The following is a 56270-nucleotide window of genomic DNA, read 5'->3' on the forward strand; positions in this document are numbered from 1 at the left end:
GCGTTCGCGTTGCTGGACTACATCGAGGAGTCCACGGACGGGTTCCGGATCCTGGTGCGTGATTCGCCGATTCCGCAGTCGACGGGTTCGTTCGCGTCGTTGATCTCGGACATCGCCACGCAGGTGGAGGACATCCTGGGGCGTGAGTTCAAGAGCCGTGGTTTCGATCCGAAGCTGGCTCCGTTGTACGCGCAGGCACTGGTGGGGATGGTCGCGTTGACGGGGCAGTGGTGGCTGGAGGTGCGGCGGCCGAAGAAGTCCGAGGTGGCGGCGCATCTGGTGAATCTGGCGTGGCACGGTCTGGACGGCCTGGAGGCGAAGCCGCGCTTGATAGGGCATCGCAAGACTTGAATGAGTGTTTCACCAGATGAACCTTGTGGCGCGATGCCGGTATGACTCGGATCGCGATCAGTGCAGCCCGTGCCCAGCTCGGAGACCTGGTCCGCCGCGCCGCCCACAGCCGCGAGACCATCGCCCTCACCGACCACGGTCTTGTGGCGGCGCTTCTCGTCTCACCGCAGGTGATAGAGGACCTCGAAGACGCCCTCGCCGTCGCGGACCACCAGCGACGCAAGGCGGAGGGCACGCTCGGTGCGGGCATCCCCATGGCAGAGGTGCGCAAGCGGCTGGGGCTGGAAGAGAAGTGACCTACGAGATCATCTTCGAACCACACGCCCTCGATGCGGCCACGCGGTTCCTGGAGGGGGACCCGAAGGGCCTGTCCGCGACCCTGGACGCGATCGACGAGCTGGCCGACGCCCCGTCCACTCACCCTCCCTTACGGGCCACCGCGAACACGCGGCGGAACGGGAACGGCGTCCCGTACTCCGTCGCCGGATACGCCTCGCGCAGTGCCTGGCGGTAGGCGCGCAGGAAGGCGTCGTGGGCCTCGGGCCGGTCGGCGAGGGCGGCGAGGACGGGGCGCAGTCCGGTGCCCTTGACCCAGTCGAGGACGGGGTCCTCGCCGTGCAGCAGGTGGGTGTACGTCGTCTCCCAGGTGTCGGCCTCGCAGCCCAGGGCGGTCAGGTGCCGCAGGTAGGCGGTGGGGGTGAGGACGGCGTCGTCGTGGCGGAGGGCGTCGGTGACGCCGTGCCGGGCGGCGAGGTCGCGCATCAGGCGGTGGCTGGGGGCGTCGAAGTTGCCGGGGACCTGGAAGGCGAGGGTGCCGCCGGGGGCGAGTGCCGCGATCCAGTCGGCGAAGCGCTCGGTGTGGCCGGGGATCCACTGGAGTGTGGCGTTGCTGATGATCAGGTCGTGGGGCTCGGCGGGTGACCAGGTGCGGACGTCGGCGTGGGTGAAGTCGAGGCGGCCGCCGCCGGGGGTGGGGCCTTCGTGTTCGGTGTGGGCCTTGTCGAGCATCTCGGTGGAGTTGTCGTAGCCGGTGATGCGGGCGCCGGGCCAGCGTTCGGCGAGCAGGGCGGTGACGTTGCCGGGGCCGCAGCCGAGGTCGGCGATGCGGGGGCGGTCCTCTGCCGGGAGGGCGGGGACGCGGGCGAGGAGGTCGGCGAAGGGGCGGGCGCGGTGGGCGGCGTGGCGCAGGTACTGCGCGGGGTTCCAGGTGGGGGTGGTCATGGGTCCACTCTCCGCCCCTTATTATCTCGACGTCAAGAGACTTCACATCAAGAGACTTCATGTCGACACAACCACTACACTGATCGTCATGGAGGACGAGGTCGATCGGCTGGTTGCAGCGTGGCGCCGGGAGCGCCCGGACCTCGACGTGGAACCGCTTGAGGTGCTCAGCCGGGTGAGCCGGCTGGCCCGGCATCTGGACCGGGCGCGCCGGCTGGCGTTCTCCGAGCACAGCCTGGAGCCCTGGGAGTTCGACGTGCTGACCGCGCTCAGGCGCGCGGGATCGCCGTACCAGCTCTCCCCCGGACAGCTGCTGACCCAGACGCTGGTCACCTCCGGCACGATGACCAACCGCATCGACCGGCTCGCCAAGAAGGGCCTCGTCGAGCGGCTGCCCGACCCCAGCGACCGGCGCGGTGTGCTGGTGCGGCTGACCGTCGAGGGCCGCGACCGCGCCGACCAGGCCCTGGCCGGACTGCTCGACCAGGAGCGGGCCATCCTCGCCGAGCTCTCCCGTGCCCAGCGCGGTGAACTGGCCGCGCTGCTACGCCAGCTGACCGCCCCGTTCGACAACATCCCCGGTTAGGTCGACCGGGCCGACCCCGGCCCTGCGGGCGAGCGCGACGGCGGCGAGGGTGGAGTGGACACCCAGCTTGCCGAGGACGTTCTGCATATGGGTGCGTACGGTGTGCGGGCTCAGGAACAGCCGTTCGGCGACCGCCTTGCGGCCGAGCCCCGCGACCATGCAGCGCAGCACCTCGCGTTCGCGCGGGGTGAGTGACTCCACCAGGCGTTCGCTCTCGGTGCGGTGCTTGCGGGCGGCCGTCAGCTCGCGCAGCACCCCGGTCAGCAGGGCGGGCGGCAGATGCGTCTCGTCGCGCAGCACGCCCCGGACGACGGTCAGCAGCCGCGACAGCGAGCAGTCCTTGGCGACCCAGCCGGACGCCCCGGCCTGGAGCGCGAGGGCCGCGCGCCGCGGGTCGTCCTTCTCGGCGAGCACGACCGTGCGCACACCCGGCTGGGCGCCGCGCACCCCCGTGACCAGGGAGATCCCGTCGACGGTGCCCTCCTCGCCGCCGTCCGGCACGGACGCGACGGGCTGCACGGGCACCGCCGGCCGTATGCCGGGCACGGCCCCGCCGAGGTCGGCGTCGACGAGCAGGACGTCGTAGCGGCGCCCCTCGGCGGCCGCGCGCTCCAGGCAGCGCAGCGCCGCGGGGCCGCTGCCCGCGGCGGAGACGTCGACGTCGGGCTCGGCGGCCAGGGCGGCGGCGAGCGACTCGGCGAAGATGCGATGGTCGTCGACGACCAGGACTCGGATGCGTACCACGAAACCCCCTTCCCCAAGCTCTCTCACGAGCAGGGGATGCCAAGGTCGGGAGAAACTTGTGACAGGCACGGGCACGGCGCCCGGAGCGTCGCACCGCCACGGCCGCCGCCGTGCGGAAACAGCTACCCCCACTTCGGGCGTCGTACCCGACTGTCTCGCCCCCTGAACGGCACCGGCCCCCACCGGTGCTGTCCATCAGGGTACGGACGGGGAACGGCAACGGAAGGTTATTTGCAGAACTGGCCGACGGACGCGTTTATGGTGTGCCGCATGTTTCGTATCGAGGCGGAAGTCGACAAGGCCCGGCGAGATCTGCTCCGTTCACGTCTGCGCGACACCAACACGGCGGCCTCGCCGATCCTGCGCGCGCTGCGCGGCACCCCGCAGGAACGCGAGAACCCCCTGCACGTCTGGGCGTCTGACGCGGGGGGCGAACTGGCGGGAGGACTGGTCGGTCACACGTGGACGACCTGGCTGCACGTGGCGTATCTGTGGGTCGACGAGCGCCACCGCGGTGCGGGGCTCGGCGGCCGGCTGCTGGCGGAGGCGGAGCGCCTCGCGCTCGAAGGGCGCGGCTGCCGGGCCGCCCGGCTGGAGACCTGGGACTTCCAGGCGCCGGAGTTCTACCGCAAGCAGGGTTACGACGTGGTGTGCGTGATCCCCGACTATCCGCCGGGGATCACGGAGTACACCTTGGTCAAACGGCTGGCCTGAGCGCGCGGTTCGAGCGGCAGGCGCAAACATCCGAGCCGGTCGGACCGCCGGGCCGGGCGGGCACCCGCGGGCGCGATGCCGGACCGCGCGGGCCGTGGACCGGGCGGCCGTGCGGATGCCCCGGATGCCCGGGGCGGGGTGGGTGGTCAGGCGGCCGGGTCGAGGCGGCGGGCGCCCGGGGAGGGGACCGCCTCGAAGACCCGAGGGGCCGTCAGGCCGGCCGTCGCGAAGGCCTCTTCGACGGCCTTGGTGATCGCGTCGACGTCCGTCGCCTCGGCGAGCACGATCGCCGAGCCGCCGAAGCCGCCGCCGGTCATCCGGGCACCGAGCGCGCCCGCGGCGACCGCCGTGTCGACGACCAGGTCCAGCTCGCGGCAGGAGACCCGGAAGTCGTCGCGCAGCGAGGCATGGCCCTCGGTGAGGACGGGGCCGATGGCGCGGGTGTCGCCCGCCTCCAGCAGCGCCACCACGCGCTCCACGCGCCGGTCCTCGGTGACGACATGGCGCACCAGACGGCGCACCTCCTCGTCGTCGAGCCGGGCGAGGGCCTCGTCGAGGCCGTCGTGGGGGACGTCGCGCAGGGCGTCGACGCCGAGCAGCGCGGCGCCCTGCTCGCAGCCCGCGCGGCGCTTGCCGTACTCGCCCTCGTTGTGGGCGTGCTTGACGCGGGTGTCGACGACCAGCAGGCGCATGCCCTCGGCGGCCAGGTCGAAGGGGATCTGCCGCTGCGCCAGGTCGCGGGTGTCGAGGAACAGCGCGTGGCCGTCCTGGCAGCAGGCGGACGCGGTCTGGTCCATGATGCCGACGGGCGCGCCGACGTAGACGTTCTCCGCGCGCTGGCACAGGCGGGCCAGCTGCCACCGGGCGAGGCCCAGTGCGAACAGGTCGTTCAGCGCGAGGGCGACGACGACCTCCACGGCCGCCGACGAGGACAGGCCCGCGCCCGCGGGGACGGTGGAGGCGAGGTGGATGTCGGCGCCGGTGACCGGGTGCCCGGCCTCGCGCAGTGCCCACACCACACCGGCCGCGTACGCGGTCCACTCCTTGTCGGCGAGCGGCTGCAGTTCGTCCAGGCGCAGTTCGGTGACGCCGGTGCCGATGTCCGCGGAGTGCAGGCGCAGGACGCCGTCGGTACGGCGGGAGACGGCGGCGACGGCGGTGTGCGGCAGCGCGAAGGGCATCACGAAGCCGTCGTTGTAGTCGGTGTGTTCACCGATCAGGTTGACCCGGCCGGGCGCGGACCAGACGCCGTCGGGTGTGGCTCCGTACAGTGCGACGAAGCCGTCTCGGACCTCAACTGCCCCCACTTAACGCTCCCTTGCGATGGCCTGTGCGAACTGCCAGGCGTCGGCGACGATCCCGGCGAGATCCGGGCGGGACGGGTTCCAGCCGAGCCGCTCGCGGGCGGTGTCGGCGGCGGCGACCAGGACCGCCGGGTCGCCGCCCCGGCGGGGGGCCACGACCTCGGGGATCGGCCGGCCGGTGACCTGGCGGACGGTCTCCACGACCTGGCGCACGGAGAAGCCCTCGCCGTTGCCGAGGTTGCAGATCAGGTGCTCGCCCTCGGTGGCGGCCGTCAGGGCGAGGAGGTGGGCCTCGGCGAGGTCGGCGACATGGATGTAGTCGCGGACGCAGGTGCCGTCCGGGGTCGGGTAGTCGTCGCCGTAGACGGAGATGGCGTCGCGGCGGCCCTGGGCGACCTGGAGGACGAGCGGGATCAGGTGCGACTCGGGGTCGTGGCGCTCGCCGCAGTCCCCGTAGGCGCCGGCGACGTTGAAGTAGCGCAGGGAGACGGCGCCGAGGCCGTGGGCGGCCGCCTCGCCGGTGATCATGTGGTCGACGGCGAGCTTGGAGGCGCCGTAGGGGTTGGTGGGCCGGGTCGGGGCGCTCTCCGGGATCGGGACCTGCTCGGGTTCGCCGTAGGTGGCGGCGGTGGAGGAGAAGACGAGCTTGCGCACGCCCGCCTCGCGCATGGCGGCCAGCAGCGCCATGGTGCCGGCGACGTTGTTCTCCCAGTACTTCTCCGGCCTCACCACGGACTCGCCTACCTGTGAGGAGGCGGCGAAGTGCAGCACGGCGCCGTAGGAGGCGTCGAGCCACTTGGCGGCGTCGCGGATGTCGCCCTCGACGAAGGCGGCGCCCGCGGGAACGCCCTCGCGGAAGCCGGTGGAGAGGTTGTCGAGGACGGTGACCTCGTGGCCCGCCTCCAGCAGATGCTGGGCGACCACGCTGCCGACGTAACCCGCCCCGCCCGTCACCAGGTACTTCATGAACTCGCTACCTCTCGCAGTCGCTCGGCCGCGCGTTCCGGCGGCACGTCGTTGATGAACACGCTCATGCCGGATTCGGAACCCGCGAGGAACTTCAGCTTTCCGGAAGTCCTTCGGACGGTGAAAAGCTCCAGGTGCAGTCCGAAGTCGTCGCGGTTGACGCCGTCGAACTCCTCCAGCGGCCCGAACGGCGCCTGGTGCCAGGCGGCGATGTAGGGCGTGGGGGAGGCACCCTCGCCGAAGATACGGTCGAACCGCCGCAAGAGTTCCAGATAGACCTTGGGGAACTCTGTGCGAGCGGCCTCGTCCAGGGCGAGCAGGTCCGGTACCCGGCGCCTCGGGTACAGGTGGACCTCGAAGGGCCAGTGGGCGGCGTAGGGGACGAACGCGACCCAGTGTTCACCCTCCAGGACGACCCGCTCACCGGCGAGTTCACGCTCCAGGACGGCGTCGAAGAGGTTCTCGCCGCCGGTGGCCTCCTTGTGCGCGGCCGTCTGGCGCAGCATCAGGGCGGTACGGGGCGTGGTGAAGGGGTAGCCGTAGATCTGCCCGTGGGGGTGCTGGAGGGTCACACCGATCTCGGCGCCCCGGTTCTCGAAGCAGAACACCTGCTCCACGGAGGGCAGATGGGACAGCTCGAAGGTGCGGTCGGTCCAGGCGTCGAGGACGAGGCGTGCCTGCTCCTCGGTGAGGGAGGCGAAGGACGCGGTGTGCTCGGAGGTGAAGCAGACCACCTCGCAGCGGCCGGAGTCCCCGGCGAGGGAGGGGAAGCGGTTCTCGAAGACGACGACGTCGTAGGTGAAGTCGGGGATCTCGCTGAGGCGTTCGCCCTGGGAGGGGCACAGCGGGCATTCGTCGGCGGGCGGGTGGTAGGTGCGGCCCTGCCGATGGGAGGCGACCGCGACCGTGTCGCCGAGCAGCGGGTCGCGGCGTACCTCCGAAGTGGTGACCGTGGGCTCCAGCGGGCGGCGGTCCACCGCGTCGCGCACCGAGTCGTCCCGCAGGTCGTAGTAGATCAGCTCACGACCGTCGGCCAGCCGGGTCGAGGTCTTCTTCACCGCGACTCTCCATCCGTACACAGGGCAAGGCTTCGCACAGGGGCAAGGCTTCCAACAGAACCGAACACATCAAAGCACAAACCCCCACGTGAGTCACCACCACAACCGAACAAAGAACACCACTCCAGGTGAGGTCCGGATGCACATCCCCCCACAGCACACCCGCCTCGTCCCGCTCGCGGCCGAACTGCGGCTCCCCACCAACTGGCTCGACTACACGATCCTGGCGATCTACTTCGTGGTCGTCCTGGGCATCGGTTTCGCCGCCCGCCGCTCGGTGAGGACCACCCTCGACTTCTTCCTGTCGGGGCGCTCCCTGCCCGCCTGGGTCACCGGCCTCGCCTTCATCTCGGCCAACCTGGCCGCGACGGAGATCCTCGGCATGGCGGCCAACAGCGCCCAGTACGGCGCCTACACCGTCCACTGGTACTGGATCGGCGCCATCCCGGCCATGGTCTTCCTCGGCCTGGTGATGATGCCCTTCTACTACGGCAGCAAGGTGCGCTCGGTGCCGGAGTTCCTGCTGCTGCGCTTCGACCGCTGGGCGCATCTGCTCAGTTCGGTCCTGTTCGCCTTCGCGGCGATCCTGATCGCCGGGGTGAACCTCTACGCCCTCGCGATCGTCGTCGAGGCCCTGCTGGGCTGGCCGCAGTGGGTGGCCATCGTCGTCGCCGGGTTCTTCGTCCTCGCCTACATCACTCTCGGCGGCCTGTCCTCGGCGATCTACAACGAGGTGCTGCAGTTCTTCGTGATCCTGGCGGCCCTGATCCCGATCACCGTGCTCGCCCTGAAGAAGGCCGGTGGCTGGGACGGCCTGAGCGACACCCTGACGGACGCCCAAGGCCCGGACTTCGTCACCGCCTGGGGCGGCACCGGCATCGGCAGCGACAACCCGCTCGGCGCGAACTGGCTGACGATCGTCCTCGGCCTCGGCTTCGTCCTCTCCTTCGGCTACTGGACGACGAACTTCGCCGAGGTGCAGCGCGCGCTGTCCGCCAAGAACCTCTCCGCCGCCCAGCGCACCCCGCTCATCGCCGCGTACCCGAAGATCTTCATCGTCTTCCTGGTGATGATCCCGGGCCTGGCTGCCGCCGCCCTGGTCCCGGGCTTCGGCACCGAGGAGTCGGGCTACCAGTACAACGACGCCATCCCGTACCTGATGGAGGACCTGCTGCCCAACGGCGTGCTCGGCATCGCCGTGACCGGTCTGCTGGCCGCCTTCATGGCGGGCATGGCGGCCAACGTGTCGTCCTTCAACACGGTGTTCACCACCGACATCTGGGCCAAGTACGTCGTCACGGACCGCGAGGACGGCTACTACGTCCGCTTCGGCCGGCTGATCACCGCGATCGGTGTGATGGCGTCGATCGGCACGGCGTTCCTCGCCTCGTCCTTCTCCAACATCATGAGCTACCTCCAGACGCTGTTCTCCTTCTTCAACGTGCCGATGTTCGTGGTCTTCATCATCGGCATGTTCTGGAAGCGGGCGTCCATGAGGTCGGGCTTCTGGGGACTGCTCGCCGGGACGACCGCCGCGATGGTGAACTACTTCGTCCTCTACAAGCAGGACGTCATCTCCATCCCCACCGACCAGGGCGCCAACTTCGTCTCCGCCATCGCGGGCTTCGTGGCCGGCGCCGTGGTGATGTTCGCCGTCTCCCTGTTCACCGCGCCCAAACCCGCCGAGGAGCTCCAGGGCCTGGTCTACGGCACCCGGTCCCCCGGCATGGCCGAACCGCCCGCCGAGGGCGACGACGCCTGGTACCGCCGTCCGGCGCTGCTCGGCTGGGGCGCGGTGATCCTCGCGGCCGCCTGCTACATCCCGTTCTCGTTCTAGCGGCATCCTGATCAGGAGGTGGAGAGAGCATGTCCGAGTCCGAGCACCACGGATACTCCGAGAAGGACGTCCAGCGCGCAGTCACCGAGCTGGAAGGGCAGTCGACGACGGCCGCCCGGCTGTTCGACATCCGGCGGATCATCGGCGGCCTGTTCGTGACCTACGGCGTCATCGTCACCGTCGCGGGCATCACCGTGTCCGACGCCGACCTCGACAAGGCCGAGGGTGTCAACATCAACCTCTGGACCGGCCTGGGCATGCTGCTGCTCGGCCTGTTCTTCCTGGCCTGGCTGAAGCTGCGCCCGACGGCCCCGCCGCCGGGCGCGGAACCGGAGGACGACGGGGAGCCGCGGCGGTCCTAGGGTCCGCCGGGCCCGTGCGTGGCTGTTCGCGCGGTTCCCCGCGGGTCGCTGTGGCCGTCGTGGGTGCGGGCCGTATGCGGCTTGTCGCGCAGTTCCCCGCGCCCCTTGAGGACGATGCCCCCTGGCCCCGGCCGGGGGACAGACCTAGTCCCGGGACAGGCCCGGGGACGGGCCCGCGCGGTCCAGGAGGCCTGTGCGGGCCGCCAGCGCGGCGGCTTCCAGCCGGGAGCCGACACCCAGCTTCATCAGGACCCGCTGGACATGGGTGCGCGCGGTGGACGGGGCGATGCCCATCCCGGCAGCGATCAGCCGGGTGTCCTCCCCGTCCGCGACCCGCACCAGCACCTCCACCTCCCTCGGCGTCAGCATCTCCAGCAGTCGGCGGCCCTCGTCGTCGGGCTGGGCCGCCGGATTGAGCAATTCGCTGAACGCGCCTTGGAGCAGTTGGGGGGCGACCGCCGCCTCACCCTGCCGGGCCTTCATGATCGCCCGCTCGACGCCCTCGATGCGCTCGTCGTGGCGCACGTACCCCGAGGCGCCCGCGGCGAAGGCGGCCGCGATGCCGCGCGGGCTAGGCACCGGGCCCAGCACCAGCACCGCCACCTGCGGACGCTCCTGCTTGATCTTCACCACCGGGTCGAAGGCGCCCGGCTCGGCCGGTGTGCCCGTCCCCAGCAGGCACACCTCCGGCGCCCGCGCGATCACCAGTTCCGCGGCGCCCGCCGCGGGCGCCGCCGCCGCGAGCACGCGGTGCCCGCGCAGCTTCAGCGCCGAGGCCAGCGCCTCGGCCAGCAGCCGGTGGTCGTCGACCACCATCAGCCGCACTCCCATCGAGACCCCCCAGTCCCCCTCGGACGCCCCTGTGGTTCCCACAAGGTCCCCACGGACAGAGCCCGAGCACCGGGGCCCCGGCGTCCCCGCCCTCACCTGCACCCGGAAGCTACACGCTTGTTCGACGTTGCGCTCCCCCTACTCGTGAGAAGTGCCCCGGATCGCCGAAATTCCTCTCATTCGAACGGTGTTGCACGACAACGCGCAAGACCCCGCCCCTGAACAGGGACGGGGTCCGGCGCACGATCGCCCTGCCGGGGCTCAGTTCGTGCCGAAGGCGATGAAGAGGTACTCGGGCTCACCGGAGACCGAGCCCAGGCTGCTGGCATAGACGTCCGCCATGAACAGCCGGCCGGCGGCGAACCAGATCTCGGCGGTGCCGGGCCGGAAACGGGCCTCCGCGTCGCGGACCTTCTCGTCGGAGGGGTTCTCCATCAGCTTGGTCTGCTTGAAGGAGCCGCCGTCGATGCTCACGATCTGGCCGCCCTTGTCGTAGGGCGGGGTCTTGTACGCGATCAGGTTGCCGCCGTCCATGCGCAGCGGCACCAGCGCGTAGTCGTCACCGGCGTCCGCGCGCTGGCCGGTCTCCTTGCCGGTGGCCAGGTCGAAGGCGACGATCTCGTTGGTGTCGCTGTACTCGGTGGCGCCGTCGTGCTCCTTGGTCGGCAGGTACAGCCGGTCGTTGCCGACGACCACGCCCGAGCAGTCCTCGACCTCGGAGATGCCGTCGCAGTCGACCTCGTACTGGTCGTCGGGGGCGGCGATGCGGTTGCGCAGCTTGCCCGTCTTGTTGTCGATGGAGAAGAAGTCCAGGATGCGGGCGGAGTCGCCGCTGGAGTTGCCGACCTCGGCGGCCACCACCAGGGGCTCGGTGGAGACGACGCTGGCGTACTCGATGCCCTGGGCCATCTTGTACTCGGAGACGACCTTGCCGGACTTCTGGTCGAGGGTCTGCACATGGATCGTCTGGTTGCCGTACTGGCCGCACTTGCGCAGCGCGACGAGCTTGGGGCCGCCGCCGTACCCGGCGTCGAAGCAGGTGTCGGTCGGCTTCGGGGACCACAAGGGGTCACCGGAGGCCAGGTCGAAGGCGGCGCCGCCGACGGTGCTGCCGACGGCGACCGTGCCGGAGCTGACGGTGACGTTGTCCCAGCCGATGTCCGAGTCACCGAGCTGGGCGGTCTTCGTCCACAGCTTGGTGCCGGCGGCCAGGTCGATCGCGGCGATCTGGCTGCATCCCTCGGAGGAGTTCTTGGCGGGCATCTTCGGCTGGAAGACGACGGCGACCTTGTTGCCCTCGCCGACGAACCGGCTGGCGTGGCACACCGGGCCGGGCAGCTTGACCGTCCACTTCTTCGTGCCCTTGTCGAGGTCGTAGCCGACGACCTCGGCGATGCCGCTCTTGGCGTACACGGTGTCGGTCAGCCAGGAGCCCTCGACGACGGTCGTCTCGTCCTCGCCGACCTTCGGCATGGGCACCTGGAAGAGCACCTTGGAAGCCGGGTCGGAAGGCACCTTCTCGCTGCCCCCGCCGCCGGTGGTGCCGCCCTTCTCGTCGCCGCCACCGCCGCCGGTGGTGCCGCCGCTGGACTTCGAGGTGTCGTCCTTGCCGCCGTCGTCGCCGGTGCCCGCGTACCAGACGCCGCCGCCGATGATCAGCGCGATGGCCACGACCGCCGCACCGATGATCGCCAGTTGCGCGTTCATCTTCCGTCCGCCGGACGGCTGCACGGCCGGGGCCATCGGGACCGTCGCCTGCGGATAGCCGTAACCCTGCTGGTAGGCGCCCTGCTGGGGCTGCGCGTACGGGTTCGGCTGGCCGCCGTAGGGGCCGGGCTGCTGGCCGGGGTAGCCGTAGCCGGCCTGGGGCTGCGGCGCGGTCTGCGGGTAGCCGTAGCCCGGCTGGGGCGCCGGCGGCTGGGGCTGGCCGTAGCCGCCGGGCTGCGGGGCCGCGGGTGGCGGGGTCTGCGGGGCCGGACCCGAGGCCGGGGGCGTGGGCGTGGGCGGCGGGGTCTGCGGCGGCTGGGGGGCGCCGAACCCGGGCTGCTGGGGCGGCTGGTCCTGCGGCGGCTGGCCGGGCGGCGGGGGCGGGGTGCTCATGGTGTGCGTACCTCGGTGGGACGGAGCGGAAGCGGGGACGGGCGGCGGACGATCGTGCGCAAGCCGGAGGGGCCGGCCACCAGGGCCGGCCCCGTCGGGTCACTTGCCGAAGACGATCATCAGCTTCTCCTGGTCCTGGTCGTTGCCGGTGAGCCGGGTGGACGACAGGTACAGCCGTCCGTCGGCCCACTCCAGGTCGCGCGAGAAGAAACTGTCCTCGATGTCGGCGGCACCGCCCGGGTTCTGGAGCACCGTCACCGGCGTGTGCGCGGTGCCCGCGGCCGGGATCGACACGACCCGGCCGCCCTCCTCGTACGAGGGCTCCACGTAGGCGACGAGGTTGCCGCCCTCCACCGTCAGCGGCAGCATCGACTCCTCTGTGGGGGACTTCACCCGCCACTTCTCCTTGCCGGTGGCCAGGCTGATCGCGAGGATCTCGTTGGCGCTGCCGGTGGCCTCGGTGGGCAGGTAGAGCAGGTCGCCGCCGACCGCGACGCCCTGACAGCCGGTCAGGTCACGCTGGAGGAGGGCCCAGCCGCAGTCGGGGGCGATGGACTCCTTGGTGTCGACCTGGGAGCGGACCTTGCCGGCGGCGGTGAACGTGGCGATGTTCCACGTCTTCTTGTCCTCGTTCTCGCTGTAGACCACCAGCGGGTCCACGGACAGGGTCCGGTTGATCCGGTAGCCCTTGTCGTACTTGAACGTCCACTTGACCTTGCCGGTCCTCGGGTCGAGCTCCTGGATCTCCTCGTGCTCGGTCGGGGTGGAGGCACCGCAGGAGGCGACGGAGATCAGCCGGGTGCCGCCCGCGAACGCGCTCGGGTAGCAGGCGTCGCCGTACTTCTTCTTCTCGTACAGCTTCCTGCCGGTCCCGGCGTCGTAGGCCACGCCCGACTGCGAGCGGCCCACCAGCAGGGTGTCGCCGGCCAGCGACAGCTCGATCGTGATGGCGCTGTCGAACAGGGCGCCGTCCGCGACCTCGCCGGTCCAGCCCTTCTCGCCGGTGCCGAGGTCGATCTGCTGGAGCTGGTTGCACTTGGCGCGGTCGCTGGCGCCGCTCATGTACGCCACGACGATCTTGTCGTCGGCGGTCTTCTGCGGGGTGACCGCGCAGATCTTCTGCGGAAGGGTGATCGGGTCCCAGCTCGGGGCACCGTCAGCGGCGTCGTAGGCGAAGATCTGCTTGTACGCGGCCTTGACGGCCGTCTTGTCGCTGATCCACATACCGACGGCGTCGGCGCCGGAACCAGGGGCGTCGGGCGCCTCCTTGTACCAGAGGACCTTCGCCTCGCCGGGCTTGCGGCCCTCGTTGAGGTTCTCGGGGTCCTCGCCGCCTTCGCCACCGCCGTCCCCGGGGTTGGCCGGGCTGTCCGACGCCTTCGGCTTGTCGTCGTCGCTCTGCTGGGCGACCGGCTTCTTGTCCTTGCCCTTGCCCTTCTCGTCGCCGCTCGACAACGCGAACACCGCGCCGCCGACGACGAGGAGGGCGGCCACGGCCGCGCCGATGATCATCGCGGGCTTGCCCTTGAAGGGGCTGCGGGAGCCGCCGGGCGGCGGGGGCACCGGCGCGCCCGGGTACTGGGGCTGCGGGTGGCCGTAGCCGGGCTGCGGGGCGTACGGACCGGGCTGCTGCGGCTGGCCGTACGGACCGGGCTGGCCGTAGGGGCCGGGCTGCGGGGCGTACGGTCCCGGCTGCTGCGGCTGGCCGTAGGGGCCCGGCTGGGCGTACGGGCCGGGCTGCTGCGGGTAGCCGTAGCCGGGCTGCGGCGCCGGCGGGGTCTGAGGCGGCTGGCCGGGCTGCGGCGGGGTCTGGGGCGCGCCGAAGCCACCGCCCTGCGGCGGCGGGTCCTGCGGTGCTCCGAATCCGCCCTGCGGCGGCTGATCGGGCGGCTGAGTCATCAGCGTCTTCCCCCTCGTTCACTGATTTTTAGCCACGCCCTGAGGTGTGTGACGACCCAGAGCCGTTCGGTCTCAGACGGTTCTCAGACGGCCCTTTCTATCACTCGCCACCGACAGTCAAGAGGCCCGGTTCCTCCCCTGTTCCCAAGGGAGGACCGGGCCGTGATGGGTCCGTTACGCGCCTTCACGCCCCCTTCACGCGCCGCGCGCCACCTCCACGCGCGCCGGGGGCCGGGACGGGGCCGACTCTCAGGCGTCCTCGGCGAGTTCCAGCCAGCGCATTTCCAGCTCCTCGCGCTCGTCGGACAAAGCGCGCAGTTCGGCGTCGAGTTCGGCGACCTTCGCGAAGTCCGTGGCGTGCTCGGCGATCCGCGTGTGCAGCTTGGACTCCTTCTCGGAGACCTTGTCCAACTGCCGCTCGATCTTCTGCAGTTCCTTCTTGGCGGCGCGCTGGTCGGCGGCGCTCTTCTCGGCGGCGGGCTTCGGGGCCGCGGCCGGGGCGGAGGCGGCGGCCGTCTCCTCCATCCGCTTGCGGCGCTCCAGGTACTCGTCGATGCCGCGCGGCAGCATCCGCAGGGTGGAGTCGCCGAGCAGGGCGAACACCTTGTCGGTGGTGCGCTCGACGAAGAACCGGTCGTGGGAGATGACGATCATGGAGCCGGGCCAGCCGTCGAGGACGTCCTCCAGCTGGGTGAGGGTCTCGATGTCGAGGTCGTTGGTGGGCTCGTCGAGGAAGAGGACGTTGGGCTCGTCCATGAGCAGGCGCAGCAGCTGCAGGCGCCGCCGCTCACCGCCGGACAGGTCGCCGACCGGCGTCCACTGCTTCTCCTTGCCGAAGCCGAACGTCTCGCACAGCTGGCCGGCCGTCAGCTCGCGCCCCTTGCCGAGGTCCACGCGCTCGCGCACCTGCTGCACGGCCTCCAGGACCCTCATGGCGGGGTCGAGTTCGGCGACCTCCTGGGAGAGGTAGGCCAGCTTGACGGTCTTGCCGACGGCGACCCGGCCGCCGGCCGGCTGGGCCGCGCCCTCGGTGCGCCAGGCCTCGGCCATCGCCCGCAGCAGGGAGGTCTTGCCCGCGCCGTTGACGCCGACCAGGCCGATCCGGTCGCCCGGGCCGAGCTGCCAGGTGACGTGCTCCAGCAGCACCTTGGGACCCGCGTGGATGCTGACGTCCTCCAGGTCGAACACGGTCCGCCCGAGCCGCGAGGAGGCGAACTTCATCAGCTCGCTGGTGTCGCGGGGCGGCGGCACGTCCTTGATCAGCTCGTTGGCGGCCTCGACGCGGAACCGGGGCTTGGAGGTACGGGCGGGGGCGCCGCGGCGCAGCCAGGCCAGCTCCTTGCGGACCAGGTTCTGCCGCTTGGCCTCCTCGGTCGCCGCGATCCGCTCGCGTTCGAGGCGCGCGAAGACGTAGTCGGAGTAGCCGCCCTCGTACTCGTAGACGTCTCCGCGCTGCACGTCCCACATGCTGGTGCAGACCTGGTCCAGGAACCAGCGGTCGTGGGTGACGCACACCAGCGCCGAGCGGCGCTCGCGCAGATGCCGGGCGAGCCAGGCGATGCCCTCGACGTCGAGGTGGTTGGTGGGCTCGTCGAGCACGATCAGGTCGTGGTCCTCGATGAGCAGCTTGGCCAGCGCGATCCGGCGTCGCTCACCGCCGGAGAGCGGGCCGATCACGGTGTCCAGGCCCTTGGGGAAGCCGGGCAGGTCCAGGCCGCCGAACAGGCCGGTCAGCACGTCGCGGACCTTGGCGTTGCCCGCCCACTCGTGGTCGGCCATGTCCCGGATGACCTCGTGCCGGACGGTGGCCGTCGGGTCGAGCGAGTCGTGCTGGGTGAGCACGCCCATCCGCACCCCGCCCGCGTGCGTGACCCGGCCGGTGTCGGCCTCCTCCAGCTTCGCCAGCATGCGGATCAGGGTCGTCTTGCCGTCGCCGTTGCGGCCGACCACGCCGATGCGGTCGCCTTCGGACACACCCAGGGAGATGCCGTCGAGGAGGGCACGCGTGCCGTACACCTTGCTGACGTTCTCGACATTGACCAGGTTGACGGCCATTTCACTCCTGAGCGCGGGGATGGATCGACCATCCAGAGTAGTCGGACGAGGGGGCGCGCCCGGAGAGTCTGCCGGGCCGCCGGGAGCGGGGCGCGCCCGCGGTCGGGCGGTGCGGTCGGACGTGCGGTCGGGCGTGCGGTCGGGCGTGCGGTCGGGCGGTGCGGTCAGGTGTCGGCCGCGCGCTCCTTCATGCGCCGCTGGTGGTACCAGACCGCGAGCAGCGGCAGGCCGTCCGGGTCGAGCCCTTCCTCCAGCGGTCCGATGCGGGCCTCGGCGGCCACGCAGCGCGGGTCGTCGCGGTGGGCCAGGGCGGCGACGGCGTCGATCCGGGTGCGCTGGCGCTCGTCGCGGGTGAGCTCGTACAGCGCGTCGGCGATCTCCGGCGCGCGGACCGGCTGGTGGAGCATCCAGGAGCAGGCGCTCGCGCGTACGCCGGCGTCCGGGTCGCGGGCCAGGGCGAGCAGGGCGGCGAGGCTCGGCGGGGTGAGCGCGCGCGGCTCCGCGGCGCTGTCGTCGGCGGGGTCCTCGTGGTCCAGCAGCTGCGGCACCCAGCCGCGGACGACGGGGTCCGGGTGGGCCGCGTAGGCGATCCCGACACCCCTGACCTTGTGACTGTCGGTCCAGGTCAGGGTGTTCAGCAGGACGTCGAGCACCGCCGCGTCGGGCTCGCGCAGCGCCCAGGGGACGAGTTCCGCGGCCCGGCGAAGGAAGGGGCCGTCCTCGTTCGCCAGGTCCGCGACGACCAGGCAGAGCAGTACGTCCGCGGCGAAGAGGCGGTGCAGCGGGTCGGGGTCCTCGCTCAGTGTCTCCGCCGCGGCCCAGGTCTCGTCGTCCTGCCGGTCGCCGAGCTCGGACACGGCCTGTCCCCAGGCGGCGTGGTCGCGGTCGGGGTGGGCGAGGGCCCGTGCGAGCAGGTCGCCGAAGGGCACGCGCAGCCGGGCCCGCCGCTCCAGCTCGGTGAGGATCGCCGAGTGCCCGTCGCGCAGGGTCCTGCCGCCGAGCTCCAGCTCCTCGTACCAGCAGCCGGTCTCCTCCCACAGCCGGGTCCGTACGGCCGGTCCCGCGAGGCCGGTGAGGCGCTCGAGCTCGGCCTCGGCGCCGGTGCGGGCGCAGGCGCGGGCGTGGTCCAGCAGGCCCGCGGGGAGTGGGGCGCGCAGCCGCGCGAGCAGGTCCCGGAGCCGATCGATGTCGCCGTGGCGGACGGCCTCGAACAGCCGTGCCCGGTCCTGTTCCGTGTTCATGTCCCCCGTCGTGGTGCCCCCGTGGTTCATGTCGCCCGTCGTGGTCCTCAGACGACCGTGGCGCCTTCCGCGGGGCCCTGGGTCGCGCGGACCGCGCGGCACGTCCCCGAGGCGCCCAGGGCGTCCGCGACCTTGCGCGCCGCCTCGGCCGAGTCGCACAGGAAGGCGGTCGTCGGGCCGGAACCGGAGACCAGGGCACCGAGCGCGCCCGCGGCGGTGCCCGCGTCAAGGGTGGCGGCGAGCGACGGGCGCAGGGACAGCGCGGCGGGCTGGAGGTCGTTGACCAGGTTCGCGGCGAGGGCGTGCGCGTCGCCCTTGGCGAGGGCGGCCAGCAGGTCCGGGGAGGCGACCGGCTCGGGGACGTCCGTGCCGTGTGTCAGACGGTCGAACTCGCGGAACACCGCCGGGGTCGACAGCCCCGCGTCGGCGAGGGCGAACACCCAGTGGAACGTGCCGCCCACCTCCAGGGGCGTCAGCCGCTCCCCCCGGCCGAGGCCCAGGGCGGCGCCGCCCACCAGGCTGAACGGCACGTCGCTGCCCAGCTCGGCGCAGATCTCCAGCAGTTCCTCGCGGGAGGCGCCGGTGCCCCACAGGGCGTCGCAGGCGAGCAGCGCGCCGGCGCCGTCCGCGCTCCCGCCGGCCATGCCGCCGGCGACGGGGATGTCCTTGGCGATGTGGACGTGGACGTCGGGCGTGCGGCCGTGGCGGGCGGCCAGCAGGGCGGCGGCGCGGGCGGCGAGGTTGGACTCGTCCAGCGGGACCAGACCGGCGTCGGGGCCCTCGCAGGTGACGCGGAGCCCGTCCGGCGAGGGGGTGACCGTGATCTCGTCGTACAGCCCGACGGCGAGGAAGACGTTGGCCAGGTCGTGGAAGCCGTCGGGGCGGGCGGCGCCGACCGCGAGCTGCACGTTGACCTTGGCCGGGACCCGTACGGTGACGCTCACTTGCCGGTCTCCTCGTGCTCGGCGTGCCCGGCGTGCCCGGCGTGCTCGGCGTGCTCGGCGATCCGCGCGAACTCCTCGACGGTGAGGGACTCGCCCCGCGCCTGCGGGGACACGCCGGCCGCGACGAGGGCTGCCTCGGCGGCCGCCGCGGAACCGGCCCAGCCGGCGAGGGCCGCGCGCAGCGTCTTGCGGCGCTGGGCGAAGGCCGCGTCGATCACGGCGAAGACCTCGCGCCTGGTGGCCCCGGTCTTCAGCGGCTCGGCACGGCGGGTCAGGGCGACCAGGCCGCTGTCGACGTTCGGTGCGGGCCAGAAGACGTTGCGGCCGATGGCTCCGGCCCGCTTGACCTCCGCGTACCAGTTGGCCTTCACGGACGGCACGCCGTACACCTTCGAGCCCGGTGCCGCGGCGAGCCGGTCGGCGACCTCGGACTGCACCATGACCAGCGTGCGCTCGATCGTCGGGAAGGTCTCGAGCATGTGCAGCAGGACGGGCACGGCGACGTTGTAGGGCAGGTTCGCCACCAGGGCGGTCGGCGCCGGGCCGGGCAGTTCCGCCACCCGCATGGCGTCGGAGTGGACCAGCGCGAAGCGGTCCGCCCGGCCGGGCATGCGGGCCGCGATCGTGGCGGGCAGCGCGGCGGCCAGCACGTCGTCGATCTCTACGGCCGTGACCCGGTCGGCCACCTCCAGCAGGGCGAGGGTGAGGCTGCCGAGCCCCGGGCCGACCTCGACGACCACGTCCTCGGGGCGGACCTCGGCGGTCCGCACGATGCGGCGGACCGTGTTGGCGTCGATCACGAAGTTCTGGCCGCGCTGCTTGGTCGGGCGCACACCGAGGGCGGCCGCGAGTTCGCGGACGTCGGCGGGACCGAGAAGGGCGTCGGGGGTGGGGCTGCTCACGGCACAAGGGTACGGGGGCCCGCCGCCCCGCCCCGACGGCTCACCCGGGCGGCCGGGCTCGCGGGGCGGCATGGCGGCTCACCTGGGCGACCGGGCTCCGCGCGGCGGCGCGGCGGCTCAGCCGTGCAGCCGGGTCCCGCAGTGCGGCCACGGGCTCGCACCGCGGCGGGTGTACAGCTTCTTCGCGCGGTAGGTCTGTTCGGAGGCGGACGCGTCCTGCGGGCGGCCGCTGCCGCCGAGGCTCTGCCAGGTCCGGGAGTCGAACTGGTACAGCCCGCCGTAGGTGCCGGAGGGGTCGACCGCGTCCGCCCGGCCGCCGGACTCGCAGGCGGCGAGCGCCTGCCAGTCGAGGCCGTCGGCACCGCTCACGGAGGCCGGCAGCGCCCTGGTGCCCACCTTGACCAGCTGGTCGCGCGGCTCGCGCACGGTCTCGGTCTCGACGAGCCGCGGCTTCTGCCGCACGCCGTTGACCGTGCGCAGCTGGAAGGTGAGGCGGCGCAGGCCCGGCAGTCCGGGGCGCGTGACGACCTCGGTGCCCTTGAACAGCGTCGGGTCCTCGACCCGCCGCACCTCGAACGGGACGCGCTCCTCGCGCACCTCCCTGCTGCCGGTGATCCGCAGCACGGTGACGGTCTGCCCGTCGCGCGGGAAGCTGTCCTGCGGGACGGAGGTGGTGTCCTGGCCGCGCAGGGTGATCCCGGCCCGCGCGACCGCCTCGCCCACGGTCGCCGCGTTGGTGCGGATGGTGCGGGCGCGGCCGTCGGCCATGATCGTGACCGAGCGCTCGGTGCGTACGTCCAGGGCCAGGCCCTCGCGTCCGATCGACCGGGAGCGCGCGGCCGACAGATACGCGCCCTCGGCGCGCACGCCCAGCTGTTCGAGCGCGCCCTCCACCGTCCGTGCCGTCGTCCACACCTCGCGCCTGTGCCCGTCGAGCGTGAGCCGGAGCGGGCGCCCGTAGCGCACCTCGATCTCGTCGCCGCTCTCCAGCTCCGTGCCGGGGGCGGGCGACACCACGTCGTGCGGTCCCACGGCGACGCCCTCCTTCGCCAGCAGCTCGGTCACGTCGTCGGCGAAGGTGTGCAGCGTCCGGGGACTGCCGTCGACGGTCAGCTCCACGGCCTTGTCCTCGGCGACGAAGGCGGTCGTGCCGCCCGCGAGGAAGGCGACGACCAGTGCCTGGGGCAGCAGTCGGCGTACGGGGCCGTCGCCGCGCGGGGGGCGGGAGGGGCCGGTGGGGTGGTCGGTGGGGTCGTTCTCGTGGGGGCGGCCGGGGGCGACGCCGTAGGGGAGCGTGGGGCTGTCGTGGTGCCCGGGGCCCGGGGAGCGCTCGGGGCCCTCGGGGTGGGCGAGGCCGGGAGCGTGGGCGGCGGCCGGGCTGTAGGCGTGGGCGGGGCTCTGGGGGCGGGGTGCGGTGTCCGCGGGTGCGCCGCCCCGGGCCCGGCGCCGGCGCGCGGCCCGGCCCTCCCCGTCGGTGCCGGGAGCGTGGGGCGCGGGCCGGGCGGGCCCACCGCCGTACGGGTCGCCGCCCGCGTACGCCCCGGCGCCCCACTCGGCCGGGGCGCGGGTGGCCGTGCCCGGGGCGCGGACGTCCTCGGGGGCGTACGCGTACGGCGAGGCGTGCGGCGCCAGGTAGGGGGCGCCCGTGCGGGGCTGCGGGTAGCTCTCGCCGTAGCCCAGCGTCTCGGCGGAGTGCGGGTCGAAGGGGGCGGTGTACGGCGGACCGCCCGTGCCGGGGGCGTGCGCGGGGACCGGGTGGTCGAACGGGTCGTACTCGGGGGTGCGCGTGTACCGCTCGTCGCGCACGTACGGCGAATCGCTCACGCCGACACGCTCCAGGAGTCCAGAGGGGTCCCGATCGGGCCACCAGAACCTAGCGGAGCGATCGTCACTCTCCAAAGCGACGCGACTACGCACCGTCGTGGCGCGGCGGCGGGCGGGCCTCGCGGACGGTGCCGGGGCGGGCGTGGGTCAGTAGCCGAAGGCGCGGGCCGTGTTCGCCGCGAGGGCCGTCGCCAGCGCGTCCTCGTCGATGCCGCGCACGGCGGCCATGGCGCGCACCGTGACCGGAATGAGATACGGGGCGTTGGGCCGTCCGCGGTACGGCGCGGGCGTCAGGAACGGCGCGTCCGTCTCCACCAGGAGCAGCTCCAGCGGCGCCACCGCCACCGCGTCCCGCAGGTTCTGGGCGTTCTTGAAGGTGACGTTGCCGGCGAACGACATGAAGTAGCCCGCGGCCGCGCAGATCTCCGCCATCCCGGCGTCGCCGGAGTAGCAGTGGAAGACGGTCCGCTCCGGGGCGCCCTCCTCCTTCAGCACGCGCAGGACGTCGGCGTGGGCGTCGCGGTCGTGGATGACCAGGGCCTTGCCGTGCCGCTTGGCGATCTCGATGTGGGCGCGGAAGGAGCGCTCCTGCGCGGCCTTGCCGTCCTCGCCGGTGCGGAAGTAGTCCAGGCCGGTCTCGCCGACGCCCTTGACCTGGGACAGCGCGGCGAGCCGGTCGATCTCGGCGAGCGCCTCGTCCAGGCCCGCCTCGCCGCCGGGCCGCCGCGCGCCCTGCCGGGACCAGCCGTCGGGGTCGCCGTGGACGATGCGCGGGGCCTCGTTGGGGTGCAGGGCGACGGTCGCGTGGACGGCGTCGTGGACCGCGGCGGTCGCGGCGGCCCAGCGCGAGCCGGCCACGTCGCAGCCGACCTGCACCACGGTCGTCACCCCGACCGACGCCGCCTTCGCCAGCGCCTCCTCGACGGTGCCGGACTGCATGTCGAGGTGGGTGTGGGAGTCGGCGACCGGCACCCCGAGGGGCACGGGCAGCGGCGGCGCGGCGTTCTTGTCGGCGGCGTTCGAAGGCATGCCCCGATCCTACGAAAGGAGCCTGCCCGGCCGGTCCCCGAGGCTCGGCTCACGGCATGCCCGGCCGGTCCCCGAGGCTCAGCTCGCCCGGCGTTGGAAGGGGTGCAGCAGATCCGACAGCTGCCACCGGTGCCGCGCCCCGGGCTCCCGCCCCCCTGCCGTCCCGGGCCCGGGCTCGCGCCCCGCCGTCGTCCCGGGCCGTGACAGGGGCTCCCGCGGGCCGGGCCTCGGCCGCCCCGCGCTCAGCACCAGGGCCACCTGCCCGGCCCGCATGATCCGCACGACATGGCTGTCGCAGCGCTCGCACAGCGGCCGGCTCAGCGGCGAGGGGACGGCACGGCCGTCGGTGAGATAGGTGACGAACTCCCGTCCCTCGGCGTCCAGGTGGTGCTCGATCACATACGACTGCTCCCAGCCGTGTCCGCAGTGCATACAGGCGAAGGAGTACGACTCGTCGGCGTGCGGGTCGGCGGGGGCGGGGGGAAGGGAGGCGGGCGGCTGTGCCCGGTGGCCGGTCCGGCCGGCGATCTCTGTCATGCCAGCTCCTGAGTCCGCTGGTGGGCGGGGACGGGTGCGTCCCCGGACGTCCCTCCACCAGTGGACTCCCCGGCCCGCCCGAGCGCGACGGACCTGTCGAGTGTTGGAGCCGATTTGGGCGTTCCTTGCCGCGACGCCCCTGCCAGGAGGTCCGGGCTTTGCCTTGGGGCGTCCGGTCTTTGCCCGGGGGCGTCCGGCCTTTGCCTTGAGCCGCACCGACTTTGCCCAGAAATCAGCCGCCCGCGGGCATGGACCCGGCTCCCGCGTTCTTCGCCGCCACGACCGCGTCGAAGACCTCCCGCTTGGGCAGTCCGGCCTCCGCCGCGACCGCCGCGATGGCCTCCTTGCGCCGCTCGCCCGCCTCCTCGCGCACGCGCACCCTGCGCACCAGTTCGGCCGCGTCGAGCGTCTCGGGGCCCCGCTCGGGCGCGCCCTGGACGACCACGGTGATCTCCCCGCGCACCCCCTCGGCGGCCCACGCCGCGAGTTCGGCCAGCGGGCCGCGCTTGACCTCCTCGTAGGTCTTGGTCAGTTCGCGGCAGACCGCGGCGCGCCGGTCGCCGCCGAAGACCTCGGCCATTGCGGCCAGGGTGTCGTCGAGCCGGTGCGGCGCCTCGAAGTAGACCAGCGTGCGCCGCTCCTCGGCGGCCTCCCGCAGCCGGCCGAGCCGCTCGCCGGCCTTGCGGGGCAGGAACCCCTCGAAGCAGAAGCGGTCGACGGGCAGCCCGGACAGGGCGAGCGCGGTGAGCACGGCGGACGGGCCGGGCACGGCGGTGACGCGCAGGTCCTTCTCCACGGCGGCGGCGACGAGGCGGTAGCCGGGGTCGGACACGGACGGCATGCCGGCGTCGGTGACCAGCAGCACGCGCGCGCCGCCGAGGAGTTCCTCGACGAGTTCGGGAGTCCGCGCGGACTCGTTGCCCTCGAAGTACGACACCACGCGGCCCTTGGGTGTCACGCCCAGTGCCTGGGTCAGCCGGCGCAGCCGCCGCGTGTCCTCGGCCGCGACCACGTCGGCAGCGGCCAGTTCCTCGGCCAGCCGGGGCGGCGCGTCCGAGAGGTCGCCGATGGGGGTGCCCGCCAAAACAAGGGTTCCAGTCACGCCCCCATCCTCCCAAAGGGAACAAGCCCGCTCTCCCGGAGGCTGCCGGAGCCCTCCCGGACGTCACTCGGGTCCGACGCATCCACCGCATGCACGGGACTCACACAGCACCGTTCCCTACGATGGCGCGGTGACCAGTACCGCGTCCTCCGCGTCCTCGACGGACCTCCGCCAAGAAAAGGCCCCGCACGACCAGCGGCCGTCGTGGCAGCAGCGGCTGCGCCGGTTCGGCTACGCGGCCCGGCCCGAGGGCGATGTCCGGGACCGGCTGGTGCCGCCGTACGCCGAGCCCTCGCCGCGGCTGTGGTCGGTGCTCGGCGCGCCGCCCGCCCTCGCCGAGCGGTTCAACCGGGTGTCCGGCTGGCTCGGCCCGCTGCTGGTGACGCTGTTCGCGGGCGTCCTGCGGTTCTGGAACCTGGGCAGCCCCAAGGCGGTGATATTCGACGAGACGTACTACGCGAAGGACGCGTGGGCGCTCGTGCACCGCGGCTTCGAGGTCAACTGGGACAAGAACGCCAACGACCTGGTCCTGTCCACGGGCGGGCACGTCACGATCCCGGCGGACGCGGCGTACGTCGTGCATCCCCCGGTCGGCAAGTACGTGATCGGGCTGGGCGAGCTGATCTTCGGGTTCGATCCGTTCGGCTGGCGGTTCATGACGGCGGTGCTCGGCACGCTGTCGGTGCTGATGGTGTGCCGGGTGGGGCGGCGGCTGTTCCGTTCGACGTTCCTCGGCTGCCTGGCGGGCGCGCTGCTGGCGGTGGAGGGGCTGCACTTCGTGATGAGCCGCACCGCGCTGCTCGACGGGGTGCTGATGTTCTTCGTCCTGGCGGCGTTCTGCGCGCTGGTGATCGACCGTGACAAGGCGCGGGCCAGGCTCGCCGCCGCGCTGCCGGCCGACGAGGACGGCCGGGTGCGGCCCAGCGCCGAGGTCGCCGACACGCTGCGGCTGGGTCTGCGGCCGTGGCGCTGGACCGCGGGCCTGATGCTGGGTCTGGCCATCGGCACCAAGTGGAACGGCCTGTACTTCCTGGCCGCGTTCGGGCTGATGACCGTGCTGTGGGATGTCGGCTCGCGCAAGGTGGCGGGCGCGCGGCACCCGTATCTGGCGGTGTTCAAGTACGACCTGGGCTTCGCGTTCCTGGCGACCGTGCCCGTCGCCGTCCTCACCTACCTGCTCTCGTGGACCGGCTGGATCCTGTCCCCGGCCGACGGCACCGGCGGCTACTACCGCGACTGGGCCGCCAAGGACGGCCGCGACAGCTCCTGGTCGTGGCTGTTCCCGGACTGGTGGCGAAGCCTGTGGCACTACGAGACACAGGTGTACGACTTCCATGTCGGGCTGTCCTCGCCGCACACGTACGAGTCCAACCCGTGGAGCTGGATCGTGCTGGGCCGCCCGGTGTCGTACTTCTACGAGTCCCCGGCGCCCGGCCAGGACGGCTGCCCGGCGGACGCGGGCGGGAAGTGCGCGCGCGAGGTGCTGGCCCTCGGCACACCGGTGCTGTGGTGGGTGGGCTGCTTCGCGCTGCTGTACGTGCTCTACCGCTGGTTCTTCCGCCGCGACTGGCGCGCGGGCGCCATCGCCTGCGCGATCGTGGCGGGTTATCTGCCCTGGTTCTTCTTCCAGGAGCGCACGATCTTCTTCTTCTACGCCGTGGTGTTCGTGCCGTTCCTGTGCCTGGCGGTGGCGATGCTGGTCGGCGCGCTGGTCGGCCCGCCGGGCGCGGGCGACGCCCGCCGCGTGGCCGGCGCGACGAGCGCGGGCGTCCTGGTACTGCTGATCGCCTGGAACTTCATCTACTTCTGGCCGATCTACACCGGCCAGGCGATCCCCATAGACGACTGGCGGTCGCGGATGTGGCTGGACACCTGGGTCTGACGCGGTCCCGGGTTTCGGCCTTGAAGGGCCCTAGCGGCAGGGCACCCGTCCCGGATGTGGGCGCCGCCCCTTACAGTGCTGGGGAAGGGGAAACGGGGGACACGGGAGGGACCGCGCGATGCGCAAGGGGGTCAAGGGAGCTGTCGTCGGGACAGTGTTCGCGGCGATGATCGGCGGCGCCGGGTACGGCGCGTTCAATCTGGTGTCCGCGCTGGGCGGGGACGGCGGTTCGGGCACGGGTGGCTCGACGTCCTCGAAGAGCGGGCCGCCGGACGAGGACGAGGTCGCCGAGACCACGAAGGCGTTCTTCGCCGCCTGGGAGCAGGGCCGGGGTGCGCGGGCCGCGTCGTTCACGAACAACGCGGGCGACGCGGAGCCGGTGCTGACGTCCTTCGGCGGCAGCGCGCATCTGACGGATGTGCGGATCACGCCGGGGACACCGTCCGGCACCACCGTGCCCTTCTCGGTGCGGGCGACGGTGTCGTACAAGGGGGCGGCCAAGCCGCTGGAGTACGACAGCGAGCTGACGGTGGTGCGCGGGATCACGACCGGGCGGGCGCTGGTCGACTGGCAGCCCACGGTGGTGCACCCGGAGCTGGGCAAGGGCGACACCCTGGTCACGGAGGAGTCGGCCAGCCCGCCGATCGAGGCGGTCGCGCGTGACGGCAGCGTCCTGACGAAGGACGAGTACCCGTCGCTGGGCCCGGTCCTGGACGACCTGCGCAAGCGCTACGGCCATGAGGCGGGCGGCACGCGCGGGGTGGAGCTGTCGATCCGGCACACCGCGACCGGCGCGGCCGACACGGCGCTGCTGACCCTCACCGAGGGCCGGGCGGGCCGGCTGCCGACCACGATCAGCCCGCGGGTGCAGGCGGCGGCCGAGAAGGCCGTCACCGGCTTCAAGGAGTCGTCCGTGGTCGCGGTGAAGCCGAGCACGGGCGAGATCCTCGCGATCGCCAACAACCGCGTGGACAAGTGGAACGCCGCCTTCGAGGGCGAGCTGGCCCCCGGCTCCACGATGAAGATCATCAGCGCGGCGATGCTCATCGACAACGGCCTGACCACCGCGGACGGCCCGGCGCCCTGTCCGCCGAACGCGCTCTCGGACGGCCACACCTTCAACAACCTCGAGGGACTCGAGGCGAACGAGGACGCCACGCTCGCCGACAGCTTCGCCCGTTCCTGCAACACCGCGTTCGTGAAGTTCGCCGACGAGATCCAGGACGACTCCCTCACCAAGGAGGCGCAGGAGCGGTTCGGGCTCGGCCGTGACGACTGGAAGGCCGGTGTCACCACCTTCGACGGCAGCGTCCCGGTCTCCGAGGGCCCGGACACCGCGGCCGCGCTGCTCGGCCAGGGCAAGGTGCAGATGAGCCCGCTGAACATGGCGTCCGTCACCGCGACCGCCATCACGGGCTCCTTCCGCCAGCCGGTGATCGTGCCGCAGAGCCTGGACGGCCGGACGCTCGCGCGCGCCGAGGGGCTGCGGCCGGGCACGGTGGACCAGTTGCGCGCCCTGATGAACCGCACCGCGACCAGCGGCACCGGCCAGAAGGCGATGTCCGGGCTGAGCGGCGACATCGGCGCGAAGACCGGCTCCGCGGAGGTCGACGGACAGGCCACGTCCAACAGCTGGTTCACCGGCTTCCGCGGTGATGTCGCGGCCGCCGCGATGGCCCAGCAGGGCGGGCACGGCAGCGACGCGGCCGGGCCGATTGTGGCGCAGGTCCTGCGGGCGGGCGGATGACAGGCTCGCTGGGGGCATGACAGGCTCGCACGGGCACACGACCGGCCGGGCGGCCCGACGGGCCGGTCGGCGGGCGACGGACTCGTGGCCCGCCGACCGGTGGCCGGTGTCACCCGCACGGGTCGGGACTCCACCATGGCACCGTCGTCGGGGACGGTGAGGGCAACGGCAACCGGGGCCACGAGGACGACGACCCCGGGGACAGACGCGGAGGATCGGGAAGCAGTGGGCAAGAGAAGGCGCGTCCCCCAGAGACGGACCAGCAGTCCTGCCGTCATCGGGTCGGTGATCGCTGCGGTCGTCGGCGCCGTCGGCATCGGTGGCTATGTGCTCTACGGCGGGGGCGCCGCGGCCGACGACACCGCGGGCGACGCCGAGCGCAAGTCGGTGAAGACCGGCCCGCTGTCCGCCGCCGAGGTGACCCAGGCCTCCCAGCGCTTCCTCACCGCCTGGCAGCAGGGCCGGGTGCCCGCGGCCGCCGCCGCCACCGACGACGCCACCGCCGCCACCGCCCTGCTCACCGGCTACACCAAGGACGCCCGGGTCAAGGACGTCACCCTCACCCCCGGCGCCCGCCAGGGCGACAAGGTGCCCTTCACCGTCAAGGGCACCGTCACCCACGGCACCGTCAGCAAGCCGCTCACCTACACCAGCGCCCTGACCGTCGTACGGAACAAGGCCGACGGCAAGCCGCAGGTGCGGTGGGACTCCGCGGTCGTGCACCCCGATCTGAAGGACGGCGACCGGCTGGTCACCGGCGCGGCGGGCACCCCGCCGATCAAGGCGCTGGACCGTGAGGGCGGCGAGCTCAGCGCGAAGGAGTACCCGTCGCTGACGCCCGTCCTGGACGGACTGCGCGAGAAGTACGGCAAGAAGGCCGGCGGCACCGCCGGGATCGAACTGCGCGTCGTGCGGGGCAAGGCCTCCAAGACGTCCGACGCGCAACTGTCCGACAGGACGGTGCTGGAACTGAGCGAGGGCACGCCCGGCACGGTGAGGACCACGCTCAGCCCGGCGCTCCAGGCCCAGGCGGAGAAGCAGGTCGCCGCCCGCAAGCGCGCCTCGGTGGTGCTGCTGCGCCCCTCGACGGGCGAGATCCTCGCCGTCGCCAACTCCTCCCCCGGTTTCAACACCGCCTTCCAGGGCTCCCTCGCGCCGGGCTCCACGATGAAGGTCGTCACCGCCTCGATGCTGTTCGAGAAGAGGCTTGCCTCGGCGGACAAGAAGCACCCGTGCCCGAAGTTCTTCACCTACGGCCACTGGAAGTTCCAGAACGACGACAAGTTCGAGATCAAGGACGGCACGTTCAAGGCGTCCTTCGCCCGCTCCTGCAACACCGCCTTCATCAGCCAGGCGCCGAAGCTGAAGGACTCGGACCTGACGACCCAGGCGCAGCAGGTGTTCGGGCTGGGCATGGACAACTGGGCCGTCGGGGTGCCGACGTTCGACGGGGCGGTGCCGGTGCAGTCGCAGGCGCAGATGGCGGCCTCGCTGATCGGGCAGGGCGGCGTGCGGATGAACCCGCTGAACATGGCGTCGGTGTCGGCGACGATCCAGTCGGGCACCTTCCGCCAGCCCTATCTGGTCGCCCCCGCGGTGGACGGGCGCACACTGGCGACGGCTCCGCGCCGGCTGTCCGCGGGCGCGCTCGCGCAGGTCCGGGACGTGATGTCGTACACCGCGGCCTACGGCACGGCGGCCGAGGCCATGCAGGGCGTCACCGGCAGCGTGGGCGCCAAGACCGGTTCGGCCGAGGTCGACGGGCAGAAGAAGCCCAACGGCTGGTTCACGGCGTACCGGGGCGATCTCGCGGCCGCGGGCGTGGTCCAGGCGGCCGGCCACGGCGGCGAGACGGCGGGGCCGATCGTGGCGGCCCTGCTGAAGGCGGGCGGCTGAGCGGCACCCATTGCCTTGGGCCGCGTCGGCCGGGGAGCCCTGCCGCTCAGTGGGCGACCGGCTGCGCCGCGGCGATGTACGTCCGGCGCAGGAAGCGCAGCAGCGCCTTGGACTCGAACTGCACGACCTCGACGCCCTGCGCGGAGTGGAACTCGACGACGGCCTGAACCCGGCCACAGGGCCACACGCGGACCTCTCCGTTCCCGGCGGGGGCGCGCAGTCCCTGTTCGAGCAGGGACCGGGAGAAGGTCCACTCGTGCGGTCCGGGCAGGCCGATCCGGACCGCGCGGGGATCGATGTCGGGGTCGTAGCGCAGCACGACGGGGACGGCTCCGCGTTCTTCCAGCACCGTGACGTCGGTGTCCTTGACGATGTGGGCTCGTGCGTACTGCTCGACTACGGACATCGGCAGGCCCCTTACGCTGCGTGACCTGAGCGAAAGCCCTGCTTCCGCTTTCCCTCCAATGTCGCACATTTCCGGTGCCCCGCCCCTCGACAGCGTGAGATCACGGGGTAATTAGCGCCCACACGCTCTTGCAAGTGGTTCGCATTAAGCCACTATCATCGAACGGTGCATGTGCCTGACGGATTCATCGACGCCCCCACCTCCCTCGCCACCGGAGCGGCCGCCGCCGCCGCCGTGGCCGTGAGCCTGCGCGGTGCGCGCCGCGAGCTCGACGAGCGGACCGCGCCGCTGGCCGGACTCGTGGCCGCGTTCATCTTCGCCGTGCAGATGCTGAACTTCCCCGTGGCCGCCGGGACCAGCGGCCATCTGCTCGGCGGAGCCCTGGCCGCGCTGCTCGTCGGCCCGTACACAGGCGTGCTGTGCGTGTCGGTCGTCCTGCTGATGCAGGGCGTGCTGTTTGCCGACGGCGGCCTGACCGCGCTCGGCGTGAACATCACCGTCATGGCCGTCGTGACGACCGTCGTCGCCTACGGCGTCTTCCGGGCCCTGGTGAAGGTCCTGCCGCGCACCCGCCGTTCGGTGACCGCCGCGACCTTCGTCGCCGCCCTGCTCTCCGTGCCGGTCTCGGCCCTCGCCTTCACCGGGCTGTACGCCGTCGGCGGCACCACCGACGTCGCCATCGGCAAGGTCGCCGCCGCCATGGTCGGCGTCCACCTCCTGATCGGCATCGGCGAGGCCGTGATCACCTCGCTCACCGTCGGCGCCGTCCTCGCCGTCCGCCCCGACCTCGTCCACGGCGCCCGCGACCTGCACCAGCCGCTGAAGCTGCGGGTGAACGGCGAACTCGTCGACGTCCCCGCCGCCCGCCCCGTCCCGGCCGCCGCCCGCTCCACCCGCAAGGTGTGGCTCACCGGTCTCGCCGCCTCCCTGGTGCTCGCCGGGGTCGTCAGCTTCTACGCCTCGGCCAGCCCCGACGGCCTGGAGAAGGTCGCCGCCGACCACGGCATCGACCGGAAGACCGAGGACCACGCGAACGCGGACTCCCCGCTCGCCGACTACGGCGTCAAGGACGTCGACGACGCCCGGCTGTCCGGGGGCCTCGCGGGCGTCATCGGCGTCGGTGTCACGGTGGTGGCCGGCAGCGGTGTGTTCTGGGCGGTCCGCCGACGGCGTTCGGCCTCGGTCACCGACACCTCCGTGACCGCGGGCGCCTGACATGGGGGCCGGGCACGCGCACAGGCTCTACCGGCACGGGCACTCGCCCGTGCACGCGCTTCCGCCGCACACCAAGCTCGTCGCGACCTTCGCCTTCGTGCTGGTCGTGGTGTCGACCCCGCGCGAGGCGATGTGGGCGTTCGGGCTCTACGCCGTGCTGCTCGCGGGCGCCGCGGCCTACGCGCGCGTGCCCGCGGGCTTCCTGCTCAAACGGCTGCTGATCGAGGTGCCGTTCGTCGCGTTCGCCGTGCTGATGCCCTTCGTGGCGGAGGGCGAGCGCACCGAGGTGCTCGGCATGTCCCTGAGCGTCAGCGGGCTCTGGGGCGCCTGGAACGTCCTCGCCAAGGGCACCCTCGGCGTCGCCGCCTCCGTGCTGCTCGCCTCCACCACCGAGCTGCGCGAGCTGCTGCTCGGCCTGCAACGGCTCAGACTGCCGCCGCTGCTCGTCCAGATCGCGTCCTTCATGATCCGCTACGGCGACGTCATCGCGGACGAGATGCGGCGCATGCGGATCGCCCGCGAGTCACGCGGCTTCGAGGCCCGGGGGGTGCGTCACTGGGGCGTGCTCGCCAAGTCGGCGGGCGCGCTGTTCATCCGCTCCTACGAACGCGGCGAGCGCGTCCACCTCGCCATGGTCAGCCGCGGCTACGCCGGTTCGATGCCGGTCATCGACGAGGTGACCGCCTCCCGGGCACAGTGGACGCACGCCCTCGCCCTCCCCGTCGCCGCCCTCGGCGTCTGTCTGCTGGGATGGACCCTGTGACTGCTTCCCTGGAGGTCTCCGGCCTCGCCTTCGCCTACCCCGACGGCCACCAGGCCCTGTTCGGCGTGGACTTCTCGATCGGCCGCGGCGAGCGGGTCGCCCTGCTCGGCCCGAACGGCGCCGGCAAGACCACCCTCGTACTGCACCTCAACGGCATCCTGACCGGCGGCGCGGGCCGGGTCACGGTCGCCGGACTGCCGGTCGGCAGTCAGCACATGGCCGAGATCCGCCGCAAGGTCGGCATCGTCTTCCAGGACCCCGACGACCAGCTGTTCATGCCGACGGTCCGCGAGGACGTGGCCTTCGGGCCCGCCGCGGCCGGACTGAAGGGCGCCGAGCTGGAGGAGCGCGTCGAACGGGCCCTGGAGCAGGTCGGCATGGCCGGTTTCAAGGACCGCCCTCCGCACCACCTCTCCTTCGGCCAGCGCCGCCGGGTGGCGGTCGCCACCGTGCTCGCCATGGAGCCGGAGATCCTCGTCCTGGACGAGCCGTCCTCCAACCTGGACCCCGCCTCCCGCCGTGAACTCGCCGACATCCTGCGCTCCTTGGACGTCACCGTCCTGATGGTCACCCACGATCTGCCCTACGCCCTGGAGCTGTGCCCGAGGTCGCTGATCCTCAGCGAGGGCGTGATCGCCGCCGACGGCCCGACCGGCACGCTGCTGGCCGACGACGGCCTGATGCGCGCCCACCGGCTGGAGCTCCCCTTCGGCTTCGACCCGCGGTCCGTGACAATGGGCGCGTGACGCGCCAGGACGAGAAGCACCCCGAGACCCCCGCCGGGTCGCTGCTGCTGGACGAGCAGCTGTGTTTCGCGCTGTACGCCGCCCAGCGCGCGGTGACGGCCGCGTACCGGCCCCTCCTCGACGAACTGGGGCTCACCTACCCGCAGTACCTCGTGCTGCTCGTGCTGTGGGAGCGCGGCGAGGCCACGGTCAAGGAGCTCGCGGCCGCGCTGCGCCTCGACTACGGCACCGTCTCACCGCTGCTGAAGCGTCTGGAGGCGGCCGGTCTGGTGCGCCGGGAGCGGTCGGCACGCGACGAGCGGTCGGTGCACGTCGTGTGCACGGGCCGCGCCGAGGAGCTCAGGGAGCGCGCGGCCCGTGTCCCCGGCGCCCTGCTGCGGGCCACGGGGCTCGACGGCCCGGAGGTCGCGCGGCTGCGCGAGGAGCTGCGCGCGCTGGCGGAACGAGCGGACGGGGCGGCGCCCCGCACCCGCTGACCCGGACCCGCGGCCTGGGCGGACCGGCCCGGCCCGGGGCCCGTCGGCCGCGGTGCCCCCGTTACCCGCGGTTTCCCCACCCCTGCCCTTACCCAGCCTCCCTACCGGTCGGTACCTTGTGCACGATGTAGTTGCGCACATCCGTGTTGCCCGCAGTCCGCATGCCCAGGGGGAGGTCCCGTCGTGGCCGAAGGTGCCGTTGTCGACAGCCGTCCGAAGAAGATCATGTACGTCGCCGAGGCGACCGCGCACGGCGGCCGCGACGGGTACGTCACGAGCCACGACGGCCGCCTCGAACTGAAGGTCGCGATGCCGCCGGAGCTCGGCGGGGACGGCGACGGCACCAACCCCGAGCAGCTGTTCGCGGCCGGCTACAGCTCCTGCTTCCACAACGCGCTGGTCCTGGTGGGCCGCAGGGCGGGCCTGGACCTCACCGGCTCCACGGTCGCCGCGAAGGTCGGCATCGGCCCCAACGCCCAGCAGGGGTACGGCCTCGCGGTCGCGCTGAGCGTCTCGCTGCCGGTCCTGGAGCGGGAGGTCGCGACACGGCTGGTCGACGCCGCGCACGAGGTGTGCCCGTACTCCAACGCCACCCGGGGCAACATCGACGTCACGATCGTGCTCGGCTGACGTCGTACCCTTCCGTAGCCGAAGCGGGAACCCCGGGCCGAGAAGGAATCGCAGGCGGCCCGAGCTTGTTGCACCCGCTGTCGAAGGCAGGGCGGAAAGGACATACGGACGTGGACGTGCACGGCACTGTCGCCGAGGGCTTCGAGCCGGTCAGGGAGGCGTTCGTACGCAACTTCGAGGTGCTCGGCGACCGTGGCGCCGCCGTCTCCGTGTACCGGGACGGCCACCGGGTGGTCGACCTGTGGGGCGGGACCAGGGACATCGACGGCACGGCCCCCTGGGAGCGCGGCACCGCGCAGATCGTACGGTCGGCCACCAAGGGTGTCGCCGCCGCCGCGATCCTGCTGCTGCACCAGCGCGGCGAACTGGACCTGGACGCCCCGGTGAGCCGGTGGTGGCCCGAGTACAAGACGGCCGGCAAGGAGCACACCCTCGTCCGGCATCTGCTCGCGCACCGCGCGGGCGTGCCCGCCCTGGACCGGCCGCTGACGCCCGCGGAGGCCGCCGACCCCGACCTCGGCGCACAGGCAGTCGCCGCGCAGGCACCCGCCTGGGAGCCCGGCACCGGCCACGGCTATCACGCCCAGACCTACAGCTGGCTCACCGGCGAGCTGGTGCGCAGGGTCACCGGACGGCCGATCGGCGCGTGGATCGCCGAGGAGATCGCGGGCCCGGCCGGCGCGGACTTCTGGCTGGGGCTGCCGGAGGGCGAGACCGCCCGGGCCGGCCGGGTGGGCCCGGCGGAGATCCCGCAGGCGGCGGGCGCGCTGCGGACCCGCCCCAAGCGCGCGGTCGCCGACGCCTACGCCGACCCCGACTCGCTCACCCGCCGCGCCTTCGCCGCGATCACCCCGCTCCCCGACGAGAACGACGCGGCCTACCGCGCGGCCGCCCTGCCCGCCTCCAACGGCATCGCCACCGCCGACGGCCTGGCCCGGATCTACGCCTCGCTCATCGGCGAAGTGGACGGCGGACGGCGTCTGTTCACGCCGGAGACGACGGAACTGGCACGCGGCGAGCAGTCCTTCGGCGAGGACCGGGTGCTGATCGTCGGCACCCGCTTCGGCCTCGGCTACATGCTCCACGGCAGCGCGTCCCCGCTGCTGAACGCCACCTCCTTCGGCCATCCCGGCCGCGGCGGCGCCCTCGGCTTCGCCGACCCGGAGACCGGGGTCGCCTTCGGCTATGTCACCAACGGCTTCCGCAAGAGCGTGACGGCCGACCCGCGGGCACAGGCACTGGTGAGGGCCGTCGGCACGGCCCTCACCAGCGGGGACTGACGCTCCGACAGGGCGGGGCGCCTCACATGTGGATGGGGTGCGACGTACGACCCGACGCCTGGTCGATCTCGCCGTGCGCCTTGGAGAGCAACTGCCGGGCTATCTGGTCGAGCGCCCGCGCACCGGCGATCTCCTCCCCGACGCGCGGCTGATTGGAGTCGGTCTGGTGCCTGCTGGCGTGCCCGTGGCCCCGTACCTCGGTCCCGTCGGGCAGCCGTACCATCGCGGCCGCTTTGGTGTGCTGGTCGTCCTCCATGAACTCCAGCTCGACATGCCATCCCACTGTGGTGTGCATCATGACGATCACCTCCGGAAAACATCTGCTTCCAGGGTGCCCCCGGCACGCCACGACCGCACCCAATCGGGATGATTCCGCCCAGATCCCCCGCTAGACCATGCCAATGACGCCCTCGCCGGCCTCACGGGCCTGCTGCTGCACCGGCTCCGGCCGGGTAGCTTGATCGACATGGATCAGGGGCGGGTGGTCGAAGCGTTTCGTCTTGAGGCTGCGCAGCTCACGGAGGGGATGGCCGGGGTCTCGGCAGCCGAGTGGCATCTGCCGACTCGGTGCGCGCCGTGGACGGTGAACGAGCTGCTGGCGCATGTCCGGGTGGTGATCGCCTGGCTGCCGGGCATGCTGGCCGCACCGGCGCCGAGCCGTGCCGAGATCTCGGCGGTGGAGTACTACCGGCCCGACGACCGTTTCGCTCCGGACACCAACGCGGCTCGGATCGCTCTGGCCCGGGACCTTGCGGCCGAGCAGCTCGGCGGTGCCGCCCTCGCCGAGGACTTCGACGCCACCTGGCGGCAGGTCGAGCGACTGTGCCGGGCCGAGCCGGAAGGGCGTGTGGTGCGCACCCGGCACGGCGATCCGATGCTTCTGTCGGAGTTCCTGCTGACGCGGGTGGTCGAGGTCGCCGTGCACGGCCTGGACCTGGCCGACGCCCTCGGGCGTGAACCGTGGCTGACCTCCCAGGCCGCGGATCTGGTGCAGGATCTTCTGCTCGGCGGCCCGGACGGGGCGACAGCGCTGCAGAAGCTCGGCTGGAGTCAGCTTCGCTTCCTGCGCAAGGCGACCGGGCGCGAGCCGATCACCGAGGAGGAAACGGTGGAGGTCGGCCGCCTGGGCATCCAGTGGCTCACACTGGGTTGAGCGCGTCCTGCCGTACGCCGCGATGACGCGATGAACAGGGCGGTCGCGAGCGCGGCCCCGATCGCCGCCCGGCCGAGCCGCCGCCCGCGCAGTCCCCACCGCGCGACACCGGTCAGCCCGGCGCAGGACAGCGCGAACCGGCCGACGTCACGCGGTGCGCTCGCGCACATCCACCAGGGTCGCCCCGGCCCGCTCGACCAGCGCCTCGGGTGCCATCGGGAAGACCGCGTGCGGGTTCCCGGCCGCCGCCCACACCTCGTCGTGCGTGAGCAGCGCCCGGTCCGCGAGCACCCTGGTCCGCGTCCGGTGCCCGAACGGCGGCACCCCGCCGATGGCGTACCCGGTGGTCTCCCGTACGACGCCGGCGTCGGCCCGGGTCACCTTCGCGGCGCCGAGTTCGCGCCGCACCAGCTCGACGTCGACGCGTGAGGCGCCGTCCATCAGCACCAGCACCGGGACACCGTCCGCCGCGAAGATCAGCGACTTGCAGATCTGGCTGAGCTCGCAGCCGATCGCGGCGGCGGCCTCGGCCGCGGTCCGGGTCGCGTCCGGGAACCGGCGGACCCTGCCGAGCAGGTCGCCGAGGCCCGAGTCGGACAGGGCGTCGGCGAAACGGGGATGGGCTCCGGAGCCCTCGGCGTCGGTGGCGGGAGTCGTCGTCATGCGGGGCACGCTAGCGGTACGTGTAGCGGGCACGCGACCGGATTCGCCCAGGGCCGGGCCGGCCGGATTCACCCCGGGCCGGTCCGGCCGTACGCGGCCCGGTTCCGCCTTCGTACGGTCCGGATCCGCCTCCGTACGGTCCGGATTCCGCCTCCGTGCGGCCCGGTTCCGCTTCCGTGCGGTCCGGCCCCCGTACACCGGGAGGCCGGTGAGGGATCCCCGTCCCCACGGGTCCCTCACCGGCCGGTTACGCCGCGGCACGTCAGGCACGCACGAGCTGCTTCTCCTCGTCGCGGCCGCCGCGCTCGGCCTCGGTGCGCAGGCCCTCGCCCTCGACGTCCACGTTGGGCAGGATCCGGTCCAGCCACTTCGGCAGCCACCAGGCCCGCCGGCCCAGCAGGGCGAGGACGGCCGGGACGATGGCCATCCGGACGACGAAGGCGTCGAAGAACACCGCGATGGCGAGGCCGAAGCCGATCATCTTGATCATGGACTCGCTGGAGCCGATGAAGCCCGCGAAGACCGCCATCATGATCACCGCGGCCGCGGTGACCACCCGGGCGCCGTGCTTGAAGCCGGTCACCACCGCCTGGCCCGGGTTCTCCCCGTGGACGTACGCCTCACGCATCCGCGTCACGAGGAAGACCTCGTAGTCCATGGCGAGACCGAAGACCACGCCGACCATGAAGATCGGCATCATCGACATGACGGGTCCGGTCTCCTCCACGCCCAGCAGCCCGGACAGCCAGCCCCACTGGAAGACCGCGACCACGGCGCCGAGGGCGGCCATGACGGAGAGCAGGAACCCGAGGGCCGCCTTGAGCGGGACCAGGATCGAGCGGAAGACCACGATCAGCAGGAGGAAGGCCAGGCCGACCACCAGGATCAGATAGGGGATCAGGGCGTCGTTCAGCTTCTGCGATACGTCGATGTTCATCGCGGTCGCGCCGGTGACCAGGACGTCGGAGTCGGTGTCGGCCGCGATGGCCGTGCCGGTGTCCCGGATGGAGTGGACGAGTTCCTCCGTCGTAGCCGAGGACGGCTTGGCGTCGGGGATGACCGTGATGGTGGCGGTGTCCCCCGCCTTGTTGGGGGCGGCCGGGGTGACCGTCACGACGTTGTCGAGGGCCTTGATGCGCTCGCCGGTCTCGTCGAACGCGGCCTGCGGGTCGGCGCTGTCCTTGGCGTCGACGACCACCATGAGCGGGCCGTTGAAGCCGGGCCCGAAGCCCTCGGAGAGCAGGTCGTAGGCGCGGCGCTGGGTGGTGGAGACGGGCTGGGAGCCGTCGTCGGGCAGGCCCAGTTCCAGCGAGGTGGCGGGGACGGCCGCGGCACCGAGGCCGATGACACCGACCAGCAGTACGGCCATCGGGCGGCGCACCACGAAGCTGGCCCAGCGGGTGCCCATGTTCGGGCGTCCCGCCTTCTTCGCGGCCCGGCCGCCGCCCAGCAGCTTGGACTTCTCGCCCGTCGGGCGCACCTTGCGGCCGGCGTAGCCGAGCAGGGCCGGGATGAGGGTGAGCGCGATCAGGACGGCGATGGCGACGGTGCCGGCGGCCGCGAAGCCCATCTTGGTCAGCATCGGGATGTTGACGACCGCGAGGCCGACCAGGGCGATGACGACGGTGAGCCCGGCGAAGACCACCGCGGAGCCCGCGGTGCCGACGGCGCGTCCGGCGGCCTCCTCGCGGTCGCGGCCCTCGGCGAGTTCGGCCCGGTACCGGGAGACGATGAACAGCGCGTAGTCGATGCCGACGGCCAGGCCGATCATCGTGGCCAGCGTCGAGGTGGTGGAGCCCAGGTCGAGGGCGCTGGCGAGGGCGGTGATGGTGGAGACGCCGATGCCGACACCGATGATCGCGGTGAGCAGCGGCAGCCCGGCGGCGAGCAGCGAGCCGAAGGTGATGACCAGGACGACCGCGGCGACCGCGATGCCGATGATCTCGGAGGAGCCGGTGTGCGGGGTGGCCTGGAGGGCGTCACCGCCGATCTCCACGGTCAGCCCGGACCCGCGCGCCTGCTCGGCGGCGTCCTGGAGGGCCTCACGGCTGGCGTCCTTCAGCTCCATGCCGGAGACGTCGTACTTGACGGACGCGTAGGCGATCGAGCCGGACTTGTTGACCGCGTTCGCCTGGTACGGGTCGGCGACGGAGACGACCTCACTGCCGGTCGACAGTTCCTTGACGGCCTTCTGGACGGTCGCCTTGTTCGCGGCGTCCGTCATCTTCTCCCCGGCCGGTGCCTTGAACACCACGCGGGCGGTGGCCCCGTCGGCGCTCATCCCGGGGAAGCGCTCCTCCAGCAGGTCGAAGGCCTTCTGCGCCTCGGTGCCGGGGATGGAGAACGAGGTGGTGCCCGCTGCGGGCGCGCTGGCCGCGCCGACCCCGGCGAGGGTCAGCAGCGCCACCCAGATCAGGGCGACGAAATGCCGTCGCCGGAAGGCGAGACGGCCGAGTTTGTACAGGAAGGTGGCCACGGGGCGTACTCCCGGTCAGGTCGTGGGGGTGGATCTGGGCAGGGGTGACCGGCCCGGCGGGGAGGCAGGGGCGATCGGCCCGACGACATGAGCGGTGACGTCAGGTAACAGGGATCAGGGGATCGGGGTTCAGACGGTGCGCACGCCGAGGGCGGGGAGGACCACGGCGTCCACGTACGAGGTGAGGAAGGCCCGGGTGGGCGGCTGCTCGTCCAGCAGGGCGCGGGTGACGAACCCGCCGACCATCATGTGGAGCATGAAGTCGAGCGCCGGGCAGTCGGGGCGGACCTCGCCCCGGGCGACGGCGCGTTGCAGCACCCGCTGGAACTCGGCCATCTCCGGTTCGATCAGCAGCTCCTGGAACGCCTGGCGCAGATCCGGGTTCTGGTGGATCGCCATGGCGATACCCCGCATCAGCGCGGAGTTCTGCTCCATGGTGCAGTCGTCCTCCATGCTCACCACGGCGTGCAGATCGCCGCGGAGCGAGCCGGTGTCGATGTCCTCGACCTTGCCCGGCTTGTTGTGCCGCAGGGCCTTGACGACCAGTTCGGCCTTGCCGCCCCACTGGCGGTAGAGCGTGGCCTTGCTGGACCTCGTACGGGCGGCGACGGCGTCCATCGTCAGGGCGTCGTAGCCGACCTCGCGGAGCAGGTCGAGCACGGCCGCGTACAGCTCGGCCGCGCGCTCGGGCGTGATCCGGCTGCGACGCTGCGCGGTGACCGCTGCCTCAGCCATGTCACTCACCCTCTCGGTCCGTCCGACTCCTACACGGACGAATGTAGCGCAGGACTCTAGCGAAACGAAACCGTTTCGTACGTGACCTGCGCCACGTACGAAACGGTTTCGTACTCCAGGACGCACCCGGGAACCCACAAGTTGCTCGCGCCCGGGAGGCCACGAGTTGCCCGCGCCCGGGAACCCACAAGCTGCCCGCGCCCGGGAACCCGCAGCTGCCCGCGGCCGGGAACCCACGAGTTGCTCCGCCCCCTCCAGCGGAAAAGCATGGGGAGGTGAGCTATCTGCGCCTGCCCCACATCAGTGGTGACCTGCTCTGCTTCGTGGCCGAGGACGACCTCTGGCTCGCCCCGCTGGACGAACCCGGCCGACCCGGCCGGGCCTGGCGGCTCACGGTCGACCGGACCAAGCTCGGCCAGCCGCGCTTCTCCCCCGACGGACGCCGGCTCGCCTACACGAGCTGGCGCAGCCTCGCCCCCGAACTGCATGTGGTGCCGGTCGACGGCGGGACGGGCCGCCAGCTCACCCACTGGGGCAGCCCCGACACCCGGGTCTGCGGCTGGACCCCCGACGGCACGATCCTGGCGGTCGCCTCGCACGGCGAGCCCTTCTCCTACTTCACCTGGGCCTACAAGGTCACCCCCGACGGCGACCCCGGCCGCAAGCTGCCCTGGGGCCCGGTCTCCGACATCCAGGTCGCCGACCTCGACGGGGAGCGCCGGAGCCTGCTGCTGACCGGCACCGCCCCGCACGAGATGGCCTCCTGGAAGCGCTACCGGGGCGGCGCCACGGGCCGGCTGTGGCTGCACGGCGAGCGGCTGCTGGCCGACCTCGAAGGGCAGCTGGCCTGCCCGATGTTCGTCGGCGGCCGGATCGCCTTCCTCTCCGACCACGAGGGCGTCGGCAACCTCTACTCCTGCGCCCACGACGGCTCCGACCTGCGCCGCCACACCGACCACGACGCCTTCTACGCCCGCAACGCCGCGACCGACGGCACCCGGGTGGTCTACCAGTGCGCGGGCGGGCTGTGGCTGGTGGACGACCTGGGCGCCGCCTCGGAACCGCGCCGGCTCGACGTACGGCTGAGCGGGCCGCGCGCGGGCCGCCGCCCCTACCAGGTGCCGGCCGCGCAGCACGTGGACGGCATCTCGGTCGACGAGACCGGGCGGGCCGGGGCGGTCGTGGTGCGCGGCAGCCTGTACTGGCTCACCCACCGCGACGGCCCGGCCAGGACGATCACCGACACCCCGGGCGTGCGCGTACGGCTGCCCGAGATGCTGGGCTCCAGCGGGCAGGTCGCCTATGTGACCGACGCCGAGGGCGAGGACGCCGTCGAGGTCGCCCATCTGCCCCGGGCCACGGGCGACCGCGAGCCGCGCCGACTGGCCTCGGGCGAGCTGGGGCGGGTGCTGGAGATGGTGTCCGACCCGGACGGCGAACGCCTGGCCATCGCCGCGCACGACGGGCGGCTGCTGCTCATCGACGCCACGGAGGACTCAGGCGGCGAGGTGACCGAGCTGATCCGCTCGATCAACGGACCCGTCCGCGACCTGGCGTTCTCCCCCGACGGGGCCTGGCTGACCTGGTCGCACCCGGGCATCGGCCGGTCGCTGCGCCAGATCAAGATGGCCCGGATCAAGGACCGTATGGTCGTCGACGTCACCAACGGGCGCTTCGAGGACGAGAACCCGGTCTTCACCCGCGACGGCCGCTATCTCGCCTTCCTCTCCTGGCGCGGCTTCGACCCCGTCTACGACGTGCACACCGGCGACCTGTCCTTCCCGCTCGGCTGCCGCCCCTATCTGGTGCCGCTGTCCTCGGCGACGCCCTCCCCCTTCGCGCTCACCCCGGAGGGGCGCCCGGCCGCGGGCGGCCTGGACCCGGTGGAGGACGAGGGCGCCGGGGACGGCACGGTCACCGTCGAACTGGAGGGCCTGGAGAGCCGGGTGACGCCGTTCCCCGTCACCGCGTCCAAGTACTCGGCCCTCCAGCCCGTCGCGGGTGGCGGACTGGTGTGGCTGCGCTGGCCGATCTCGGGCGCGCTGGGCGAGACCTTCGCCAACCCGGACGACACCAGCGGCCGCCCCACCCTGGAGCACTTCGGCATCACCAAGGCCAAGCGGACCGAACTCGTCGACCATCTGGACTGGTTCGCGGTCAGCGGCGACGGCAGCCGCCTGGTCGTCGTCGACGAGGGCGACCTGAGGGCCGTACCCGCGGCCGAGTCCGGTGACAGCGACTCCATCGTCTGGATCGATCTGCGCCGCATCCTGCACACGGTCGACCCGGCCGCCGAGTGGCGCCAGTCCTACGCGGAGGCCGGGCGCCTGATCCGCGCCTACTTCTGGGACCCGGGCATGTGCGGCATCGACTGGGACGCCGTGCTGGAGCAGTACCGCCCGCTGGTCGACGAGGTCGCCTCGCCCGACGAGTTCGCGGACCTGCTGCGCGAGGTGCTCGGCGAGCTGGGCACCTCGCACGCCTATGTCACCGCCGCCCGCCGCAACGAGGGCCCGCCGCACTACCAGCGCCTGCAGGGACTGCTCGGCGCCAACCTGGTCCGCCGGGACGGCAGCTGGATGGTCAAGCGGATCCTGCCCGGCGACTCGTCCGACTCCAAGGCCCGTTCCCCGCTGGCCGGCACCGGCATCCGCGAGGGCGCCGTCCTCACCCATGTCGACGGCCGCCCGGTCGACCCGGTCACCGGCCCCTACCCGCTGCTCGCGGGCGCCGGCGGTACGACGGTCGAGCTGACCTTCACCCCCGCCGAGGGCGAGGCGGGCCGCTCCCGCCGTGTCGCCGTGGTCCCCCTCACCGACGAACGTCCCCTGCGCTACCAGGACTGGGTGGCCAAACGCCGTGCGGTCGTTCGGGAGCTGAGCGGCGGCAAGTGCGGTTATCTGCACATCCCCGACATGGGCGGCTCCGGCTGGGCCCAGTTCAACCGCGACCTGCGCATGGAGGTCTCCCGGCCCGCCCTGATCGTCGACGTGCGCGGCAACGCGGGCGGCCACATCAGCGAACTCGTCGTCGAGAAGCTCACCCGGACGATCCTCGGCTGGGACCTCACCCGCGACGCCCAGCCGGTGTCGTACGCCTCCAACGCCCCGCGCGGCCCGGTCGTCGCCCTCGCCGACGAGGCGACCTCCTCGGACGGCGACATGATCACAGCCGCGTTCAAGCTCCTCGACCTGGGCCCGGTGGTCGGCCAGCGCACCTGGGGCGGTGTGGTCGGCATGACCGGCCGCCACCGCCTCGGCGACGGCTCGGTGATCACCGTCCCGATGAACGCCGCCTGGTTCGACGCCTACGGCTGGTCCGTCGAGAACCGCGGCGTCTCCCCCGACCTCGAAGCCCTCCGCACCCCGCTCGACTGGGCCGAGGGCCGCCACGCCCAACTGGACGACGCCGTACGCCTGGCCCTGACCCTCCTCACCACCACCCCCCCGGCCACACCCCCCGACTACCAAGCCACCCCCGACAGATCCCGCCCCGAACTCCCCCCAAGAACCCACTAGGACCACGGGGAACACGCGACCTTCTTGGAGGCGGGCAACAGCGCAATCTCTCGGAGGGCGCAAGGAACGGCTTCAGGAGCGCAAGGAACGGCGCAATCCTTTGGGGGCGCGGGGAACGGCGCAATCCTTCAGGGGCGCGGGGAACTGCGCAAACCCCCCACCGGCCGGTCACCCCACCCCGCACCCCCACACCCCACCCACCCCACAACGGGGCCGCGGGAACCCCCGCAAGAACGAGGGACGATCAACCCCGCCCAGCCCGATCCCTCTCGTCCGCCGCCCCACCCGCCCCCACCAACCCGCCCCGCATCCCACCCAACCGATCCGCGAACCGCGCAACCTCCCGCTGCCCCACCGCCGCGATGACCCCCGGCAGATACCCCCGAACCCCCTGCATCCCCCGCAGCCACCACTGCCCGTACACATGGCTCGACCGCCGCTCGATCCCCTCGACGATCCGGTCGACGGCCGGCCCCAGCGGATACGTCTTGTTGGCCGGCCACGGCAGCCGCTGCCGCAGCTCCCGCATGACGTCGTCCTGGTCCGCCCCGCGCACCATGTCCGTGTCGGTCCACGACAGATAGCCGACACCCACCCTCACACCCTTGAAGGCGACCTCGGCCCGCAGACTGTGCGCGTACGCCTCCACACCGGACTTGGACGCGGTGTACGCCGTCATCATCGGCGCCGGCGTCATCGCCGCGAGGGACGCGATCTGCAGCAGATACCCCCGGCTCTCCATCAGCACCGGCAGGAACGCGCGGGCGGTGACGGCCGACCCGATGAGGTTGACCTCGATCACCCGCCGCCAGGCCACCGGGTCGGACTCGACGAACGGACCGCCGCTCGCCACACCGGCGTTGGCGACGACGATGTCGACCTTCCCGAACCGCTCCTTCACCTCACGCGCCACCTGGGCCATCGCCTCGTGGTCGGTGACATCGGCGTACCAGTGGCCGCTCTCGCCGTGCAGCCGCCCGGAGACCTCCTTGAGCACGTCCGGCTCCAGGCCGACCAGCGCCACGGTCGCGCCCCGCGCGGACAGCTTGCGGGCGAGCAGCTCCCCGACCCCGCGCGCCGCCCCGGTGACGACCGCGACCTGCCCTTCCAGACCGACCTTGCTCATGCGCCCTCCTTGACCTGCGTGTACGTGGTGACCAACGACCGGATGCGGCTGCTGACCGCCTCCGGCGCCTCGACGGGAGTCATATGCCCGAGTCCGGGCAGTTCGGTGAGCCCGACACAGAGCGGCAGCTCGGCCGCCAGGGCGCGGGCGTGCACCGGCGGGGTGAGCCGGTCGGCGGTGCCGGCGATCACCGCGGTGGGCACCCGCAGCTCCCGCACGCCGTGGTCGAGGTCGAGCGCCGACAGCACCTTGCCCCAGGCGTGCCGGGCCCTGCGCGGACAGGCGTGCACGATCCGCGCGCACGCCTCCACCATGTGCGGAGCCGAACCCGCGCCCATGGTGGCGTACTTCAGGACGCGCCGGGCGAGCGGAGTCACCGGCCCGAGCGGCGCGCTGGAGCCGAGGATCCGCCCGGTCAGCCAGGTCCGCAGCCGGCCGGCCCGGAAGGGGACGACAGTGGACTCGGCGACCAGCCGCGAACTGCCCGTGCTGCACAGCAGGACCGCCGACGCGTGCGCCCGGAAGGCGGGCCGCGCGGAGGCGGCCATGACGGTCATGCCGCCCATCGAGTGCCCGGCGACCACGGCCTTCTCGCCCGGCGCGAGCGTGGCCAGCAGCACCGCTTCGAGGTCGTCGGCGAGCGTGTCCGTGCTGCACGCGGGGCTCGACGGGCTGCGCCCGTGGCCGCGCTGGTCGTAGGCGATGACGCGGTGGTCGGCGGAGAGGTCGCGGATCTGCGCGGCCCAGAAGGCGGTCGAGCAGGTCCAGCCGTGCGCGAGGACGACGACGGGCGCCTTCTCGGGTCCGTGCACCTCCACATGCAGCCGGGCGCCGTCCGCGGAGACCGCGGTGAGTGTGCGGGCGGGCACGGGCGGGGCGTAGGGCCCGGAGGCCACGTGTGTCAGGCGGCTCATGCGCTCACGTCCTCGGCGTCGACGATCTTCAGGGCGGGCTTGCCGGGAGCGGCCCGACCGGCCGCGGGCTGTGCCGCGGGGCCGCTCGCCGCGGGCGGCCGCAGCACGGCGTACTCGGTGAGGTCCACCCGGCGGGTGGCACGCCGGAACTCGGTCGTCGTGCCGGGCCAGATGGTGGTGTTGCGGCCACTGGCGTCCAGGTACCAGCTGGTGCAGCCGCCGGTGTTCCACACCGTGCGCCGCATCCGGTCCTGCACCCGGCGGTTCCAGGCGCCGACCGCGCTGGGGCGGGCGTCGAGCGCGGCTCGGCCCCCGAGGACGCCGAGCTGGCGCAGATAGTCGGCCATGTAGTTCAGCTGGGACTCGATCATCAGGATCATCGAGGAGTTCCCGAGGCCGGTGTTGGGGCCGATGATCGTCATCCAGTTCGGGAAGCCGGCGGCGGACGCGCCGCGCAGCGCCGCCATGCCGCCCTTCCAGTGCTCGGCGAGGGTCGAGCCGTCCGCGCCGACGACCCGCTCGGCGATCGGCATGTCCGTGACGTGGAAGCCGGTGCCGAAGACGATCGCGTCGACCTCGGCCTCGGTGCCGTCGGCGGCCACGAGCGTGGAGCCGCGGACCTCGCGGAGCCCGCCCGCGACGACGTCCACATTGGGTTGCGCGAGGGCCGGGTAGTACGTGTTGGACAGCAGGATGCGCTTGCAGCCGATGCGGTAGTCGGGCGTGAGCCTGGCGCGCAGGGCGGGGTCCTTGACGGCCCGTGCGATGTTCTGCCGGGCCAGCCGCTCGACCAGGCCCAGCTCGTTCGGGCGCTTGGTGAAGGCCTGCACCTGGAGTTCGCGGATGCCCCACAGCAGCCCGCGGCGCAGCTGGGTGGTGAAGGGCAGCGCCCGGTGCAGGGAGCGCTCGACGCCGCTGATCGCGCGGTCCATCCGGGGCATGACCCAGGGCGGGGTGCGCTGGAAGAGGGTGAGGCTCGCGACCTGCGGCTGTATGGCCGGCACGATCTGGATGGCCGAGGCGCCGGTGCCGACCATGGCGACGCGCTTGCCGCGCAGGTCGTAGTCGTGGTCCCAGCGGGCGGAGTGGAACACCTTGCCGGGGAACGAGTCCAGCCCCGGGATCCCGGGGATCTTCGGGTCGGACAGCGGCCCGGTCGCGGAGACGACGACGTCGGCGGTGAGCGTGCCTGAGCTGGTCTCGATCCGCCACAGCAGCTTCTCGGTGTCCCAGGTCATCAGCTCGACCTCGGAGTCGAAGCGGATGTGCGGGCGCAGCCCGAAGGTGTCGGTGACGTGCTCCAGGTAGGCGCGGATGTGCTCCTGGCCGGAGAAGGTGCGCGGCCAGTCCGGGTTGGGCGCGAAGGAGAAGGAGTACAGATGGGACGGCACGTCGCAGGCGCACCCTGGGTAGCTGTTGTCCCGCCAGGTCCCGCCGACGCCGCCGGCCCGCTCCAGGACGACGAAGTCGGTGATTCCCTCGCGTCGCAGGCGTACGGCCGCTCCGAGTCCGCCGAACCCGGACCCGATCACCGCCACCCGAACATGTTCGTGCTCGGCCATCCCGAAGCCTCCACGCATCGCCGGACCATGCCAGTGAACACTGGCGCAATGGGGAGAGTAGAGCAGCGGCGTACCGACCGGTAGGGGTGCGGGCCAGGAAAGTTACCGGCGGTACAACATAGGCTTTCCGGCGTGGGAGACGATGTGCCCGGCAGGGCTGACGACACGGAGCGCGAGCCCCGGCCCCCGAGCGAGGGACGGCCCGGCGAGTACCGCATGGAGGAACTGGCCCGGCTGGCCGGCATCACCGTGCGCACCCTGCGCTTCTACCGCGAGCGCAAACTGATCCCGCCGCCGCGCCGCGAGGGCCGCATCGCCTGGTACGACGACCATCATCTGGCCCGGCTGCGCACGATCGCGGCGCTGCTGGAGCGCGGCCACACCCTCAGCGGCATCGCCGACCTCACGGAGACCTTCGACCACGGCCGGGACGTCGGCGACCTCCTGGGCCTGGGCGCCCCCACCGAGGAGGAGCCGGTCCGCCTCACCCCGGAGGAGCTCGCCGACCACTTCGCCGGCGACGTGACCGCGGAGAACCTCGCCGCGGCCATGGAACTCGGCTACGTCGGCACCGACGGCGAGAGCATCGTCCACATCAGCCGCCGGCTGCTCGACGTGTCCGCCGCCCTGGTCCGCGAGGGCATCCCGCTCGCCGAGGTCCTCGGCGCCGCGACCCGGGTGCGCGAGCACGCCGACGCCCTCGCCGAGCTCTTCGCCGACCTGGTGCTGCGCCACGGCCCGGAGGAGGACCTCCAGCGTCTGCGCCCGCTGGCCCGCAGCGTGGTGGAGGCGGAGCTGTCCCTGGCCATGGACCGCAAGCTGCGCAAGAGCGACTGACAGGGTCGGCCGAGCGCCTGACGCGGCCGTCTAGAGCGGCTTCCTGAGGGTGACCTTCCCGGCCTTCTTGGTGAACAGCGCACCGCCGACGCTCATCGACACGAGCAGCGTGTACTTCCCGGCCGGCAGCTCCGAGACGTCGATTCCGGCGGCTTCCGTGGCGTAGTAGCCGAAGTCGTAGGTGCCGAGGTCTCCCGGCAGCTTGTGCGGCCGTACGGCGTCGGGCTTCCGCAGCGCGGTCAGCGGGAAGGAGTGGCGGCCGGACCGGCCGTCGAGGACGAGGTAGTACTGCGCGTGCCCGTCCCGGTCGGCGTTGCGGCCGGGCAGGAAGAAGACGCCCTCGGCGTGGATCCTCCGCCCGCGCTCCTCCGCCTTCACCGAGTCGAAGCGCACGCCGGGCGAATCGACCCCGACAATGCTCCTCTTGACCAGCTTGAAGCCGCCTTTTCCGCCGCGGAAGAGGAGTTCGGAGTCGCCGCACGCCTGCCGCCGGTCCACCGCGGCCGCGGACACCAGCCGGGTCCGCCGCGCGATCCCCTCGGACTCGCTCTCGACACACACGGAGACGGCGTACGTCCCCTGCGGGAGTTCCGTGAAGGCCAGATCGCCCCGCGAGGCGAAACCGCCCTTCTCGTACGCGCAGAAGTATTCGTCGAAATAGTCCCGGTAGAGCCGGATCTCGCCGGTCGTCGCCAGCGGATAGCTCCAGGACCGTCCGTCCTTCTCCAGGACGAGACGCTTGCTCTCGTCCACCGGGCCCTCCGGCCCGACCCCCGGCAGGAAGGCATGGCCCTTCAGCTCCAGCTTCCCGTCGGTGAAGACGGCCCGGCCGAGCCTGGCCAGCGCGGTGTCGCCGGCCCGCAGCTCCGCGAGGTGCGCGGCGGCCTCCTCCGGCTCCTCGGAGCGGGCCCCGACGGTGACCTCGCCCCAGCGGGGCGTCACGCCCTCGGTGACGGAGTACACGATGCTCAGCAGCGACGGCAGCGCCTGCCGGACCACCTCGTCGTGCCGCCGCACGGTCGGGGACTCCACGAGAAGGAAGTTGAAGTTCTCGTACTCCCGCAGCGCGGGCAGATAGTGCACGACTTCCTGCTCGTACTGGTAGTCCGCCGGGGAGGACACCAGATAGATGTTCCGCTTGAAGTCCGTGTCCTTCCCGATCACGTCCTTCATCACGGCGTCCATGACGGCCACGTTCGCGTCCGGCTGTCCCTCGCCGAGCACGGCGTCACCGAGCTGCCCGTGCCCCTTGGAGTAACTGCCGAGGAAATACTGCGGCGTCGAGGCCACGATGTTCTTGTAGTCGTACTTCAGACCGTAGAAGAGGGCGGCGCTTCCGCCCTTGGAGGCGCCGAGCAGGGTCACCTCGTCGCGGGTGATCCGCAGCCGCCGCATTTGGTCCTGGATCAGGGCCTGTATGGAGTCCGAGACGCTGAAGTCCATGTCCCGGGCCACGTAGTAGGAGGCCGCACCGTCGAAATGGTCGCGAATCCTGAGGACATTGCACTTGACGCTGTCGAGCGCGTTCCCGAATCCATACTTACTGCCCACCGAGGAGAACACCACCAGCAGATGACGGTGGTCCCCCTGCGCCGGCCGGAACTGGAACTCGACCGGCCACTTCCCGTGCGTCTCGACGCTCTCCAGGTAGACGCGGTTCATCCGCGCCGCGTAGTTCGGGGACAGCGGAGGCAGCGAATTGCTCATGCGGCGTACGACTCTCTGGCCGGTTGCTCGGACGGACGAGGCCCGGAACGGCCCGGAACCCCGTGCTCCGGCGGAGTATACGGAGCGGACACCTGACGGTCACACAGTTGTGGTCAGAACGTCGGCCAGCCGTCTCCCGGCCCCCGGACGGGCCCCGGACGGGCCGCCCAGGGGGCGGCGGAACGCCTGCGGCGAGAGCCCGGGACGCGCACACGGCCCGTCAGCGCTCGAAGACCGCCGTCACCGGGGCGTGGTCGCTCCACCGCTCCCCATGGCTCGCGGCCCGCTCCACGTACGCCTTCACGCAGCTGCCCGCGAGCCCCGGCGTCCCCGCGAGCAGGTCGATGCGCCAGCCGCTGTCGTTGTCGAAGGCCCGCCCCCGGTACGACCACCAGGTGTACGGCCCCTCCACGTCCGGGTGCAGTTGCCGCACGACGTCGACGTAGCCACCGTCCGCAGCGTCGAACACCTGGCCGAGCCAGTCGCGCTCCTCGGGCAGGAAGCCGGAGTTCTTGCCGTTGGCGCGCCAGTTCTTCAGGTCGGCGGGCCGGTGGGCGATGTTCCAGTCGCCACAGACCAGCACCTCGCGCCCGTCGGCGGCGGCCCGCTCGCGCAGATCCTTGAGGTAGGGAAGGAACTCGCCCATGAAGCGGTACTTCTCGTCCTGCCGATCGGTGCCGACCTCGCCCGAGGGCAGATAGAGCGAGGCGACCGTGACACCCGGCAGGTCGGCCTCCACATAGCGACCGCTGCCGTCGAACTCGGCCGAGCCGAAGCCGACCCGCACCGCGTCGGGCTCCCGGCGGGTGTAGAGCGAGACACCGGCACGGCCCTTGGCGGCGGCGGGCGCGTGCGTCACGTGCCAGCCCTCCGGCGTCCGCACCTGCTCGGGCAGCTGCTGCGGCTCGGCCCGCACCTCCTGGAGGCACAGCACATCGGCGGAGGTACCGGCGAGCCACTCCACGAAGCCCTTCTTCGCGGCGGCACGCAGCCCGTTCACATTCACAGAGGTCACAGTGAGCACTCCGGCACGATACGGCACACTGGACCGGGTCCAGAATTCGAACAACGAGAAACTGCCGCTACGTACGATGACCAGCATGGATATCCGCCCCGTCCCCTACGACCACCCCGACGCCGTCAAGCTCGACGAAGAGGTCCAGGCCGAGTACCACGTGCGCTACGGCGACGGCGGCGACGCCACCTCGATGGCCGCCGCCGACTTCGAGCCGCCGAACGGCGTCTACCTCATCGCCTACGACGACTCCGGCCGCCCCGTGGCCAGCGGCGGCTGGCGCAGCCAGGACGGCAACGGCGAGGGCAACGAGGACGGCGACGCCGAGCTCAAGCGCATGTACGTGGTCGGCGACATGCGGGGCCTCGGCCTCGCCCGCCGCATCCTGTCCGCCCTGGAGGACGACGCCCGCGCGGCCGGCCGGGTGCGCATGGTCCTGGAGACCGGCACCAAGCAGCCCGAGGCGATCGCCCTGTACGTCTCCACGGGCTACGCGCCCTGCACCAAGTTCGGCTACTACCGTTTCCACCCGGACAGCCGCTGCTACGCCAAGACCCTGTGACACCCCTCACCCCAGGGGCGTCCGGCGCGGGGGCGCCTGACGCCCCGTCGGGGTACCGTCCACGGGCAAAACAAAGATCCCGCCCGATCGGCAGATCGGACGGGATCTTCTCAACTTCCCCCGGAATTCACCGGGATCGGTTGTTGCGGTGGACCTGTGGGGATTTGAACCCCAGACCCCCTCGATGCGAACGAGGTGCGCTACCAGACTGCGCCACAGGCCCTTGCAACGAGTGAAACTCTAGCATCCCGATCGCCGTGCTTAAAAATCCGTTCCCGGCAGGGTGCCTGGTCGCGGCGGCCGGCCGCCGCGAGCGCACCGGAACCTCACTCGTTGGCGGCCCGCGGCCGCCCGCCCTCCTCGTACTGGTCGAACAGCGGCGTACGCCCCCGCTCCCGCGACCGGCGCGCCGAGGCGGCCCGGCGCGCGTCGCTGCGGCCGTCGTCCTCGGCGGGGCCGTCGTCGGGGCCGTCCACCCCGGCGGAGGCGGCGGGGCCGTCGACGGCGTCCGAGCGGTCCTCGGCACGGGTCTCGTCGGCCCGGTCGGCGGCGCCCGTCTCCTGCTCGCCCGCGATCGTGCTCGACCGCGCGGAGCTCCAGGTGTCCGGCGCCCCGAGGTCGACGTCGGAGGTGGCGCGCGGGGCGACCGGCGCGGTCACATAGGTCGGCAGGGGCACCGGCACCGGCTCCCAGCTCTCGCCCCGGCCCGGGCCGCGCTGCCGCTCCCGCTGCTGGTCCACCCACTCGGCGTGGTCGGTCTGCTCCACCAGCGCCCGGCGGTCCGCCGCCAGGGCCGAAAGGCCGGGGTCCTCCTCCGGTTCGGCCGCTTCTTCGGGCTCCTCGGAGTCCTCGGCCACCGGCTCGGCGGCGGGCCGGCGCGGCTGACGGGCCCGCTCACGCAGCCGCTGGGCCGCGGCCTCGGCCTGCCGGCGGTCCATCTGGTACGCGAACCGGCGCCGCTCCTGCGAGCGCAGATAGGCGATGTAGACGCTCAGCAGCACCGCGGGCACGGTCGGCGCCCACAGAAGCGCGAGCCCGCCCACGGCGGCCACGATCGCGCCCAGGGTGAACGCCAGGAAGAGCATCATGGTGGTCCGCCGGCGGCGCGCGAGCACCTTGGAGCGCTCGGTGCGCGCGGCGGCGGCCTTCCCGCCGGGCGCACGCCGGGCACCCGGCACCGGCCTGCGCGCGGGCCCGGCACCGGCACCACGGGCGGACGCGGGGTCCGCCGCACGGGCGGAGGGGGCGTCGGCGACCCGGGGGGACGGGGCCTCGGCCGCGCGGGGCGCGGGGGCGTGACCGGACGGTGCCTGACCGAGCGGTGCCTGACCGGACGGGGCGTGGCCGGAGGCTCCCGAGGGGGCGCCGCCGGGTGCTCCCGGCACCTGGGCCGACGTCTGCGGGCGCGTCGGAGGCATGGCGAAGGCCCGGACGTCCACCGAGTCGGTGACCCCGTCCGGGTCGGTCGTGCCAGGCTCCCCCTCGTCGGTGGAGCGCGCCCGGTCCTTGGCGTACCGGCGCTCCATTCCCGCCCGTCCGGACAGCAGCCGGATGGCGGTGCTGAAGCGTTCCGTCGGACGGGCCTCGTTCAGCTCGTCCTGCCTACGGAGCCACATCGGCACCAAGTAGGCGGCCCAGGCCCCGACAATGACTGCGTAGATGAGGCCGCTGCTGCTCACGCCTCACACGGTAGAGGGGTTTGCGTGAGGCCATCCGCCAATTGGGCCGGTGTGTCGCACGATCTGGCTGATATTTCGAACTTTTCTTGTGACCGATGCGATCAGCAGGCCGCACAGGCGGCGAATTGATTGCCTCGAACCGGTCACCGGCCGACCGTTATCGAACACATATTCAATTTTCGGGCTAAGCGGGATTCCCCTGTGTGTTCCGCCGGTCAGGAGGCGCGCCGCGCTCGTCGCGCGCCCCGCTCCCGGAGCGAGTGCGCCGCCAGCGGTTCATCAGCCCGTCCGGGACTTCCTCGGCGGTCAGCGCGTAGACGAGATGGTCGCGCCAGGCGCCGTCGATGTGGAGATAACGGGGCCGCAGCCCCTCCTCGCGGAATCCGAGTTTCTCCACGACCCTTCGGCTGGGCGCGTTCTCGGGGCGAATGCAGACCTCGATGCGGTGCAGCCCGACGCCGCGGAAACAGTGGTCCACGACCAGCGCGACCGCCGTGGGCATCACCCCGCGCCCGGCCACGCTCTGGTCCACCCAGTAGCCGACATGCCCCGAGCACATCGAGCCCCAGGTGATCCCGGCGACCGTCAGCTGCCCGGCCAGCCGTCCCTGGTACTCGATCACGAACGGCAGCATCCGGCCCGAGTTCGCCTCCGAGCGCAGGTGCCGGACCATCTGGCGGTAGGTCGGCCGGTGCGCGATCGGGCCGCTCGGGGTGGGCGGCGGGATGGTCGCCTCCCAGGGGCGCAGCCAGTCCCGGTTGCGCCGGTTGACCTCGCGCCAGGCCCGCTGGTCGCGCAGCTTTATCGGCCGGAGGACGACGTCTCCGTCCGCGAGCACGACGGGCCAGGATGGGCTGTTCAGCTCGCACCCCCACTGCCTGTGCCGGGTCTGGGGTGGTCCCCGCCGCGGATCTGGTCGACGGCGTGCCTCAGCAGGGGCTCCAGGACGGCGAGGCCGTCCTTCACCCCGCCGGTGGAGCCCGGCAGGTTGACGATCAGCGTGCCGCCCGCCACCCCGGCCAGTCCCCGCGAGAGCGCCGCCGTCGGCACCTTCTGGCGGCCGAACGCCCGGATGGCCTCGGCGATGCCCGGTACCTCGCGGTCGATGACCGCGCGGGTCGCCTCGGGCGTGCGGTCGGTGGGCGAGATGCCCGTCCCGCCTGTAGTGACGACGACGTCGTACCCCGCCTCCACGGCGGCCTTCAGGGCGGCCTCGACGGGATCGCCGTCGGGCACCACCCACGGTCCGTCGACGGCGAAGCCGAGGCGCGTGAGGCCGTCGGCGACCAGCGGGCCGCCCTTGTCCTCGTAGACCCCGGCGGCGGCCCGGTTGGAGGCGGTCACGACCAGCGCGGCGTACGGCGCGACCAGCGCGCCGCCCAGAGAGGCGTCCAGTGTCATGCCCGGCTCCAGTCGCCCGACTTGCCGCCCGTCTTCTCCTCCACCCGTACGTCCGTGATGACCGCTCCCTTGTCGACCGCCTTGACCATGTCGATCACGGTGAGCGCGGCGACGGAGACCGCGGTGAGGGCCTCCATCTCGACGCCCGTGCGGTCCGTCGTGCGCACCGTGGCGGTGATCTCCACGGCGTCGTCCGCGACCGACAGATCCAGTGTCACACCGGACACCGACAACGGGTGGCACAGCGGGATGAGATCCGGGGTGCGCTTGGCGCCCATGATGCCCGCGATCCGCGCGGTGGCCAGGGCGTCCCCCTTGGGCACACCCTCCCCGCGCAGCAGTTCCACCACCTGCGGCGAGACGAGCACACGGCCGCTCGCGCGCGCGGTGCGCGCGGTCACGTCCTTTCCGGATACGTCGACCATACGGGCGGCGCCCGCGTCGTCGATGTGGGTCAGTCGGCCTTGCGTGCTCATGCTGTGGGCGCTCCCGGTCCGGGCCCGTCGCGGTGCGGCGCACGGGCCTGCTGTGCGCGACACGGTACCGCCACTTCGGGACGCGGGGCGGAGCAGGTGGGCCGCGCCCCGGGCGGGTGCGCTCAGCCGAGCAGGACGACCTCGACCTCGCTGCCGGGCTCGACGGACTCGACGTCCTCGGGCACCACGATCAGCGCGTCGGCCAGCGCCAGAGCCGCCACCAGATGGGACCCGGCACCGCCGACCGGGGTCACCGCGCCGTCGGCGTAGGACCCGCGCAGGAACTGACGGCGGCCCTTGGGCGAGGTCAGTGTCCGGTCGCCGGAGAGGGTGGCCCGGGTGCGCGGCCGGTGGACGTCCTCGAGGCCCATGAGGGTGCGGATCGCCGGGCGCACGAACAGCTCGAAGGAGACGTAGGACGACACCGGGTTGCCGGGCAGGGCCAGTAGGGGGGTGTGGTCGGGGCCGATGGAGCCGAAGCCCTGCGGCTTGCCGGGCTGCATGGCGAGCTTGCGGAAGTCGATGCCGCTGCCCGCCTCGTCCTCGTCGCCGACGTGCGACAGGGCCTCCTTGACGACGTCGTAGGCGCCGACGCTCACTCCGCCGGTGGTGACCATCAGGTCGGCGCGGACCAGCTGGTCCTCGACGGTGGTGCGCAGGGTCTCGGCGTCGTCGGCGACCGCGCCCACCCGGTAGGCGATTGCTCCGGCGTCGCGGGCCGCCGCGGTGAGGGCGAAGCTGTTGGAGTCGTAGATCTGGCCGCTGCCCAGGCTCTCGTCGGGCTGGACGAGCTCGCTGCCGGTGGAGAGCACGACCACGCGCGGGCGCGGGCGCACCCGTACCGTGCCGCGGCCGATCGCGGCGAGCAGCGCGATCTGCGGCGGGCCGAGGACGGTGCCCGCGGCGAGGGCGCGGTCACCGGACTCCACGTCGCTGCCCCGGGCGCGCACATGCGCGCGTGCCTCGGCCGGGCGGAAGACCTGGACCTGTCCGGCGGCGCCCTCGGGGGCGAGGCTGCTCACGCGCATCCCGGTCGCCGGGCCCTCGCCGAGCCCGCCGTCGGTCCACTCGACCGGCACGACCGCCTCGGCGCCAGGAGGCAGCGGGGCGCCGGTCATGATCCGGGCGGCCTGGCCGGGGCCGACGTGCAGCAGCTCGGCCTGGCCGGCGGCCACGTCCCCGACGACCTCCAGGACGGCGGGGAACTCCTCGCTCGCGCCCGCGACATCGGCGACCCGCACCGCGTACCCGTCCATGGAGCTGTTGTCGAACGGTGGCAGCGAGAGCGGCACCGTGACCTCGTCGACCAGGACACAGCCCTGGGCGTCCAGCAGCTGGAGCTCGATGGGTTCGAGGGGGCGGACGGTCGCGAGGATGTCCTCCAGGTGTTCGTCGACCGACCACAGGTGGTCCTGGCCGGCGGAACGGGGCGCGGCGGTGCTCAAAGTGCTACATCTCCTCGGTGACGTAACTGCGAAGCCAGGTCCGGAAGTCCGGTCCCAGATCCTCACGTTCGCACGCGAGTCTGACAATGGCACGCAGGTAGTCGCCGCGGTCTCCGGTGTCATAGCGGCGGCCCTGGAAGACGACGCCGTGCACGGGGCCGCCGACCTTCTCGTCCTCGGCGAGCTGCTGGAGGGCGTCGGTCAGCTGGATCTCGCCGCCGCGGCCGGGCTCGGTCTTGCGCAGTATCTCGAAGATGTGCGGGTCGAGGACGTAGCGGCCGATGATCGCGTAGTTCGACGGCGCGTCGGCCGCGTCGGGCTTCTCGACCAGGCCGTTGACCTTCACGACGTCA

Annotated in this window: 51 protein-coding genes, 1 tRNA gene and 1 pseudogene (2 of these 53 cut by a window edge); 19 read left to right on the top strand and 34 right to left on the bottom strand. The window is 72.5% G+C overall.

Annotated elements, in window-relative coordinates; translation table 11 throughout:
• Together ACZ6SQ_RS23100 and ACZ6SQ_RS23105 are read left to right on the top strand one after the other, a co-directional pair.
• A protein-coding gene (locus ACZ6SQ_RS23100; RefSeq protein WP_469565033.1) for a TetR family transcriptional regulator crosses the window boundary here: on the top strand, positions 1 to 351 show its 3' portion. Its footprint begins 324 nt before the window's first position; the window shows 351 of its 675 coding nt (coding positions 325-675); the start codon falls outside the window, past its left edge; its stop codon occupies positions 349 to 351.
• Positions 352 to 392: 41 nt separating this feature from the next.
• Complete coding sequence (locus ACZ6SQ_RS23105; RefSeq protein ID WP_469565035.1) at positions 393 to 647, top strand: type II toxin-antitoxin system Phd/YefM family antitoxin; 255 nt, start codon at positions 393 to 395, stop codon at positions 645 to 647.
• A gap of 121 nt (positions 648 to 768) precedes the next feature.
• Here ACZ6SQ_RS23105 and ACZ6SQ_RS23110 read toward each other — a convergent pair whose 3' ends face one another.
• Positions 769 to 1572, bottom strand: coding sequence for a trans-aconitate 2-methyltransferase (locus tag ACZ6SQ_RS23110; protein ID WP_469565038.1), 804 nt, complete (start codon positions 1570 to 1572; stop codon positions 769 to 771).
• A gap of 88 nt (positions 1573 to 1660) precedes the next feature.
• Between ACZ6SQ_RS23110 and tamR the strand changes: the two genes are divergently transcribed.
• The gene (gene tamR / locus ACZ6SQ_RS23115) at positions 1661 to 2158 is read left to right on the top strand and encodes a MarR family transcriptional regulator TamR (protein ID WP_386379045.1); all 498 of its coding nucleotides are present in this window, start codon (positions 1661 to 1663) and stop codon (positions 2156 to 2158) included.
• Here tamR and ACZ6SQ_RS23120 read toward each other — a convergent pair.
• The gene (locus tag ACZ6SQ_RS23120) at positions 2117 to 2902 is read right to left on the bottom strand and encodes a LuxR C-terminal-related transcriptional regulator (protein WP_469565040.1); all 786 of its coding nucleotides are present in this window, start codon (positions 2900 to 2902) and stop codon (positions 2117 to 2119) included. The two genes, tamR and ACZ6SQ_RS23120, sit on opposite strands and share 42 nt — an antisense overlap.
• Before the next feature lie 258 nt (positions 2903 to 3160).
• On the opposite strand from ACZ6SQ_RS23120, the gene ACZ6SQ_RS23125 reads away from it, so the two are divergent.
• A complete protein-coding gene (locus ACZ6SQ_RS23125; RefSeq protein WP_469565042.1) occupies positions 3161 to 3616 on the top strand; it encodes a GNAT family N-acetyltransferase in 456 nt (151 codons plus the stop codon).
• A gap of 146 nt (positions 3617 to 3762) precedes the next feature.
• On the opposite strand, the gene galK is transcribed toward ACZ6SQ_RS23125, so the two are convergent.
• The 3 genes from galK to galT are packed head-to-tail and all read right to left on the bottom strand — an operon-like array spanning position 3763 to position 6944.
• A complete protein-coding gene (gene galK, locus ACZ6SQ_RS23130) occupies positions 3763 to 4923 on the bottom strand; it encodes a galactokinase (protein ID WP_469565045.1) in 1161 nt (386 codons plus the stop codon).
• Positions 4924 to 5886 (bottom strand): UDP-glucose 4-epimerase GalE, encoded by a 963-nt coding sequence (gene galE, locus ACZ6SQ_RS23135; RefSeq protein WP_469565047.1) that lies wholly within the window; start codon positions 5884 to 5886, stop codon positions 4924 to 4926.
• Complete coding sequence (galT, locus tag ACZ6SQ_RS23140) at positions 5883 to 6944, bottom strand: galactose-1-phosphate uridylyltransferase (protein ID WP_469565049.1); 1062 nt, start codon at positions 6942 to 6944, stop codon at positions 5883 to 5885. Before galT ends, galE begins: the two co-directional genes overlap by 4 nt.
• A 139-nt stretch (positions 6945 to 7083) precedes the next feature.
• On the opposite strand from galT, the gene ACZ6SQ_RS23145 reads away from it, so the two are divergent.
• Together ACZ6SQ_RS23145 and ACZ6SQ_RS23150 are read left to right on the top strand one after the other, a co-directional pair.
• Complete coding sequence (locus tag ACZ6SQ_RS23145; RefSeq protein ID WP_469565051.1) at positions 7084 to 8781, top strand: sodium:solute symporter family protein; 1698 nt, start codon at positions 7084 to 7086, stop codon at positions 8779 to 8781.
• A gap of 29 nt (positions 8782 to 8810) precedes the next feature.
• The gene (locus ACZ6SQ_RS23150) at positions 8811 to 9143 is read left to right on the top strand and encodes a hypothetical protein (protein WP_469565053.1); all 333 of its coding nucleotides are present in this window, start codon (positions 8811 to 8813) and stop codon (positions 9141 to 9143) included.
• A gap of 144 nt (positions 9144 to 9287) precedes the next feature.
• Here the strand turns inward: ACZ6SQ_RS23150 and ACZ6SQ_RS23155 are convergent, their stop codons facing one another.
• From ACZ6SQ_RS23155 to rsmI, 11 genes are all read right to left on the bottom strand, one after another.
• Positions 9288 to 9974: a helix-turn-helix transcriptional regulator gene (locus tag ACZ6SQ_RS23155; protein WP_469565055.1), complete on the bottom strand. Its 687-nt coding sequence runs from the start codon at positions 9972 to 9974 to the stop codon at positions 9288 to 9290.
• Between the two features lie 261 nt (positions 9975 to 10235).
• Complete coding sequence (locus ACZ6SQ_RS23160) at positions 10236 to 12074, bottom strand: outer membrane protein assembly factor BamB family protein (protein ID WP_469565057.1); 1839 nt, start codon at positions 12072 to 12074, stop codon at positions 10236 to 10238.
• A gap of 99 nt (positions 12075 to 12173) precedes the next feature.
• Positions 12174 to 13973 (bottom strand): outer membrane protein assembly factor BamB family protein, encoded by a 1800-nt coding sequence (locus ACZ6SQ_RS23165; RefSeq protein ID WP_469565060.1) that lies wholly within the window; start codon positions 13971 to 13973, stop codon positions 12174 to 12176.
• A gap of 249 nt (positions 13974 to 14222) precedes the next feature.
• On the bottom strand, positions 14223 to 16028 hold the full coding sequence (locus tag ACZ6SQ_RS23170; protein ID WP_469565061.1) for an ABC-F family ATP-binding cassette domain-containing protein: 1806 nt from the start codon (positions 16026 to 16028) through the stop codon (positions 14223 to 14225).
• 164 nt (positions 16029 to 16192) lie between these two features.
• On the bottom strand, positions 16193 to 17269 hold the full coding sequence (locus ACZ6SQ_RS23175; protein WP_469565063.1) for a hypothetical protein: 1077 nt from the start codon (positions 17267 to 17269) through the stop codon (positions 16193 to 16195).
• Positions 17270 to 17316: 47 nt separating this feature from the next.
• The gene (locus ACZ6SQ_RS23180) at positions 17317 to 18213 is read right to left on the bottom strand and encodes a 4-(cytidine 5'-diphospho)-2-C-methyl-D-erythritol kinase (RefSeq protein WP_469565065.1); all 897 of its coding nucleotides are present in this window, start codon (positions 18211 to 18213) and stop codon (positions 17317 to 17319) included.
• The gene (gene rsmA, locus ACZ6SQ_RS23185) at positions 18210 to 19115 is read right to left on the bottom strand and encodes a 16S rRNA (adenine(1518)-N(6)/adenine(1519)-N(6))-dimethyltransferase RsmA (RefSeq protein WP_469565067.1); all 906 of its coding nucleotides are present in this window, start codon (positions 19113 to 19115) and stop codon (positions 18210 to 18212) included. The genes ACZ6SQ_RS23180 and rsmA overlap by 4 nt, the downstream gene beginning before the upstream one ends.
• Before the next feature lie 117 nt (positions 19116 to 19232).
• On the bottom strand, positions 19233 to 20795 hold the full coding sequence (locus ACZ6SQ_RS23190) for a ubiquitin-like domain-containing protein (RefSeq protein WP_469565167.1): 1563 nt from the start codon (positions 20793 to 20795) through the stop codon (positions 19233 to 19235).
• Positions 20796 to 21086: 291 nt separating this feature from the next.
• On the bottom strand, positions 21087 to 21968 hold the full coding sequence (locus ACZ6SQ_RS23195; RefSeq protein ID WP_469565069.1) for a TatD family hydrolase: 882 nt from the start codon (positions 21966 to 21968) through the stop codon (positions 21087 to 21089).
• 78 nt (positions 21969 to 22046) lie between these two features.
• On the bottom strand, positions 22047 to 22505 hold the full coding sequence (locus ACZ6SQ_RS23200) for a hypothetical protein (RefSeq protein ID WP_469565071.1): 459 nt from the start codon (positions 22503 to 22505) through the stop codon (positions 22047 to 22049).
• A gap of 232 nt (positions 22506 to 22737) precedes the next feature.
• Complete coding sequence (gene rsmI, locus ACZ6SQ_RS23205) at positions 22738 to 23607, bottom strand: 16S rRNA (cytidine(1402)-2'-O)-methyltransferase (RefSeq protein ID WP_386379027.1); 870 nt, start codon at positions 23605 to 23607, stop codon at positions 22738 to 22740.
• 130 nt (positions 23608 to 23737) lie between these two features.
• On the opposite strand from rsmI, the gene ACZ6SQ_RS23210 reads away from it, so the two are divergent.
• From ACZ6SQ_RS23210 to ACZ6SQ_RS23220, 3 genes are all read left to right on the top strand, one after another.
• A complete protein-coding gene (locus ACZ6SQ_RS23210; RefSeq protein ID WP_469565074.1) occupies positions 23738 to 25489 on the top strand; it encodes a dolichyl-phosphate-mannose--protein mannosyltransferase in 1752 nt (583 codons plus the stop codon).
• A 118-nt stretch (positions 25490 to 25607) separates the two neighbouring features.
• On the top strand, positions 25608 to 27236 hold the full coding sequence (locus tag ACZ6SQ_RS23215) for a penicillin-binding transpeptidase domain-containing protein (protein WP_469565075.1): 1629 nt from the start codon (positions 25608 to 25610) through the stop codon (positions 27234 to 27236).
• Positions 27237 to 27461: 225 nt separating this feature from the next.
• Positions 27462 to 29132 carry a penicillin-binding transpeptidase domain-containing protein gene (locus ACZ6SQ_RS23220; protein ID WP_469565077.1) on the top strand — a complete coding sequence of 557 codons (1671 nt, stop codon included), beginning with the start codon at positions 27462 to 27464 and terminating at the stop codon, positions 29130 to 29132.
• 46 nt (positions 29133 to 29178) lie between these two features.
• Here the strand turns inward: ACZ6SQ_RS23220 and ACZ6SQ_RS23225 are convergent, their stop codons facing one another.
• Positions 29179 to 29538 (bottom strand): SsgA family sporulation/cell division regulator, encoded by a 360-nt coding sequence (locus tag ACZ6SQ_RS23225; RefSeq protein WP_386379021.1) that lies wholly within the window; start codon positions 29536 to 29538, stop codon positions 29179 to 29181.
• A 165-nt stretch (positions 29539 to 29703) separates the two neighbouring features.
• Between ACZ6SQ_RS23225 and ACZ6SQ_RS23230 the strand changes: the two genes are divergently transcribed.
• The 6 genes from ACZ6SQ_RS23230 to ACZ6SQ_RS23255 all read left to right on the top strand — a co-directional run bounded on the left by ACZ6SQ_RS23230 (position 29704) and on the right by ACZ6SQ_RS23255 (position 34648).
• A complete protein-coding gene (locus ACZ6SQ_RS23230; RefSeq protein ID WP_469565080.1) occupies positions 29704 to 30753 on the top strand; it encodes an energy-coupling factor ABC transporter permease in 1050 nt (349 codons plus the stop codon).
• 1 nt (position 30754) lies between these two features.
• Positions 30755 to 31516 carry a cobalt ECF transporter T component CbiQ gene (cbiQ, locus tag ACZ6SQ_RS23235; RefSeq protein ID WP_386379018.1) on the top strand — a complete coding sequence of 254 codons (762 nt, stop codon included), beginning with the start codon at positions 30755 to 30757 and terminating at the stop codon, positions 31514 to 31516.
• Positions 31504 to 32262: an energy-coupling factor ABC transporter ATP-binding protein gene (locus tag ACZ6SQ_RS23240; protein WP_469565083.1), complete on the top strand. Its 759-nt coding sequence runs from the start codon at positions 31504 to 31506 to the stop codon at positions 32260 to 32262. The genes cbiQ and ACZ6SQ_RS23240 overlap by 13 nt, the downstream gene beginning before the upstream one ends.
• Positions 32259 to 32738, top strand: a complete 480-nt coding sequence (locus ACZ6SQ_RS23245; RefSeq protein ID WP_469565086.1) for a MarR family winged helix-turn-helix transcriptional regulator — start codon at positions 32259 to 32261, stop codon at positions 32736 to 32738. The genes ACZ6SQ_RS23240 and ACZ6SQ_RS23245 overlap by 4 nt, the downstream gene beginning before the upstream one ends.
• Positions 32739 to 32963: 225 nt before the next feature.
• A complete protein-coding gene (locus tag ACZ6SQ_RS23250; protein WP_386379158.1) occupies positions 32964 to 33368 on the top strand; it encodes an organic hydroperoxide resistance protein in 405 nt (134 codons plus the stop codon).
• Between the two features lie 110 nt (positions 33369 to 33478).
• Positions 33479 to 34648: a serine hydrolase domain-containing protein gene (locus ACZ6SQ_RS23255; protein WP_469565088.1), complete on the top strand. Its 1170-nt coding sequence runs from the start codon at positions 33479 to 33481 to the stop codon at positions 34646 to 34648.
• 22 nt (positions 34649 to 34670) lie between these two features.
• On the opposite strand, the gene ACZ6SQ_RS23260 is transcribed toward ACZ6SQ_RS23255, so the two are convergent.
• Entirely contained in the window at positions 34671 to 34946 is a 276-nt protein-coding gene (locus ACZ6SQ_RS23260; protein ID WP_386379014.1) for a DUF1876 domain-containing protein, read from the bottom strand.
• A 228-nt stretch (positions 34947 to 35174) separates the two neighbouring features.
• On the opposite strand from ACZ6SQ_RS23260, the gene ACZ6SQ_RS23265 reads away from it, so the two are divergent.
• A complete protein-coding gene (locus ACZ6SQ_RS23265) occupies positions 35175 to 35801 on the top strand; it encodes a maleylpyruvate isomerase N-terminal domain-containing protein (protein ID WP_469565090.1) in 627 nt (208 codons plus the stop codon).
• Between the two features lie 23 nt (positions 35802 to 35824).
• On the opposite strand, the pseudogene ACZ6SQ_RS23270 reads toward ACZ6SQ_RS23265, so the two are convergent.
• From ACZ6SQ_RS23270 to ACZ6SQ_RS23285, 4 genes and pseudogenes are all read right to left on the bottom strand, one after another.
• A pseudogene (locus ACZ6SQ_RS23270) lies at positions 35825 to 35935 on the bottom strand (EamA family transporter); the annotation flags it as partial.
• A 13-nt stretch (positions 35936 to 35948) separates the two neighbouring features.
• Complete coding sequence (locus ACZ6SQ_RS23275; protein WP_469565092.1) at positions 35949 to 36464, bottom strand: YbaK/EbsC family protein; 516 nt, start codon at positions 36462 to 36464, stop codon at positions 35949 to 35951.
• Between the two features lie 262 nt (positions 36465 to 36726).
• Entirely contained in the window at positions 36727 to 38940 is a 2214-nt protein-coding gene (locus ACZ6SQ_RS23280; RefSeq protein ID WP_469565094.1) for an MMPL family transporter, read from the bottom strand.
• Between the two features lie 129 nt (positions 38941 to 39069).
• Positions 39070 to 39675: a TetR/AcrR family transcriptional regulator gene (locus ACZ6SQ_RS23285; RefSeq protein WP_386379010.1), complete on the bottom strand. Its 606-nt coding sequence runs from the start codon at positions 39673 to 39675 to the stop codon at positions 39070 to 39072.
• A 275-nt stretch (positions 39676 to 39950) separates the two neighbouring features.
• On the opposite strand from ACZ6SQ_RS23285, the gene ACZ6SQ_RS23290 reads away from it, so the two are divergent.
• Complete coding sequence (locus tag ACZ6SQ_RS23290; RefSeq protein WP_469565097.1) at positions 39951 to 43193, top strand: S41 family peptidase; 3243 nt, start codon at positions 39951 to 39953, stop codon at positions 43191 to 43193.
• A gap of 244 nt (positions 43194 to 43437) precedes the next feature.
• On the opposite strand, the gene ACZ6SQ_RS23295 is transcribed toward ACZ6SQ_RS23290, so the two are convergent.
• The 3 genes from ACZ6SQ_RS23295 to ACZ6SQ_RS23305 are packed head-to-tail and all read right to left on the bottom strand — an operon-like array spanning position 43438 to position 46795.
• Positions 43438 to 44319, bottom strand: coding sequence for an SDR family oxidoreductase (locus tag ACZ6SQ_RS23295; protein WP_469565099.1), 882 nt, complete (start codon positions 44317 to 44319; stop codon positions 43438 to 43440).
• Positions 44316 to 45233 (bottom strand): alpha/beta fold hydrolase, encoded by a 918-nt coding sequence (locus tag ACZ6SQ_RS23300; RefSeq protein WP_469565101.1) that lies wholly within the window; start codon positions 45231 to 45233, stop codon positions 44316 to 44318. Before ACZ6SQ_RS23300 ends, ACZ6SQ_RS23295 begins: the two co-directional genes overlap by 4 nt.
• Positions 45230 to 46795, bottom strand: a complete 1566-nt coding sequence (locus ACZ6SQ_RS23305) for a flavin-containing monooxygenase (protein ID WP_469565103.1) — start codon at positions 46793 to 46795, stop codon at positions 45230 to 45232. Before ACZ6SQ_RS23305 ends, ACZ6SQ_RS23300 begins: the two co-directional genes overlap by 4 nt.
• Before the next feature lie 216 nt (positions 46796 to 47011).
• Here ACZ6SQ_RS23305 and ACZ6SQ_RS23310 point away from each other — a divergent pair, with 216 nt between their 5' ends.
• Positions 47012 to 47632, top strand: coding sequence for a MerR family transcriptional regulator (locus ACZ6SQ_RS23310; RefSeq protein ID WP_386387393.1), 621 nt, complete (start codon positions 47012 to 47014; stop codon positions 47630 to 47632).
• Between the two features lie 30 nt (positions 47633 to 47662).
• Here the strand turns inward: ACZ6SQ_RS23310 and ACZ6SQ_RS23315 are convergent, their stop codons facing one another.
• Both ACZ6SQ_RS23315 and ACZ6SQ_RS23320 read right to left on the bottom strand, forming a co-directional pair.
• Complete coding sequence (locus ACZ6SQ_RS23315) at positions 47663 to 49339, bottom strand: hypothetical protein (RefSeq protein ID WP_469565105.1); 1677 nt, start codon at positions 49337 to 49339, stop codon at positions 47663 to 47665.
• 220 nt (positions 49340 to 49559) lie between these two features.
• Entirely contained in the window at positions 49560 to 50363 is an 804-nt protein-coding gene (locus ACZ6SQ_RS23320; protein ID WP_469565107.1) for an exodeoxyribonuclease III, read from the bottom strand.
• A 76-nt stretch (positions 50364 to 50439) separates the two neighbouring features.
• On the opposite strand from ACZ6SQ_RS23320, the gene ACZ6SQ_RS23325 reads away from it, so the two are divergent.
• Positions 50440 to 50916 (top strand): GNAT family N-acetyltransferase, encoded by a 477-nt coding sequence (locus ACZ6SQ_RS23325; protein ID WP_469565109.1) that lies wholly within the window; start codon positions 50440 to 50442, stop codon positions 50914 to 50916.
• 149 nt (positions 50917 to 51065) lie between these two features.
• On the opposite strand, the gene ACZ6SQ_RS23330 is transcribed toward ACZ6SQ_RS23325, so the two are convergent.
• The 7 genes from ACZ6SQ_RS23330 to galU form a co-directional block, all read right to left on the bottom strand.
• Positions 51066 to 51139, bottom strand: a tRNA-Ala gene (locus ACZ6SQ_RS23330).
• A 103-nt stretch (positions 51140 to 51242) separates the two neighbouring features.
• Entirely contained in the window at positions 51243 to 52595 is a 1353-nt protein-coding gene (gene sepX / locus ACZ6SQ_RS23335) for a divisome protein SepX/GlpR (RefSeq protein ID WP_469565111.1), read from the bottom strand.
• 184 nt (positions 52596 to 52779) lie between these two features.
• Positions 52780 to 53433 carry a GNAT family N-acetyltransferase gene (locus tag ACZ6SQ_RS23340; protein ID WP_469565113.1) on the bottom strand — a complete coding sequence of 218 codons (654 nt, stop codon included), beginning with the start codon at positions 53431 to 53433 and terminating at the stop codon, positions 52780 to 52782.
• A 20-nt stretch (positions 53434 to 53453) separates the two neighbouring features.
• Positions 53454 to 53996: a MogA/MoaB family molybdenum cofactor biosynthesis protein gene (locus ACZ6SQ_RS23345; protein ID WP_469565115.1), complete on the bottom strand. Its 543-nt coding sequence runs from the start codon at positions 53994 to 53996 to the stop codon at positions 53454 to 53456.
• Entirely contained in the window at positions 53993 to 54472 is a 480-nt protein-coding gene (moaC, locus tag ACZ6SQ_RS23350) for a cyclic pyranopterin monophosphate synthase MoaC (protein WP_386387373.1), read from the bottom strand. The genes ACZ6SQ_RS23345 and moaC overlap by 4 nt, the downstream gene beginning before the upstream one ends.
• 122 nt (positions 54473 to 54594) lie before the next feature.
• The gene (gene glp / locus ACZ6SQ_RS23355; RefSeq protein ID WP_469565117.1) at positions 54595 to 55917 is read right to left on the bottom strand and encodes a molybdotransferase-like divisome protein Glp; all 1323 of its coding nucleotides are present in this window, start codon (positions 55915 to 55917) and stop codon (positions 54595 to 54597) included.
• Between the two features lie 4 nt (positions 55918 to 55921).
• A protein-coding gene (gene galU, locus ACZ6SQ_RS23360) for a UTP--glucose-1-phosphate uridylyltransferase GalU (protein WP_469565119.1) crosses the window boundary here: on the bottom strand, positions 55922 to 56270 show its end. It continues 554 nt past the right edge of the window; only the last 349 of its 903 coding nucleotides appear in the window; the start codon falls outside the window, past its right edge — the gene reads right to left on this strand; its stop codon occupies positions 55922 to 55924.

The organism is Streptomyces sp. NPDC048600 (assembly GCF_055587025.1).

Excerpts from the sequence above, each read along its gene's own strand:
- ACZ6SQ_RS23170 (WP_469565061.1), bottom strand. The coding sequence starts at position 16,028 with ATGGCCGTCAACCTGGTCAATGTCGAGAACGTCAGCAAGGTGTACGGC.
- ACZ6SQ_RS23200 (WP_469565071.1), bottom strand. The coding sequence starts at position 22,505 with ATGACAGAGATCGCCGGCCGGACCGGCCACCGGGCACAGCCGCCCGCC.
- ACZ6SQ_RS23345 (WP_469565115.1), bottom strand. The coding sequence starts at position 53,996 with ATGACACTGGACGCCTCTCTGGGCGGCGCGCTGGTCGCGCCGTACGCC.
- ACZ6SQ_RS23305 (WP_469565103.1), bottom strand. The coding sequence starts at position 46,795 with ATGGCCGAGCACGAACATGTTCGGGTGGCGGTGATCGGGTCCGGGTTC.
- ACZ6SQ_RS23105 (WP_469565035.1), top strand. The coding sequence starts at position 393 with ATGACTCGGATCGCGATCAGTGCAGCCCGTGCCCAGCTCGGAGACCTG.
- ACZ6SQ_RS23165 (WP_469565060.1), bottom strand. The coding sequence starts at position 13,973 with ATGACTCAGCCGCCCGATCAGCCGCCGCAGGGCGGATTCGGAGCACCG.
- tamR (WP_386379045.1), top strand. The coding sequence starts at position 1,661 with ATGGAGGACGAGGTCGATCGGCTGGTTGCAGCGTGGCGCCGGGAGCGC.
- ACZ6SQ_RS23160 (WP_469565057.1), bottom strand. The coding sequence starts at position 12,074 with ATGAGCACCCCGCCCCCGCCGCCCGGCCAGCCGCCGCAGGACCAGCCG.
- ACZ6SQ_RS23315 (WP_469565105.1), bottom strand. The coding sequence starts at position 49,339 with ATGAGCAATTCGCTGCCTCCGCTGTCCCCGAACTACGCGGCGCGGATG.
- ACZ6SQ_RS23250 (WP_386379158.1), top strand. The coding sequence starts at position 32,964 with ATGTACGTCGCCGAGGCGACCGCGCACGGCGGCCGCGACGGGTACGTC.
- ACZ6SQ_RS23225 (WP_386379021.1), bottom strand. The coding sequence starts at position 29,538 with ATGTCCGTAGTCGAGCAGTACGCACGAGCCCACATCGTCAAGGACACC.
- cbiQ (WP_386379018.1), top strand. The coding sequence starts at position 30,755 with ATGGGGGCCGGGCACGCGCACAGGCTCTACCGGCACGGGCACTCGCCC.
- ACZ6SQ_RS23155 (WP_469565055.1), bottom strand. The coding sequence starts at position 9,974 with ATGGGAGTGCGGCTGATGGTGGTCGACGACCACCGGCTGCTGGCCGAG.
- ACZ6SQ_RS23195 (WP_469565069.1), bottom strand. The coding sequence starts at position 21,968 with ATGCCTTCGAACGCCGCCGACAAGAACGCCGCGCCGCCGCTGCCCGTG.
- galE (WP_469565047.1), bottom strand. The coding sequence starts at position 5,886 with ATGAAGTACCTGGTGACGGGCGGGGCGGGTTACGTCGGCAGCGTGGTC.
- ACZ6SQ_RS23240 (WP_469565083.1), top strand. The coding sequence starts at position 31,504 with ATGGACCCTGTGACTGCTTCCCTGGAGGTCTCCGGCCTCGCCTTCGCC.
- ACZ6SQ_RS23145 (WP_469565051.1), top strand. The coding sequence starts at position 7,084 with ATGCACATCCCCCCACAGCACACCCGCCTCGTCCCGCTCGCGGCCGAA.
- ACZ6SQ_RS23265 (WP_469565090.1), top strand. The coding sequence starts at position 35,175 with ATGGCCGGGGTCTCGGCAGCCGAGTGGCATCTGCCGACTCGGTGCGCG.
- ACZ6SQ_RS23125 (WP_469565042.1), top strand. The coding sequence starts at position 3,161 with ATGGTGTGCCGCATGTTTCGTATCGAGGCGGAAGTCGACAAGGCCCGG.
- ACZ6SQ_RS23295 (WP_469565099.1), bottom strand. The coding sequence starts at position 44,319 with ATGAGCAAGGTCGGTCTGGAAGGGCAGGTCGCGGTCGTCACCGGGGCG.
- ACZ6SQ_RS23275 (WP_469565092.1), bottom strand. The coding sequence starts at position 36,464 with ATGACGACGACTCCCGCCACCGACGCCGAGGGCTCCGGAGCCCATCCC.
- ACZ6SQ_RS23260 (WP_386379014.1), bottom strand. The coding sequence starts at position 34,946 with ATGATGCACACCACAGTGGGATGGCATGTCGAGCTGGAGTTCATGGAG.
- ACZ6SQ_RS23150 (WP_469565053.1), top strand. The coding sequence starts at position 8,811 with ATGTCCGAGTCCGAGCACCACGGATACTCCGAGAAGGACGTCCAGCGC.
- ACZ6SQ_RS23110 (WP_469565038.1), bottom strand. The coding sequence starts at position 1,572 with ATGACCACCCCCACCTGGAACCCCGCGCAGTACCTGCGCCACGCCGCC.
- ACZ6SQ_RS23175 (WP_469565063.1), bottom strand. The coding sequence starts at position 17,269 with ATGAACACGGAACAGGACCGGGCACGGCTGTTCGAGGCCGTCCGCCAC.
- ACZ6SQ_RS23300 (WP_469565101.1), bottom strand. The coding sequence starts at position 45,233 with ATGAGCCGCCTGACACACGTGGCCTCCGGGCCCTACGCCCCGCCCGTG.
- ACZ6SQ_RS23215 (WP_469565075.1), top strand. The coding sequence starts at position 25,608 with ATGCGCAAGGGGGTCAAGGGAGCTGTCGTCGGGACAGTGTTCGCGGCG.
- ACZ6SQ_RS23310 (WP_386387393.1), top strand. The coding sequence starts at position 47,012 with ATGGAGGAACTGGCCCGGCTGGCCGGCATCACCGTGCGCACCCTGCGC.
- ACZ6SQ_RS23325 (WP_469565109.1), top strand. The coding sequence starts at position 50,440 with ATGGATATCCGCCCCGTCCCCTACGACCACCCCGACGCCGTCAAGCTC.
- moaC (WP_386387373.1), bottom strand. The coding sequence starts at position 54,472 with ATGAGCACGCAAGGCCGACTGACCCACATCGACGACGCGGGCGCCGCC.
- ACZ6SQ_RS23285 (WP_386379010.1), bottom strand. The coding sequence starts at position 39,675 with ATGGCTGAGGCAGCGGTCACCGCGCAGCGTCGCAGCCGGATCACGCCC.